The sequence below is a fragment of the Zavarzinia compransoris genome, from assembly GCF_003173055.1.
In the GTDB taxonomy this organism is placed as follows: domain Bacteria; phylum Pseudomonadota; class Alphaproteobacteria; order Zavarziniales; family Zavarziniaceae; genus Zavarzinia; species Zavarzinia compransoris.
In genome coordinates this window covers 774,486-829,788 of sequence record NZ_QGLF01000001.1, presented here as the reverse complement: position 1 = coordinate 829,788, position 55,303 = coordinate 774,486, and the positions used below count along the sequence as shown (strand labels likewise).

Annotated in this window: 53 protein-coding genes and 1 tRNA gene (1 of these 54 running past the window's edge); 19 read left to right on the top strand and 35 right to left on the bottom strand. The window is 68.6% G+C overall.

Going from position 1 to position 55,303, the window contains the following annotated elements; all coding sequences use genetic code 11:
* Positions 1–126 precede the first annotated feature (126 nt).
* The 11 genes from tenA to cysE are packed head-to-tail and all read right to left on the bottom strand — an operon-like array spanning position 127 to position 8,351.
* Complete coding sequence (gene tenA / locus DKG75_RS04135; protein WP_166646313.1) at positions 127–843, bottom strand: thiaminase II; 717 nt, start codon at positions 841–843, stop codon at positions 127–129.
* A complete protein-coding gene (iscX, locus tag DKG75_RS04130) occupies positions 840–1,034 on the bottom strand; it encodes a Fe-S cluster assembly protein IscX (protein WP_109919788.1) in 195 nt (64 codons plus the stop codon). The genes tenA and iscX overlap by 4 nt, the downstream gene beginning before the upstream one ends.
* A gap of 10 nt (positions 1,035–1,044) precedes the next feature.
* The gene (locus tag DKG75_RS04125) at positions 1,045–1,383 is read right to left on the bottom strand and encodes a ferredoxin family 2Fe-2S iron-sulfur cluster binding protein (protein WP_109919787.1); all 339 of its coding nucleotides are present in this window, start codon (positions 1,381–1,383) and stop codon (positions 1,045–1,047) included.
* 32 nt (positions 1,384–1,415) lie between these two features.
* Positions 1,416–3,299, bottom strand: a complete 1,884-nt coding sequence (gene hscA / locus DKG75_RS04120; protein WP_109919786.1) for a Fe-S protein assembly chaperone HscA — start codon at positions 3,297–3,299, stop codon at positions 1,416–1,418.
* A complete protein-coding gene (gene hscB, locus DKG75_RS04115) occupies positions 3,299–3,913 on the bottom strand; it encodes a Fe-S protein assembly co-chaperone HscB (protein WP_109919785.1) in 615 nt (204 codons plus the stop codon). Before hscB ends, hscA begins: the two co-directional genes overlap by 1 nt.
* Before the next feature lie 16 nt (positions 3,914–3,929).
* Positions 3,930–4,274, bottom strand: coding sequence for a HesB/IscA family protein (locus DKG75_RS04110; protein ID WP_166646332.1), 345 nt, complete (start codon positions 4,272–4,274; stop codon positions 3,930–3,932).
* A gap of 18 nt (positions 4,275–4,292) precedes the next feature.
* Complete coding sequence (gene iscU, locus DKG75_RS04105; RefSeq protein WP_109919784.1) at positions 4,293–4,679, bottom strand: Fe-S cluster assembly scaffold IscU; 387 nt, start codon at positions 4,677–4,679, stop codon at positions 4,293–4,295.
* Between the two features lie 26 nt (positions 4,680–4,705).
* Complete coding sequence (locus tag DKG75_RS04100) at positions 4,706–5,959, bottom strand: IscS subfamily cysteine desulfurase (RefSeq protein WP_109919783.1); 1,254 nt, start codon at positions 5,957–5,959, stop codon at positions 4,706–4,708.
* Entirely contained in the window at positions 5,952–7,106 is a 1,155-nt protein-coding gene (locus DKG75_RS04095) for a cysteine desulfurase family protein (protein ID WP_109919782.1), read from the bottom strand. The genes DKG75_RS04100 and DKG75_RS04095 overlap by 8 nt, the downstream gene beginning before the upstream one ends.
* A 17-nt stretch (positions 7,107–7,123) precedes the next feature.
* Positions 7,124–7,588: an Rrf2 family transcriptional regulator gene (locus DKG75_RS04090; protein ID WP_109919781.1), complete on the bottom strand. Its 465-nt coding sequence runs from the start codon at positions 7,586–7,588 to the stop codon at positions 7,124–7,126.
* 13 nt (positions 7,589–7,601) lie between these two features.
* Positions 7,602–8,351, bottom strand: a complete 750-nt coding sequence (gene cysE, locus DKG75_RS04085; RefSeq protein WP_109919780.1) for a serine O-acetyltransferase — start codon at positions 8,349–8,351, stop codon at positions 7,602–7,604.
* Positions 8,352–8,647: 296 nt separating this feature from the next.
* On the opposite strand from cysE, the gene DKG75_RS04080 reads away from it, so the two are divergent.
* Positions 8,648–9,292 carry an alpha/beta hydrolase gene (locus DKG75_RS04080; RefSeq protein ID WP_109919779.1) on the top strand — a complete coding sequence of 215 codons (645 nt, stop codon included), beginning with the start codon at positions 8,648–8,650 and terminating at the stop codon, positions 9,290–9,292.
* Here the strand turns inward: DKG75_RS04080 and DKG75_RS04075 are convergent.
* Positions 9,259–10,365, bottom strand: a complete 1,107-nt coding sequence (locus tag DKG75_RS04075; RefSeq protein WP_109919778.1) for an anhydro-N-acetylmuramic acid kinase — start codon at positions 10,363–10,365, stop codon at positions 9,259–9,261. The two genes, DKG75_RS04080 and DKG75_RS04075, sit on opposite strands and share 34 nt — an antisense overlap.
* Positions 10,366–10,436: 71 nt before the next feature.
* Here DKG75_RS04075 and tyrS point away from each other — a divergent pair, with 71 nt between their 5' ends.
* Together tyrS and DKG75_RS04065 are read left to right on the top strand one after the other, a co-directional pair.
* The gene (tyrS, locus tag DKG75_RS04070; RefSeq protein ID WP_109919777.1) at positions 10,437–11,687 is read left to right on the top strand and encodes a tyrosine--tRNA ligase; all 1,251 of its coding nucleotides are present in this window, start codon (positions 10,437–10,439) and stop codon (positions 11,685–11,687) included.
* 36 nt (positions 11,688–11,723) lie between these two features.
* Positions 11,724–12,797, top strand: a complete 1,074-nt coding sequence (locus DKG75_RS04065; protein WP_109919776.1) for an NUDIX hydrolase — start codon at positions 11,724–11,726, stop codon at positions 12,795–12,797.
* A gap of 12 nt (positions 12,798–12,809) precedes the next feature.
* Here the strand turns inward: DKG75_RS04065 and DKG75_RS04060 are convergent, their stop codons facing one another.
* Positions 12,810–13,832 carry a hypothetical protein gene (locus DKG75_RS04060; protein WP_133636759.1) on the bottom strand — a complete coding sequence of 341 codons (1,023 nt, stop codon included), beginning with the start codon at positions 13,830–13,832 and terminating at the stop codon, positions 12,810–12,812.
* Here DKG75_RS04060 and DKG75_RS04055 point away from each other — a divergent pair.
* The 5 genes from DKG75_RS04055 (at position 13,819) to nadC (ending at position 18,158) form a co-directional block, all read left to right on the top strand.
* Positions 13,819–14,052 (top strand): type II toxin-antitoxin system Phd/YefM family antitoxin, encoded by a 234-nt coding sequence (locus DKG75_RS04055; protein WP_109920137.1) that lies wholly within the window; start codon positions 13,819–13,821, stop codon positions 14,050–14,052. The genes DKG75_RS04060 and DKG75_RS04055 overlap by 14 nt on opposite strands.
* On the top strand, positions 14,049–14,432 hold the full coding sequence (locus DKG75_RS04050; RefSeq protein WP_109919774.1) for a type II toxin-antitoxin system VapC family toxin: 384 nt from the start codon (positions 14,049–14,051) through the stop codon (positions 14,430–14,432). The genes DKG75_RS04055 and DKG75_RS04050 overlap by 4 nt, the downstream gene beginning before the upstream one ends.
* Positions 14,433–14,587: 155 nt before the next feature.
* The gene (gene nadA, locus DKG75_RS04045; protein ID WP_425086469.1) at positions 14,588–15,616 is read left to right on the top strand and encodes a quinolinate synthase NadA; all 1,029 of its coding nucleotides are present in this window, start codon (positions 14,588–14,590) and stop codon (positions 15,614–15,616) included.
* 32 nt (positions 15,617–15,648) lie between these two features.
* Positions 15,649–17,274, top strand: a complete 1,626-nt coding sequence (locus tag DKG75_RS04040) for an L-aspartate oxidase (protein ID WP_109919773.1) — start codon at positions 15,649–15,651, stop codon at positions 17,272–17,274.
* A 26-nt stretch (positions 17,275–17,300) separates the two neighbouring features.
* Positions 17,301–18,158, top strand: a complete 858-nt coding sequence (gene nadC, locus DKG75_RS04035; protein WP_109920135.1) for a carboxylating nicotinate-nucleotide diphosphorylase — start codon at positions 17,301–17,303, stop codon at positions 18,156–18,158.
* 6 nt (positions 18,159–18,164) lie between these two features.
* Here the strand turns inward: nadC and DKG75_RS04030 are convergent, their stop codons facing one another.
* On the bottom strand, positions 18,165–21,323 hold the full coding sequence (locus DKG75_RS04030) for a YhdP family protein (protein WP_146210374.1): 3,159 nt from the start codon (positions 21,321–21,323) through the stop codon (positions 18,165–18,167).
* Between the two features lie 157 nt (positions 21,324–21,480).
* Between DKG75_RS04030 and DKG75_RS04025 the strand changes: the two genes are divergently transcribed.
* From DKG75_RS04025 to DKG75_RS04010, 4 genes are all read left to right on the top strand, one after another.
* Positions 21,481–24,462 carry a bifunctional [glutamine synthetase] adenylyltransferase/[glutamine synthetase]-adenylyl-L-tyrosine phosphorylase gene (locus tag DKG75_RS04025; protein WP_109919771.1) on the top strand — a complete coding sequence of 994 codons (2,982 nt, stop codon included), beginning with the start codon at positions 21,481–21,483 and terminating at the stop codon, positions 24,460–24,462.
* Positions 24,463–24,466: 4 nt separating this feature from the next.
* On the top strand, positions 24,467–24,937 hold the full coding sequence (locus tag DKG75_RS04020; RefSeq protein ID WP_109919770.1) for a peroxiredoxin: 471 nt from the start codon (positions 24,467–24,469) through the stop codon (positions 24,935–24,937).
* Between the two features lie 101 nt (positions 24,938–25,038).
* On the top strand, positions 25,039–26,379 hold the full coding sequence (locus DKG75_RS04015) for a M23 family metallopeptidase (RefSeq protein ID WP_166646331.1): 1,341 nt from the start codon (positions 25,039–25,041) through the stop codon (positions 26,377–26,379).
* Positions 26,348–26,758 carry a bactofilin family protein gene (locus DKG75_RS04010; RefSeq protein WP_166646330.1) on the top strand — a complete coding sequence of 137 codons (411 nt, stop codon included), beginning with the start codon at positions 26,348–26,350 and terminating at the stop codon, positions 26,756–26,758. Before DKG75_RS04015 ends, DKG75_RS04010 begins: the two co-directional genes overlap by 32 nt.
* Positions 26,759–26,794: 36 nt before the next feature.
* On the opposite strand, the gene prfB is transcribed toward DKG75_RS04010, so the two are convergent.
* The 3 genes from prfB to DKG75_RS03995 all read right to left on the bottom strand — a co-directional run bounded on the left by prfB (position 26,795) and on the right by DKG75_RS03995 (position 30,985).
* A protein-coding gene (gene prfB, locus DKG75_RS04005; protein WP_109919767.1) for a peptide chain release factor 2 occupies positions 26,795–27,926 on the bottom strand; the annotation gives its coding sequence in 2 pieces (ribosomal slippage) (positions 26,795–27,856 and positions 27,858–27,926; 1,131 coding nt in all).
* A gap of 98 nt (positions 27,927–28,024) precedes the next feature.
* Positions 28,025–30,529 carry a penicillin-binding protein 1A gene (locus DKG75_RS04000; protein ID WP_243746434.1) on the bottom strand — a complete coding sequence of 835 codons (2,505 nt, stop codon included), beginning with the start codon at positions 30,527–30,529 and terminating at the stop codon, positions 28,025–28,027.
* Between the two features lie 129 nt (positions 30,530–30,658).
* On the bottom strand, positions 30,659–30,985 hold the full coding sequence (locus tag DKG75_RS03995; RefSeq protein ID WP_109919765.1) for a DMT family protein: 327 nt from the start codon (positions 30,983–30,985) through the stop codon (positions 30,659–30,661).
* 660 nt (positions 30,986–31,645) lie between these two features.
* Between DKG75_RS03995 and DKG75_RS03990 the strand changes: the two genes are divergently transcribed.
* The 3 genes from DKG75_RS03990 to DKG75_RS03980 all read left to right on the top strand — a co-directional run bounded on the left by DKG75_RS03990 (position 31,646) and on the right by DKG75_RS03980 (position 37,028).
* Entirely contained in the window at positions 31,646–34,693 is a 3,048-nt protein-coding gene (locus DKG75_RS03990) for an Rne/Rng family ribonuclease (RefSeq protein ID WP_109919764.1), read from the top strand.
* A 116-nt stretch (positions 34,694–34,809) separates the two neighbouring features.
* Complete coding sequence (locus DKG75_RS03985; RefSeq protein ID WP_109919763.1) at positions 34,810–36,267, top strand: M48 family metalloprotease; 1,458 nt, start codon at positions 34,810–34,812, stop codon at positions 36,265–36,267.
* A gap of 14 nt (positions 36,268–36,281) precedes the next feature.
* On the top strand, positions 36,282–37,028 hold the full coding sequence (locus DKG75_RS03980) for a DsbA family protein (protein ID WP_243746433.1): 747 nt from the start codon (positions 36,282–36,284) through the stop codon (positions 37,026–37,028).
* A gap of 9 nt (positions 37,029–37,037) precedes the next feature.
* Here DKG75_RS03980 and DKG75_RS03975 read toward each other — a convergent pair whose 3' ends face one another.
* Positions 37,038–38,552, bottom strand: a complete 1,515-nt coding sequence (locus tag DKG75_RS03975; RefSeq protein WP_109919761.1) for a hypothetical protein — start codon at positions 38,550–38,552, stop codon at positions 37,038–37,040.
* A gap of 125 nt (positions 38,553–38,677) precedes the next feature.
* Between DKG75_RS03975 and DKG75_RS23390 the strand changes: the two genes are divergently transcribed.
* On the top strand, positions 38,678–39,097 hold the full coding sequence (locus DKG75_RS23390) for a CoA-binding protein (RefSeq protein WP_109919760.1): 420 nt from the start codon (positions 38,678–38,680) through the stop codon (positions 39,095–39,097).
* Between the two features lie 108 nt (positions 39,098–39,205).
* A complete protein-coding gene (locus tag DKG75_RS03965; RefSeq protein ID WP_109919759.1) occupies positions 39,206–40,489 on the top strand; it encodes an O-acetylhomoserine aminocarboxypropyltransferase in 1,284 nt (427 codons plus the stop codon).
* Positions 40,490–40,568: 79 nt separating this feature from the next.
* Here the strand turns inward: DKG75_RS03965 and DKG75_RS03960 are convergent, their stop codons facing one another.
* The 3 genes from DKG75_RS03960 to DKG75_RS03950 form a co-directional block, all read right to left on the bottom strand.
* Positions 40,569–41,633 (bottom strand): COX15/CtaA family protein, encoded by a 1,065-nt coding sequence (locus DKG75_RS03960; protein ID WP_109919758.1) that lies wholly within the window; start codon positions 41,631–41,633, stop codon positions 40,569–40,571.
* An 83-nt stretch (positions 41,634–41,716) separates the two neighbouring features.
* On the bottom strand, positions 41,717–42,385 hold the full coding sequence (locus DKG75_RS03955; protein ID WP_109919757.1) for a TetR/AcrR family transcriptional regulator: 669 nt from the start codon (positions 42,383–42,385) through the stop codon (positions 41,717–41,719).
* A gap of 65 nt (positions 42,386–42,450) precedes the next feature.
* Complete coding sequence (locus DKG75_RS03950) at positions 42,451–43,710, bottom strand: cytochrome P450 (protein WP_109919756.1); 1,260 nt, start codon at positions 43,708–43,710, stop codon at positions 42,451–42,453.
* A gap of 131 nt (positions 43,711–43,841) precedes the next feature.
* Here DKG75_RS03950 and DKG75_RS03945 point away from each other — a divergent pair, with 131 nt between their 5' ends.
* Entirely contained in the window at positions 43,842–44,054 is a 213-nt protein-coding gene (locus tag DKG75_RS03945; protein WP_109919755.1) for a hypothetical protein, read from the top strand.
* Between the two features lie 42 nt (positions 44,055–44,096).
* Here the strand turns inward: DKG75_RS03945 and DKG75_RS03940 are convergent.
* The 8 genes from DKG75_RS03940 to DKG75_RS03905 form a co-directional block, all read right to left on the bottom strand.
* Positions 44,097–44,173, bottom strand: a tRNA-Pro gene (locus DKG75_RS03940).
* Positions 44,174–44,274: 101 nt separating this feature from the next.
* On the bottom strand, positions 44,275–44,838 hold the full coding sequence (locus DKG75_RS23385; RefSeq protein WP_109919754.1) for a MerR family transcriptional regulator: 564 nt from the start codon (positions 44,836–44,838) through the stop codon (positions 44,275–44,277).
* A 6-nt stretch (positions 44,839–44,844) separates the two neighbouring features.
* Positions 44,845–45,156, bottom strand: coding sequence for an integration host factor subunit alpha (locus tag DKG75_RS03930; RefSeq protein WP_109919753.1), 312 nt, complete (start codon positions 45,154–45,156; stop codon positions 44,845–44,847).
* Positions 45,157–45,251: 95 nt separating this feature from the next.
* Complete coding sequence (locus DKG75_RS03925) at positions 45,252–46,241, bottom strand: beta-ketoacyl-ACP synthase III (protein WP_109919752.1); 990 nt, start codon at positions 46,239–46,241, stop codon at positions 45,252–45,254.
* On the bottom strand, positions 46,238–47,323 hold the full coding sequence (gene plsX, locus DKG75_RS03920) for a phosphate acyltransferase PlsX (RefSeq protein WP_425086468.1): 1,086 nt from the start codon (positions 47,321–47,323) through the stop codon (positions 46,238–46,240). The genes DKG75_RS03925 and plsX overlap by 4 nt, the downstream gene beginning before the upstream one ends.
* Before the next feature lie 20 nt (positions 47,324–47,343).
* Entirely contained in the window at positions 47,344–47,529 is a 186-nt protein-coding gene (gene rpmF, locus DKG75_RS03915; protein ID WP_109919751.1) for a 50S ribosomal protein L32, read from the bottom strand.
* 73 nt (positions 47,530–47,602) lie between these two features.
* Positions 47,603–48,169, bottom strand: coding sequence for a YceD family protein (locus DKG75_RS03910; protein ID WP_109919750.1), 567 nt, complete (start codon positions 48,167–48,169; stop codon positions 47,603–47,605).
* A 4-nt stretch (positions 48,170–48,173) separates the two neighbouring features.
* Complete coding sequence (locus DKG75_RS03905; RefSeq protein WP_109919749.1) at positions 48,174–48,713, bottom strand: ubiquinol-cytochrome C chaperone family protein; 540 nt, start codon at positions 48,711–48,713, stop codon at positions 48,174–48,176.
* A 150-nt stretch (positions 48,714–48,863) separates the two neighbouring features.
* Here DKG75_RS03905 and DKG75_RS03900 point away from each other — a divergent pair, with 150 nt between their 5' ends.
* The gene (locus DKG75_RS03900; RefSeq protein ID WP_166646329.1) at positions 48,864–49,367 is read left to right on the top strand and encodes an outer membrane protein assembly factor BamE; all 504 of its coding nucleotides are present in this window, start codon (positions 48,864–48,866) and stop codon (positions 49,365–49,367) included.
* A gap of 86 nt (positions 49,368–49,453) precedes the next feature.
* On the opposite strand, the gene DKG75_RS03895 is transcribed toward DKG75_RS03900, so the two are convergent.
* From DKG75_RS03895 to ribH, 6 genes are all read right to left on the bottom strand, one after another.
* Positions 49,454–51,550 (bottom strand): sodium-translocating pyrophosphatase, encoded by a 2,097-nt coding sequence (locus tag DKG75_RS03895; RefSeq protein WP_109919747.1) that lies wholly within the window; start codon positions 51,548–51,550, stop codon positions 49,454–49,456.
* Positions 51,551–51,664: 114 nt separating this feature from the next.
* Positions 51,665–52,897: an MFS transporter gene (locus tag DKG75_RS03890; RefSeq protein WP_109919746.1), complete on the bottom strand. Its 1,233-nt coding sequence runs from the start codon at positions 52,895–52,897 to the stop codon at positions 51,665–51,667.
* 4 nt (positions 52,898–52,901) lie between these two features.
* Entirely contained in the window at positions 52,902–53,375 is a 474-nt protein-coding gene (locus DKG75_RS03885) for a hypothetical protein (protein WP_109919745.1), read from the bottom strand.
* Positions 53,372–54,346, bottom strand: coding sequence for a thiamine-phosphate kinase (thiL, locus tag DKG75_RS03880; RefSeq protein ID WP_109919744.1), 975 nt, complete (start codon positions 54,344–54,346; stop codon positions 53,372–53,374). The genes DKG75_RS03885 and thiL overlap by 4 nt, the downstream gene beginning before the upstream one ends.
* 31 nt (positions 54,347–54,377) lie before the next feature.
* Complete coding sequence (gene nusB / locus DKG75_RS03875; protein WP_109919743.1) at positions 54,378–54,866, bottom strand: transcription antitermination factor NusB; 489 nt, start codon at positions 54,864–54,866, stop codon at positions 54,378–54,380.
* Positions 54,863–55,303 carry the 3' portion of a 6,7-dimethyl-8-ribityllumazine synthase gene (gene ribH / locus DKG75_RS03870; protein WP_109919742.1) on the bottom strand. Its footprint extends 75 nt past the window's final position, so the window shows 441 of its 516 coding nt (coding positions 76–516); its start codon lies off the right edge, out of view; it ends in the stop codon at positions 54,863–54,865. Before ribH ends, nusB begins: the two co-directional genes overlap by 4 nt.

The window sequence follows — 55,303 nt, the reverse complement described above, 5'->3', positions numbered from 1 at the left end:
ACGGCGGGTCCGATGGCAAGGACAGGCCCGGCATGATCGATGCTTTCCCGATGGAGGGGGGAGGCGTGGGCCGCGCCTGGGCAGGACCATAGCGCATTCCGCGCCGGGGCGCACGGGCTCCCTGCTTCAGCGTCCCCTGCCCGTCAGCCGGCCCCAGAGGCCCGCCTTCCGGCCGTCCTGTCCGGCGCGCCAGCCCATCTCCCAGAAACCGGCTTCGAGCCGGCAGGCCTCAGCGAAAGTGCGGGCAAGGGCGGGAAAGCGCGCCTCGGTCGCCCGGGTCGCGGCCAGACGGTCGAGTTCGGCGACGGCATCATCCGCCACCGCGCCGTAGTCGGCGCCGGAATACATCTCGATCCAGGGCAGGTAGGGATTGCCGATGGTCTTGAAATCATGCCGGTCGCGGATCGCCGCCGCGATCTCGCGATAGCCGACGACGCAGGGCGCGAGGGCGACCTTGAGATCGAGGATATCGCCCGAAAGCCCGCGGTCGAGGACATAGCGGGTATAGGCCATGCATTCGGCGGCTTCGGGCGCCTGTTCCATTTCCTCCGGCGTGATGCCCCAGTCGCGGCAGAACTCGATATGGAGCTTCATCTCGTGATTGATCAGGGCGTCCAGGGTCGCGGCGGCAGAGCGCATGCCGGCCAGATCGTCGGCCTTGACCACGGCGAGGGCATAGGCGCGGGCGAAATGGATCAGGAACAGGTAATCCTGCACCAGATAATGGCGGAAGGCCGCCTCGGGCAGCGTGCCCCGGGCAAGGCCGTCGACGAAGGCATGGCCGACATAGGCCTGCCAGTCGGCACCGGCCGCCGTGCGCAGCCGGGCAAAGAATGTACTCACCCGCGTTCCTCGATCCAGGCGGCCTGGATCGCTTCGAGGATCTTCTCGTTCGAGCGGTTGGGATCGTCCGAAAAGCCGGGAAGCGCCAGGATCCATTTATGGAGGTCGGTGAACCGCAGGTTCACGACATCCGCATCGGGATGGGCATCGTCGAGCCCGATGGCGATATCGTGAATGTCGGTCCAGCGCATGGCCTTGGCCTTACTTGTCCACCATCATGTTGCGGGTGGCGGCCGGCAAGGTGACGATCAGCCCGTCCAGATCCTCGGTCATGATGATCTGGCAGCCGAGGCGCGACGTATGGGTCAGGCCGAAGGCGAGGTCGAGCATGTCCTCTTCCTCTTCGGTCGCTTCCGGCAGGTTGCCGAAATATTCCGGGTCGATGACGACATGACAGGTCGAACAGGCGAGCGAGCCTTCGCAGGCGCCCTCGAGGTCGATCTTGTTGCGGTGGGCAATCTCCAGCACCGAGAGACCGACCGGGGCGTCGACTTCGGTCCGGGTCTGGCCGTCGGGGCTGACGAAAACCATCTTGGGCATGCGGCTGAACTCCAATTTTCCGATCGCAGGCTTTAGCCCGCTTGCAGCCGGGTTTCAAGCCGCCTGACCTCGACACCAGCCAGCGCCTGGCGAATGTTGCGGTCCATCCGCCGCTCGGCGAAGGGCCGGCCGGCCGCTTCCAGCGCTTCGGTCGCCTGGACCACGGCTTCCCGGTCGTCGCCGGCCATGGCGGCTTCGAGGGCGGCCTTGGCGGTATCGACCTCGGCCCTCTCCCCGGCGGCCAGCAGGTCGCCGTCCTGGGCCAGGGCGGCATCGAGCGCCAGGATCAGGCGCCGCCCGTCGACCCTGGCTTCGGCCAGCAGGCGGGTGGTGACGTCGGCCCGGGCATTCTCGAAGGAGGCGCGCAGCATCTCGGCCATGTCCTCGTCGCTCAGGCCGTAGCTGGGCTTCACCTCGACATGGGCTTCCACCCCGGTCAGGGCTTCCCGGGCGGCGACGGTCAAAAGCCCGTCGGCATCGACGGTGAAAGTGACGCGGATGCGCGCGGCCCCCGCCACCATGGCCGGAATGCCGGCCAGGACGAAGCGGGCGAGCGAGCGGTTCTGCTCCACCATCTCGCGCTCGCCTTGCAGGACATGGACCGCCATGGCGGTCTGGCCGTCCTGGTAGGTGGTGAAATCCTGGGCGCGGGAAACCGGGATCGGCGTGTTGCGCGGGATCACCTTCTCGACCAATCCGCCCATGGTCTCAAGGCCGAGCGACAGGGGCACGACATCGAGCAGCAAAGTGTCCGAACCGATGGTCAGCGCCTCGGCCTGAAGGGCGGCGCCCAGCGCCACCACCTCGTCCGGGTCGATGTCGGACAGGGGCTCGCGCCCGAACAGGCGGGCGACCTCGCCGCGCACCAGCGGCACCCGGGTGGAACCGCCGACCAGAACGATACCGGCCAGTTCCCCCGCCTCGACCCCGGCATCGGCCAGCACCGCGCGGGCGGCGGCGATGGTGCGGGCGACCAGCGGGCCGATCCAATCGTCGAACTGGGCGCGGGTCACCGGATGGCGCGTGGCCTTGCCGCCGAAATCGAGATCGACGCTGACCTCGTCCGCGTCGGTCAGCCCTTCCTTGGCCCGGCGGGCGGCGGCCAGCACCGGCTTCACATCCCCGGCGGCAATCGCGTCGCCCCGCGCCGCCAGCAGGCGTTCGGCCAGGATGCGGTCGAAATCGTCGCCGCCCAGCGCCGCATCGCCGCCGGTGGCCAGCACCTGGAACACGCCCTTCTCGAGGCGGAGCAGCGAAACGTCGAAGGTCCCGCCGCCAAGATCATAGACGGCGTAAAGCCCCTCCGCCCCCTTGTCCAGGCCATAGGCGAGCGCCGCCGCCGTCGGCTCGTTGACTAGGCGCAGGACTTCGAGGCCGGCGAGACGTGCGGCATCCCGCGTCGCGGTGCGGGCGGCATCGTCGAAATAGGCGGGCACGGTGATCACCGCGCGGTCGACCCCCTTGCCCAGCACCATTTCGGCGCGCTGCTTCAGGGTGCGCAGGATTTCGGCCGACACCTGCACCGGCGAGACGATGCGCCCGCCGACATCGAGCTTCACCATGCCGCCCTGGCCGTCGTCGTGAACCTTCTGGGCGAGATGGCCGCCCAGGCTGGCGACATCGCCGGTACCGCGCCCCATCAGGCGCTTGACCGAGGCGACGACCAGTTCCGGCTCCCGTTCCAGGATGCGGGTGGCGACCCGGCCGACCACCGGCTCGTCGTCGCCGTCGAGATAGGCGACGACCGAGGGCACGATGCCGTCGCCCAGCGCATCGCGCAGGATCTCGGGCCGGCCGCCGACCGCAATGGCGACCAGGGAATTGGTGGTGCCGAGGTCGATCCCGACGGCAGCCGTATCCGCATCGCCCGCGTGGGGCAGCGGGGTTTCGCCGGGTTCGTAAATATCGAGAAGCATCAGGGTACCGCGATGCGGGGCATCTGCTTGCGCTTCAGCTCCGCCCCCAGTTTGACGAGATAGGAAAGGCGCAACGCCTCGCGCGTCGCACCGTCGAGATCATGGGCCGCGAAGGCCCGGCCCAGCCGGCCCTGCACCGCCGCGAGATCGCCGGCGAGCCGCGCCGCCAGCGCCTGAAGGGCGGCGGCGTCCCCCGCCTCCTCCAGCGCCTCGCGCCAGTCCAGCGCCTCCATCAGCAGCACGGGATCGGCGATGGTGCGGCCGTCCTCCCCCGGCGGGGGCCGGCCTTCGAGATCGAGCAGGTAACGCGCCCGCGCCAGCGGCTCGCGCAGCGTCTCATAGGCGTCGTTGATCAAGGTCGCGTGCTGGAGGGAGAAATTCTTCTCCCGCGCGCCCCGGCCGGCGAAACGATCCGGGTGGAAGCGGCGCTGGGCGGCGAAATAGGCCCGCTCCAGGCCGGCAGGATCGACGTCATAGCCCCGTTGCAGGCCGAGGCGGGCGAAATGATCCAGCTGGCCGGGCGGCTGCAAGGCCTTGCAGCCGGCGCAGATCGCATCCGCCACCTGGCCGCCGCAGGACGTGCAGGAAACGGGCGGGGCGACGGGGACGGACATGTGCCAGGAAACCGGATCAGACGTGGAAGGATTCGCCGCAGCCGCAGCGCGCCTTCTCGTTCGGATTGATGAAGACGAAGCCCGATTTCAGCTTGTCGGTCTCGAAATCCATCTTGGTGCCGATCAGGAACATCACCGCCTTGGGATCGACCAGGATGGTTACCCCCTTGTCTTCCACCACCTCGTCGTATCTGCCCTTCTCGTCGGCATATTCGAGGGTGTACTGCATCCCCGAACAGCCGGCGGTGCGGATACCGATGCGGACGCCGGCCGAAGGCTTGCCGCGCTTCGACAGCAATTCCCTCACCCGGGCCGCCGCCGGCTCGGTCACTTCCATGATCTGGCGCGCGGGCGCTGCCATGATGCGGAACTCCTTACGTTACGACCGGTCGTGCTTCGCCTTGTAGTCGGCGATCGCCGCCTTGATGGCGTCCTCGGCCAGCACCGAGCAATGGATCTTCACCGGCGGCAGGGCCAGGTGCTGCGCGATCTCGGTGTTCTTGATCGTCGCGGCTTCGTCCAGGCTCTTGCCCTTCACCCATTCGGTGACGAGGCTGGACGAAGCGATGGCCGAGCCGCAGCCGAAGGTCTTGAACTTCGCATCCTCGATCAGGCCCTCGGCGCTGACCTTGATCTGCAGCTTCATGACGTCGCCGCAGGCCGGCGCGCCGACCAGGCCGGTGCCGACATTGTCGTCGTTCTTGTCGAAGGAACCGACGTTGCGGGGGTTCTCGTAGTGATCGACGAGCTTTTCGCTATAGGCCATGGCTGTAACTCCTTAATGTTCGCCGCTCAATGGTCGGACCATTGGATCGACCGCAGATCGATGCCTTCCTGGACCATTTCCCAGAGCGGGCTCATCTCGCGCAGCTTGGTGACGCGCTTCACGATGGTGTCGGCGGCATAATCGATCTCGGCTTCGGTGGTGAAGCGGCCGAAGCCGAAGCGGATCGAGGTATGGGCCAGTTCCTCCTCGACGCCCAGCGCCCGGAGCACGTAGGACGGCTCCAGCGAGGCGGAGGTGCAGGCGGAACCGGACGAGACCGCAAGGTCCTTGATGCCCATGATCAGGCTCTCGCCCTCGACATAGGCAAACGACAGGTTGAGGTTGCCCGGGATGCGCTGGTCGAGGTCGCCGTTCAGGAAGACGTCCGGCAGCTTGGCCTTCACCGTCTCGTAGAACTTGCGGGCGAGGCCGCGGATGCGCTCGTTGTCCAGGGTCATTTCGGTGCGCGCGATGCGGCACGCCTCGCCGAGCCCGACGCAGAGCGGCGGCGACAGGGTGCCCGAGCGCATGCCGCGCTCCTGCCCGCCGCCGTTCATCTGGGCGACGAGGCGGACGCGCGGCTTGCGGCGGACATAGAGCGCGCCGATGCCCTTGGGGCCATAGAGCTTGTGGCCCGAGATCGACATCAGGTCGATGCCGAGGTCGTTGACGTCGAGCGGGATCTTGCCCGCCGCCTGGGCCGCGTCGGTGTGGAAATAGGCGCCCTTGGCATGCGCGATCCCGGCGATTTCCTTCAGGGGCTGGATAACGCCGATCTCGTTGTTCACCGCCATGACCGAGACCACGGCGGTCTTGTCGGTCACCGCCGCGCGCAGCTGGTCGAGGTCGATCAGGCCGTTTTCCTGGACCGGCAGATAGGTGACCTTGAACCCTTCCTGTTCCAGGTGACGGCAGGTGTCGAGCACGCATTTATGCTCGGTCACCACGGTCACGATCTCGTTCCGGCGGTCCTTGTTGAAGAGTGCGACGCCCTTGATCGCCAGATTGTTCGATTCCGTGGCGCCGGAGGTGAAGATCACCTCGCGCGGGTCGGCGTTGATCAGCTTCGCCACCTGCTCGCGCGCGTTCTCGACCGCCTCTTCCGCCTCCCAGCCGTAGGAATGGCTGCGGCTGTGGGGATTGCCGAACTTGCCGGTGAAATAGGGCATCATCGCGTCCAACACCCGGGGATCCATCGGCGTGGTCGCCTGATAGTCCAGGTAGATCGGCAGCTGGATGTTGGGGCGGACCTCGCCCCGGTCGGCGGTTCCGTCAGCCATGATGATTTTCCTTCCAACCCGCATCGGCCCGCGCCTTCAACGCGCGGCCCGCAAATTCGATATAAGCACTCAGGAAGCGTGTGACATCGGCCTCGGCCGTGTTCCAGCCAAGACTGACGCGAATGGCGCTGCGCGCCGTCTCCTCGCTTTCGCCCATGGCGGTCAGCACCGGGCTCGGCCGGACCTTGCCGGACGAGCAGGCCGCGCCCGCGCCGATGGAGACGCCGGCAAGATCGAGCGCCATGACCTGGGTCTCGGCCTTCACGCCGTCAAGCCCGATGCAGGACGTATTGCCGACCCGCGCCGCGCCCGCACCGAAGATCCGGACGCCGGGGACCGAGGTCAGCACCTCGCGCTCCAGCCGGTCGCGGAGGGCTGCGAGATCGAGGCCCCGCGCCACCCGGGCGGCCGCGCCGAAGCCGGCGATGCCGGCCAGATTTTCCGTGCCCGGCCGGCGGCCGTATTCCTGCCCGCCGCCCAGCGACAGCGGCACGAGGTCGATGCCGGCCCGCTTGACCAGGGCGCCGACCCCGGCCGGCCCGCCGATCTTATGGGCGGAGACGGTCATCATGTCGGCATCGAGGGCGGAGAAGGCGAAAGCCGTCTTGCCCAGGGCCTGCACGCCGTCGGTATGGACCAGGGCGCCATGGGCGCGGGCGATGCGGGCGACCTCCGCCACCGGCTGGATGACGCCGGTCTCGTTGTTGGCCAGCATGACCGAGACCAGCGCCGGCCCCTGCCCCGCCTGCAACAGGCGGTCGAGAGCGGCGAGATCGACCACGCCGTCACGATCGACCGGGATCACCGCGACCGGCACCCCGGCCCCGGCGGCAGCGGCGCGGACCGAATCATGCTCGATGCCCGAAACCAGCAGGCGCGCGACCAGGCCGGCGCGGACGGCGCCGAGCAGGGCGAGGTTGTTCGCCTCGGTCCCGCCGCTGGTGAAGATCACTTCCGTCGCCTCGGCGCCGGCGAGATCGGCCACGGCTTCCCGCGCCTCCTCGATCGCGCGGCGGGCCAGGCGCCCGGCGCGATGGACCGACGACGGGTTGCCGCCGATGGCCAGCGCCGCGACCATGGCCTCGACCGCCTCGGGGCGCGTCGGCGCCCCGGCGTTATGATCGAGATAGGTGGCGACCCGGGTCACGACAGCGAATTCCTTCCTCAGGCCACGCGCTCGACGGCGCTGCGGGCCGGCCCGTGCAGGCTGCCCAGCACCCGGCGCGCGACCACATCGGCCAGCGACACGCTGGAGAGATAGAGATGGATCTGGTGGCTCAGCTCTTCCCACAGGTCGTGGGTGGCGCAGCGGCTGCGGTTGCCGCGGCAGCCGACCGAGGTGCCGAGCTGGCAGCGGGTGGCGGTGATCGGCTCGTCCACGGCCAGGACGATGTCGGCGATCCGGGTGTCGTCCGCCTTCCGGCCGAGGACATAGCCGCCGCCCGGGCCCCGCACGCTCTTGACCAGCCCGCCGCGCCGCAGCTTGCCGAACAATTGCTCGAGATAGGACAGGGAGATTTCCTGGCGTTCCGCGATATCCGACAGGGACACGGGCTTGCCGCCCTCGGCATGGGCGGCAAGGTCGACCATGGCCATCACGGCATAGCGCCCGCGGGTGGATAGTTTCATCCCTCTCGCCTCCTCAAACCTTGCCGGAAGCGGCGACGCGCGGCCCCTCGACAACCTCGCCGCGCGGCTGGCCGGCATCGACGCCGAGCCGGGCCTCCAGTTCCGCCACCCGGGCGGACAGGGCCTGAAGCCGGGCGACCAGCCCTTCGATCTCTTCTTCGGTCGGGTCGGGCATGCGGCCGGCCATGGTGCCATAGGCGCAGAAATCCAGCGCCCGATCGACCAGCCGGGGCGCGCCCGCCGCCTTCGCCGGAATGCCGACCACCGTGGTGCCCGACGCGACATCGGCGACCACCACCGCATTGGCGCCGACCCGCGCCCCCTCCTCGACCGTGATCGGGCCGAGGATCTGGGCGCCGGAACCGACGATGACCCCGTCCTTCAGGGTCGGGTGGCGCTTCACGCCGACCTGGGCCCTGGAGTTCACCGAGGGCAGCAGGCCGCCAAGCGTGACATCGTGGTAAAGGGTGACGTCGTCGCCGATCTCCGCCGTCTCGCCGATGACGACGCCGAGGCCGTGGTCGATGAACAGGCGCCGGCCGATGGTGGCGCCGGGGTGGATCTCGATGCCGGTGAACAGGCGGGCGACATAGGACAGCCAGCGCGCGGTCAGGCGCCAGTCCCGCACCCACAGCCAATGGGACACGCGGTGCAGGGTGATCGCATGAAAACTCGGGTACGACAGCAGCACCTCGACCCGCGACCGGGCGGCCGGGTCGCGGGCGATATAGCTGTCGATCTCGTCCTTCAGGCGCGTGAACATGCAGAATGTCCCTGCATAAGGCGGCCGAAGCCGCCCGGTTTCGAGTTTTCCATCCCAAGCCCGGCCCGGGAATTGCGATTTCCTTGCATCGGCGAAAGCGGGCCGTGTATAAACCCCGCCCGCGACGCTTTGCGGCGCCGGGCCGGAAATGCCCGAGTGCCGAGGTCAGATTTATGATATCCGACTGCGGCAGTCAAGTATTCGCGACGGCAGGATGGCCATGCGCCAAGGGCGTAGCGCCATCCCGGCCCGAGCAGCCGACCGGATTGGTCGGATATCGGTACAAGGGGACCGGAATGCCTGAGATCATCTTCAACGGCCCGGCCGGGCGACTCGAAGGCCGCTACCACCACGCCGGCACGGGCGCGCCCATCGCCCTCGTGCTGCACCCGCATCCGCAGTTCGGCGGCACGATGAACAACAAGGTTGTCTACAACCTGTTTCATACGTTCGTGAACCGCGGCTTCTCGGTCATGCGCTTCAATTTCCGGGGCGTCGGCCGCAGCCAGGGCGGGTTCGACAATGGTGCCGGCGAATTGTCCGACGCCGCCTCGGCCCTCGACTGGATGCAGACCTACAATCCGTCGGCGGCGGAATGCTGGGTCGGCGGCTTTTCCTTCGGCGCCTGGATCGGCATGCAATTGCTGATGCGCCGGCCCGAGATCAACGGCTTCATCTCGATCTCGCCGCCCGCCAGCAAATATGACTTCACCTTCCTCGCCCCCTGCCCCTCGGACGGCCTGATCGTCCAGGGCACGGAGGATCAGGTGGTTTCGGAGCCGGAAGTGGCCAAGCTCGCCACCCGCCTGTCCAACCAGCGCGGCATCAAGGTGAAATACGAGGTCATCAAGGGTGCCGGCCACTTCTTCGAAGACCATATGGACGAGTTGAACCGGATCACCGGCGCCTATCTCGACATGCGTCTCGGCCGGAACAGCTGACCGCCGGTCTGCGGGCCGGGCACGCCCGTCGTGCCCGGCATGCTCAGGGGCAGTCCCTTCAGGCTGCGCACGGCGAGGAAGCCGAAGGCTTCCGCCTCCAGGCTGTCGCCGCGCCAGCCGACCGTCTCCACCGGCTCGACCGGCACGCCGAGGCGCGCCCGCAGCATCGCCATCAGCACCGGATTCAAGCGCCCGCCGCCCGTGACCAGGACGCGCGTCGCGGGTTCGGGGAAATGCCGCCGCGCCGCCGCCGCCGCCTCGACCGTGAAGGCGGTCAGGGTCGCGGCGCCGTCCGCAGCACTCAGACCCCGCACCGGCTGGCCGGTGAAATCGTCCCGGTCCAGGGATTTCGGCGCCGGCAGGTCGAAGAACGGGTGGCCGCGGAACAGGTCGACCAATTCGCCATGCACCCGCCCGGCCCCGGCCAGGGCCCCGTCCCGGTCGATCGGCACGCCGGTGTGGTGCAGGGCCCAATCGTCGATCAGGGCATTGCCCGGCCCGGTATCGAAGGCGACGGGACCGACGGCGGGATCGTCCGAAATCCAGGTGACATTGCCGACGCCGCCGAGGTTGAGCACGGCGACCGGCCCCCGCTGCCCCGCCAGCCCCCGGGCCAGGGCCCGGTGATAGAGCGGGGCGAGCGGCGCCCCCTGCCCGCCCGCGGCGACATCCGCCAGCCGGAACTGGCCGACGACCTCGATGCCGAACAGGTCGGCCAGGCGCCCGCCGTCGCCGACCTGCCAGGTCAGCCCTTCGGCCGGGCGGTGCATCACGGTCTGGCCGTGGAAGCCGATGACCTCGACCGGCCCGGCCTCGGCCAGGAAGCCGGCGATGGCGCGGCGGTGCGCCTCGGTGATCAGGTCCGCCGCGGCGGCGACGCTGTCCGGGACCGGCGTGCCCTGCCGCCAGCGCATCGCCTCCCCGCTGGCCTGCCGGCAGGCGGCGCGGGTTTCCGGGCTGTGGGCGACCGTGCGGGTGGGACCGAGGGCATGGATGGTCTCGCCGTCGGTCTCGATCATCGCGAGGTCGATCCCGTCGAGCGAGGTGCCGCTCATCAATCCCAAGGCCCGCATGGCGCCGTCCCGCTTTGAAAAACGTCTGCGCGTTGTCCCGCGCCCCTGCTTCATGCTACATCGCCTGCACCATGACGAGCCTGAAATCCGAATTCCTGCGGGTCCTGACCGAACGCCGCTACATCCACCAGTGCACCGACCTCGAAGGCCTGGACGCGCTTGCCGCCGGCAGCACGCCCTTCGCCGCCTATATCGGCTTCGATGCCACGGCGCCCTCGCTGCATGTCGGCTCGCTGGTCCAGATCATGATGCTGCGCCGGTTGCAGCAGGCGGGGCACAAGCCCGTCGTGCTCATGGGCGGCGGCACCACCAAGATCGGCGATCCCTCCTTCCGCGACGAATCGCGCCCCCTGCTGGATGCGGCGCGGATCGCCGAGAATCTGGCCGGCATCAAGCGCGTCTTCGCGAAATTCCTGCGCTTCGGCGACGGCCCGACCGATGCCGTGATGGTCGACAACGACGACTGGCTGTCCAGGCTCAACTACATCGACTTCCTGCGCGACTACGGCCGGCATTTCTCGGTCAACCGCATGCTGTCGCAGGACAGCGTGAAGATCCGCCTGGACCGCGAGCAGAACCTGTCGTTCCTCGAATTCAACTACATGATCCTTCAAGCCTATGACTTCGTCGAACTGGCGAAGGCGCAGGGCGTGCGCCTGCAGATGGGCGGCTCGGATCAATGGGGCAATATCGTCCAGGGCGTGGAGCTTGGCCGGCGCACCGCCGATATCCAGCTCTACGGCCTGACCTCGCCCCTGATCACCACGGCCTCGGGCGCCAAGATGGGCAAGACCTCGAATGGCGCCGTCTGGCTGAACGAGGATGCCCGCAGCCCCTACGACTACTGGCAGTTCTGGCGGAACACCGAGGACGGCGACGTCGGCCGTTTCCTCCGCCTCTTCACCGAACTGCCGGAAGCCGAGGTCCGCCGCCTCGAAACCCTCGAGGGCGCCGAGCTGAACGACGCCAAGAAAGTCCTGGCGACCGCGGCGACGGCGCTCGCCCACGGCCCCGCGGCGGCGGATGCGGCGGCCGAGACCGCCCGCAAGACCTTCGAGGAAGGGGCGGCCGCCGATACGCTGCCCAAGGTCGCGGTCGAGGCGGCCGCGATCGCCGCCGGCATCAATGTCTACGAACTTCTGGTCAAGGCCGGCATGGCCGCCTCGAACGGCGAGGCGCGCCGCCTGATCAAGGGCAACGGCGTGAAGCTGAACGATGTCGCGGTGACCGACGAATTCGCCAGGCTCTCCGACCTCGGCAGTGCCGGCAGCGTGAAACTTTCCGCCGGCAAGAAGCGCCACGCCCTGATCGTCGCCGGCTGATCGCCTTTTGCGCCATGATGGCTTAGTCTCCCGGTCATGGCGCAGGATGGCGAACACAATGCCCGGGGCATCAGCATCGGCCTGACCGCCGTCATCGTCGCGGTGACGGAGGAGGATCCGCGCGTCCTGGTCGCCCGGCGCATGACCCACGACCTGGCGACGCCGGCCCAGCAGGGCTTGCTGCCCCTGGCCTTCGACACGCCGGAAACCCTGCCCTTCGGCCCGTTCGAGCCGGAGCATCACCGCACCCTGGAACTGGGCCTGCGCCAATGGGTGGCGGAGCAGACGGGCATCGCCATGCGCTATGTCGAGCAGCTCTACACATTCGCCAACCAGAACCGCGACCCGCGCGAATTGACCGGGGGGCCGCGCGTCGTCTCCATCGCCTATCTGGCCCTGACCCAGGAAACGCCGCTGGCCGGCACCGGCGAGGCGCAATGGCGTTCGTGGTATTCCTTCCTGCCCTGGGAGGATTGGCGCGAGGGCCGCCCGGCCCTGATCGACAAGGTCATCCGCCCGGCCCTGACCCGCTGGATCGATGCCGCCCCGGATGCCCGCAGCGCCCGCGCCCGCATGGAGCGGACAGCCATCGCCTTCGGCCCGGTCGCCGGCACCGGCCATTTCGACCTGCTGCGCTGCCTCGACCGCTATGAGTTGCTCTATTCCGCCGGCCTCGTGAAGGAAGCGATCCGCGATGCCGCGGTCGCCGCCGGTGCCGCCGGCAACGCCCCCCCCGACGTCCCCGACGAACAGCGCGAGGCCGCCCGCGCCCTCGGCACCCCCCTGTCGCTGGACAATCGCCGCGTGCTCGCCTCGGCGCTCGGCCGCTTGCGCGGCAAGATCGACTACCGCCCGGTGGTCTTCGACCTGCTGCCGCCGGAATTCACCCTGCTGCGCCTCCAGAAGGTGGTCGAGGCCCTGTCCGGCATCGAGTTGCACAAGCAGAATTTCCGCCGCACCGTGACCGCCGGCGATCTGGTCGAGCCGACCGGCCAGATCGAAGCCTCAGGCCGCGGCCGCCCGGCCGAAACCTATCGCTTCCGCCGCGACGTCATGCAGGAAAAGCACGACGTCGGCATCCCCCTGCCCCTGCCCAAGGCGGGGTCGTGACGGTCGGGGGCGTTACCGCGCCCGGCGCGGCGAATGCGCCAGGAAATCGCGAAAGGCGCCGGTCGAAACCTTGATCCAGCGGCCGCCCTCCACGATGTGGAGCAGGTCGCCATGCCCCTGAAGCAGCCTCGGCTGGGCGATGGCGCCAGCCCCTTGCGACCATTCGCCGACAAGGGCCAATTGGCCGCCCTGGCGCTCGTGAAGGGAAAAACTGGCCTCCCATGGGAATCGTCTCGCCAGCAGGATGAAACGGCCGTCTCCGGCCAGCGCGCCCGGATTTTCCACCGGACAGGGGAAAATCTCGCAGTCGTCCCCGGCCATCCGGACGAGTTGCGGCTTCGGGTAGCCATGCACCCAGCATTCGTTGCCGATCAGGGACATCGGATTGTCTCCGCCCCAGGCCATGGGGATTTTGTCCATGAGAGATCCGAGAACCCGTCCTTCGGGCGAGAAGCGGACGATTCCCCCCGTGCTGAGGGGCCAATCGCCGTTCGCGAGCCGGCCCGCATAAACCCCTTCATCGGAATAGTTGACCCAGATCGAATTGTCCGGCGCGCACAGCACGTTCGAGATGCGGGCCCCGAGGCGGAGAGATGACAGCGGGCTGCCGTCCGCCGCGAACAGATGGCCGGACAGGGCCTCATGCCCCGCCAGCCCGTCGACCAGAAGCCAGCGCCCGTCGGCAAGGCGCGAGACGAAAGGGAACGCGATCCCCCTCACGTCGAGGGCCCAGTCCTCGCGGCTGCCGTCGAACGTATGGACCCGGCAGCTTCGCGGTGCATTGTCCCCTGCCGGTCCGGCAGTGCCGTCATCGTGAAGACCGGAACCCTGGCGGACGATGGCAAGCCGGCCGTCGAGGAGAATGGAATAGCTGAAATCCCTCCAGCCATGGGGCGGTTCCGGCAGCGCGTGGACATCCGCGAATGCCTCCATGTCCTGCATGATCGCTCCTTCACGTTCTCGGTGCTGGTCGATGGCCGCGCGGTTAGCTAACATAGCTAAGTTGACGCGGGAGGGTGCGATGAAAGTGACCATTCATGCGGCAAAAACCAATCTGTCGAAGCTGATCGAGGCGGCATTGGCCGGCGAAGACGTGGTGATCGCCAAGGGTGATGTCCCGATGGTGAAGCTCGTCCCCGTGCAGGGGACTGGTTTCCGCTTCGACATATTGGCCGATGCCAGCATCGGGCCGGGGCCGGATTTTTTCGCACCCTTGCCGGAGGACGAGATTGACGCCTGGGAGGGCGGCGCTTGAGCGCCTTGCTGCTCGACACCCATGCCTGGGCCTGGAGCCTGAACGGCAGCGACCGCCTGTCCGGCCCCGCGCTGGCCGCCATGACGCGAACGGCGACCATCCTGGTCAGCCCGGTTTCATTCTTCGAAATCGCACAGAAGGTTCGCCTCGGCAAGTGGCCGGCGATGGCGCCCCATGTCGGGGACCTGCCGGCGCTGCTTGAACGGCAAGGGGCCCGGCCCGCCCCGCTCGGTCCGGAAATCTGTACCCGGGCGGGGATGATGGCGTGGGAGCATCGCGATCCGTTCGACCGGCTGATCGCCGCCACGGCCATTCTGCTGGGCATTCCGCTCGTCTCCGCCGACCCCGTGTTCGACGGAATTGCCCCGCGCCTCTGGTAACCCTGCCAAAAAGGACGAGGGGCTATTCGCGACATTTTCTTGACAGGCTTGATTATGCTCGATATGAGCATATCTAGAATATGCTCAAGTTGAGCATTAAAGAGCGTCTCCAGCGCCTCCCCCAGGTAAGCGCAGCCTCCGTCGAGGATCCGCCCATGACCGTGAATGTCCAGGCCCAGATGGCCACCGCCCTTCCCTTCACGCCTGCCGTGGCCGCCGCCACCGCCGGCATCTGGAGCAAGGTCGAGCGCGTCCTGCCCGAGGACGAGTGGCGCCAGCACGCCCCCTTCATCGAGCGCATCAACCGCCTGAAGAAGCAGCGGAATGCGGTCATCCTGGCGCATAACTACATGTCGCCGGAAATCTTCCACGGCGTTGCCGATATCGTCGGCGACAGCCTGGCGCTGGCCAAGCGCGCGGCTGAGACGGATGCGGACGTCATCGTCATGGCCGGCGTCCATTTCATGGCCGAGACCGCCAAGCTGCTGAACCCGGACAAGATCGTGCTCATGCCCGACATGGACGCCGGCTGCTCGTTGGCGGAATCGATCCGGCCCGAGGATATCCGCCTGCTGCGCGAAGCCTATCCGGATGCGCCGGTGGTCACTTACGTGAACACTTCGGCCGCGGTGAAGGCGGAGAGCGACATCTGCTGCACCTCGGGCAATGCGGTCGAGGTGGTGGAGAGCCTGGGCGCCGAGCGCGTGCTGTGCCTGCCGGACGAATATCTGGCCGCCTGGGTCGCCACCCAGACCAAGGTGAAGATCCTGACCTGGAAGGGCCATTGCGAAGTGCACGAGCGCTTCACGCCCGACGAGATCCGCCGCTTCCGCCGCGCCTATGACGATCTCGTCGTCATCGCCCATCCGGAATGCCCGCCGGAGGTGATCGCCGCCGCCGATTTCGCCGGCTCGACCGCGAAGATGATCGACTATGTGCGCGACGAGAAGCCGGCCCGCGTGCTGATGATCACCGAATGCTCGATGTCGGACAATATCGCCGCCGCCTCGCCGACGACGGATTTCGTCCGCCCCTGCATCATGTGCCCGCACATGAAGAAGATCTCGCTGCCCAAGATCCTCCACGCCCTGGAGACGTTGGAGCCGCGGGTCGAGGTCGATCCCGCCGTCGCCGCGCGGGCCCGCCTGGCCGTTGAACGGATGATCGCGGTCGGTCGCCGCTGATCGGGGAACAATCGCTTTCGGGAGTGCGTGTCATGCGCCAGCTTGAGGCAGATTTCGTCATCGTCGGTTCGGGCCTTGCCGGCCTGTCGGCGGCCCTTACCCTTGCCCCGCGCAAGGTCGTGCTGATCACCAAGACCGCCGGGATCGAGGGCGGTTCCAGCCTGCACGCCCAGGGCGGCATCGCCGCCGCCATCGGCGCGGGCGACCGCCCCTCGGCCCATGCCGCCGATACGCTGGCCGCCGGCAGCGGCCTGTGCGACCCCGTCGCCGTCGCCCGCCTGACCGAGGCCGGGCCCCAGGCGATCGCCACGCTGCGCGACCTCGGCGTCCGCTTCGATACGGATGCGGCGGGCAATCTCATGCTCGGGCGCGAGGGCGCCCATGGCTGCGCCCGCGTCGCCCATGCCGACGGCGACCGCACCGGCCGCGCCGTCGTCCTGGCCCTGGCGGCCCGGGTCCGCGCCACCCCGTCGATCACGGTCATGGCCGAGACCATGGTCACCGACCTGCTGGTCAGCGACGGCCGCATCGCCGGCCTCGCCTTGAACCGCAAGGACGGCGGCCCGGCCGCGATCCGCTGTGCCAAGGTGATGCTGGCGACCGGTGGCCTGGGCGGCCTTTGGCAGCACACCACCAACCCGCCCGAGGCGACGGGCGACGGCCTCGCCCTGGCGGTCCGGGCCGGCGCCGCCCTGGTCGATCTCGAATTCATGCAGTTCCACCCGACCGCCCTGCTGGTCGAGGGGCGCGAACCCCTGCCCCTGCTGACCGAGGCGCTGCGCGGCGCCGGCGCCCGCCTGCTCAAGGCGGATGCCCTCACCCCGCTGCTGGCCGGCGTCCATCCCCAGGGCGACCTGGCGCCGCGCGATGTCGTCGCCCGCGCCATCCATGCCGAAATGGCCGCCCACGGCCGGGTCTATCTCGACCTGCGCCCGGCCCTTGAGGCCAAGGGCGCCGCCGCCTTCCCCCAGGCGATCGAAACCTGCTGCGAGGCCGGCCTCGATCCCTTCGCCGTGCCGGTGCCGGTCACCCCGGCGGCCCATTACCACATGGGCGGCATCCTGGTGGACGGCGAGGGCCGCGCCACCATCCCCGGCCTTTATGCCTGCGGCGAGGTTTCGGGCACCGGTGTCCATGGCGCCAACCGCCTCGCCTCCAATTCGCTGCTGGAAGCCTGCGTCGCCGGGCGGCGCACCGCCCAGACGATGGCGCTGGATCGCCGGCCGGCCGGCCGCACCCTGCCCCACGCCCTCCTTGCCGCCGGCATCGAGCCGGCACAGGCAGCCCCCCTCCGCGCCCGCCTGCGCCAGACCATGATGGAAGACGTCGGCCTGCTGCGCGATGCGGAAGGCTTGCGCCGCGCGCTCGAAAGGCTGGACGGCTATGGTGCCGCCCTGGCTGCGGCGGAACAGAAGGCGCCCCAGGAGACTTACAAGGCGGTGCGGGCGGCGGTCGAACTGCGCAACCTCGCCACCATCGGCCGGTTGGTCGCCCTTCTCGCCCTGTCGCGGACGGAAAGCCGCGGGGCGCATACCCGCCTCGACCATCCGGCGGCCGCCGAGTCCTGGCTGCGCCGCCAGACCGTCACCGTCGACGGCGCCGGCGCCCGCCTCGACACCATCGGCCTTGCCGCCGCCGGCCGCCTGGCGGCGGAATGATCCTTGCCCGGAACGAACAGATCATCATGCACGACCTCACCCCGCCGCCGTTCCTGGTCTATGAGACCCTGCTGAAAACGGCGCTGGCCGAAGACCTGGGCCTGGCCGGCGACCTGACCTCCGAGGTCGCGGTGCCGGCCGCCGCCCGGGCCCGGACCGAGATCCGCGTCCGCCACGACGGCCGCATCGCCGGCCTGCCCATGGCGCTCGACACCTTCAGGCTGGTCTCGCCCGAGATCGCGGTCACCGTGCTCGCGCCCGACGGCGCTGACGTCACGCCGGGCGACACGATCGCCGTGGTCGAGGGCCCGGCCCGTGCCGTGCTGACCGGGGAACGGGTCGCCCTGAATATTCTGCAGCGCCTGTCGGGCATCGCCACCGTCACCCGCAGGGCGGCGGATGCGGCCCGGCCCCACGGCGCCCGCGTCGCCTGCACGCGGAAGACGACGCCCGGCCTCCGCGCGCTCGAGAAATATGCGGTCCGGGTCGGCGGCGGGGTCAACCACCGCTTCGGCCTCGACGACGGCATCCTGGTCAAGGACAACCATATCGCCGCCGCCGGCGGTCTCGATGCCGTGCTCGACCGCATCCGCGACCGGGTCGGCCATATGGTGAAGGTCCAGGTCGAGGTCGACAGTCTCGATCAGCTCGAAACCCTGCTGAAGCGCCCGGTCGATGCCGTGCTGCTGGACAACATGGGGCCGGACCGGCTGCGCCAGGCCGTCGCCATGGTCGCGGGACGCATGGTGACCGAGGCGTCCGGCGGCATCCGGCCGGAGATGGTGGGCGATTACGCCGCCTCGGGGGTGAATATCCTCTCGCTCGGCTGGCTTACCCATTCGGCGCCGTCGCTCGACCTCGGGCTCGATTTCAGCTTCGCCTGACCGGTCCTATTTCGGCGGTACTTCGATCACCGGCGGGGCTTCGGCCCCGGCCGCGCTGTCGGTGCCGTCGATCGCCGAGACGATGTCGCGGAGAATCCCCGGCGCCAGCGCCGACAGCGGATTGACCGTCACCGCCGGATCCTCCACCGGGCCGACCACGCTGTAGGTGAAGGCGAAAAGACCGCCGCCCTCGCCCCCGGTCAGGATATCGCCGACCAGGGGAATCGCCCCCAGAATGCGGTTCAGGCCATAGGACGGCACGATGGTGCCGCCGACGCTGAGCGACCGCCCCCAGGTGTCGTAAGTCCCGGCCAGGGTCATGCCGATCGAATTGCCGAAGGCCTGGGCCTTGTCGATCCGGAGCACGGCGCTGTCCTGGCGGATCTTCGCCTTCAGCCCCTCGAATTCGATGCCCTGGCCGCCGATCGCCGCGGCGATGCCGCTGAGCGAGCCGAGGGTCAGGATGCGGGCCAGGATCGGCGCCTGCACCACCTTGAAGGCGCGGACATCGACATCGCCGGCCAGCGGCCGGTTGGGCTTGGTGTCGTCGATGGTGGCGGTCAGGCGGATGGTGCCGCCGGCGATATCGGAATAGCCGCCGAGCACGCGGACGATGGTCCCGGCATCGCCCGCATCGATCGCCAGGGTGCGGCCGCCGGCGACCGGGGTCAGCCGCATGGCGAAGGGGGCATTGCGCTCGCCGAGGGTGCCACGGGCATCGAGGGCACGCCAGAAGCCGGTCGAATGGCTGCCCGTCGCCTTCAGCCCGTTCACATTGGCCCTGTCGTCCAGGATCACCCGGTCGAAGGCGACGTCGAGGTCGAAATCGGGCAGGCCGTCCGGCGCCCCGGGGTCGGGCCGCTCCGCCTCCGGGCGCCGCTCGGGCGCTTCCTGCGCCATATAGGGTGCAAGGTCGAGCACGCTGCCCTTCATCTGCATCCGATAGCGCTGGCCGGCCGCCGGCCGGGTCATGGTGACCGAGAAATTGCTGCGGCCGAGGCGGATGCGGCTGGCGGTCAGGGTCAGGAATTCGCCCTTGGCGGTCAGCGCCGCCGCGCCGACGATGTCGAGTTCCCTCGAGGTCGCGCGCAGGTTCTCGATCCTGATCTGTTCCTTGCCGGGCGCAAGGCGGAAGGTCACCGCCGCCGCCTCGCCCGCCGGTTTGGCATAGCCGAATTCGGGCAGGGCGATGGCGGCGCGGTCGAGTTTCACTTCCGCCTCGATCGCGCCGATCTGCGCCCCCCGGCCCTCCAGCGTCACCTTGCCGTCGACCGGGCCGAGCAGCCGGCCGCCGAGGTCGAGGCCGAGCTTGCCGCGCAGTTCGTCGTCGAACGTGCCGGCAGCGCTCAGTTTCGTCGTCACGCTGCCGGGCTTTGCGGTGAAATTCTCCGACCAGGCAAGGTCGAGCAAGGCGCCGGCCAGCCGGGCCTTGCCGGCGCCGGATGCCCGGGTCTGGTCGACCTCGACGGTGACGTCGCCGTCCGACAGGCCGAAAGGCCCGACGATGCCGTCAAGGCCGAGCCCGGTGACACGGCTCCTGGTCTCGAATTTCAGATTGTCGAGATCGAGGTCGGCGACCAGCGGCAGGACGAAACGCGCGATCGTGTCATGCGTGCCCCGGGCCCCCGCCGGATCGATGCCCAGCTTGGCGGCATAGCCGAGCGGCGGCCGGTTCAGCAGGGCAAGCGCCGCGCGCACCGGCCCGCCGGCGGCAAAGGCAATATCGCCGATCTGGTCGGGCTGATCGAAGTCGCTGATGTGGGCACTGGCGCCGGCCAGGGTGACGACGCCGTCCGCGCCCATGTCGACCTGCCCGGTCTCGATCGCGACATCGAGGGAATCGACCAGCATATGGCCCCGGGCCTTGATCCCGCCGACCGGCGGCAGGCCAGCCATATAGGTCGCCGCCGTCCCCTCGACCCGGAAGTCGCCGACCACGAGGTCCGGGGCCATGACATCGGCCTCCAGCCCACCCGGCGGCACCTTCAGGCGGAACACGCCGTCGCTGAACGTCCCGCCCCGGATGTTCTGCATCACCCAGCGCCGCCCGTTGACCGAGAGCGGCACCGGCCACAGCGTGCCCAGGTCGTCGATCATCGCCTTGTCCAGGCGGACCGTGAGGTCGAGCCCGAGCCCCGCGGCCCCGAAGGTCGCCGAGCCGGCGGCACTGAGGCTGAAGCTGCCGCGCGTGATGTCGAGGGCGGCGAGGGTCAGCCGTTCTCCGGCAAGGTCGAAACTGCCGGCCAGGTGAATATTGTCGAGGTTCAGGCCCTCCGGGTAGAAGTCCGGCAGGTCCAGGCCGCCCTCGCCCGCCTTCACGTCGAAGCCGACCGTGCGCAAGGCGCCCTCGGGCGCGATCTTCAAGCCGATCTTGCCGTCCAGCGGCATCAATATGCCGGCCGCGGGCCCGAACGTCGCGCCGCCCGCATCGAACAGGGCGGGCACCAGCCCTTTGAAGGCGAGGTCGAGACTGGCGTCCGAGTCCGCCGCCGCCGGGATCACGCCGCCGGCGACGAAGGAAACCGCCTCGCCCGCGCTTTCCAGTTCGACGGCGGCGGACAGGCTGACCTGACCGTTCTCCAGGCGGCGCAATTCGGCCGCCGCATCCGTCGCCACCCAGCGCCGCTGCGTGACGTCGTCATCGAAGACGAAACGCGCCCGGACCAGGTTCAGGCGCTCCAGGCGCCGCATGCTCGGGGCATTGCCCGGCCCGCGGCGGAGAAAGCGGACCGCCTCCGCGATCGGCGAGGCGGGTTCGGCCCCGCCGGCGACCGGTTCCGGCTCGGAGCGGAGCGAGCCGCCGAGACCGAGTTCGAATGTCCCGTCGGCGCCGCGCCGGACCCGGACCTCGGCCTCGGCCAGGGTGATCCCGGTCGGCGCCAGCACGCCCGACAGCAGCGCCCGGGCGGAAAGATTGATGCCGGCATTGGGCAGGCGGGCGACCAGCCGGCCGTCGCGGCCGCGCAGTTCGACGCCGACGACCTGAAGCGCGACATCGCTGTCGACCCCGCTCCAGGTCAGGATCGTGTCGCTGACGGACAGGCGCAGGCCGTCCGGGTTGGCGGCGAAGCCATCCTCGATCATCGGGCTGAGGAACCCCAGCGAGATCGGGCCCATGGTCAGCCGGACGCCGATGGCGACCCCGGCGATCAGCAGCATGGTCAACAGGCCGCCGAAGACATGTGCCGCTATGCGGGATGCGCGCCGTACCAAATTCTCGCCTCACACTTTATGCTGTTCGAGGCCCCACCCCAGTGCCGCTTGACGATCCAGGCGTCAACCAGCAGCGTGATCGACCCTATCACGAACCGGACCGACGCGCGTGAATTACGGCCTGCCCGCTCGCCCCCCCGTCTCCCCGCCGCCGGACAACGCCGATGCCGCCCGGCTGGAGGAAGATTTCCGCGCCGCGCTGGCCGGCCGGTCCCTGGCCGTCGAGGCCGCGCAGATGGCGGAAATCCTGCCGATCCTGCGCGTGCTCGGTGCCTATAGCCCCTATCTCTCGGCGCTCGTCCGGCGCGATCCGGCCCTCCTGGTGGAGATCGTCGCCAAGGGGCCCGAGGCGGCGGTGGAGGCGACCTGGGCCGATCTGAGCCCCGGGGCGACCGCCGCGCTGCCCCTCGATTCGCTGATGCGGCTGCTGCGCCGGGCCAAGGCGCGGATCGCCCTGGCCGCGGCGGTGGGCGATCTGGCCTATGGCTGGCCCCTGATGAAGACCACGGGCGCGCTCAGCCGCCTGGCGTCGGCGGCGCTGTCGGCGGCGGCCGCCCATGCACTGCGCGCCGCGGCCCGCATGAACGAACTGACCCTTGCCCATGACGACGACCCGGAGCGGGATTCCGGCCTCATCATCCTCGGCATGGGCAAGCTCGGCGCCCATGAATTGAATTATTCGAGCGATATCGATCTCATCGTCTTCTTCGACAACGAGGTGATCCGCCCGACGCCGAAGCGCAGCCCGGGCGAGACTTTCGTCCGCCTGACCAAGACCCTGGTGAAGATCATCCAGGAACGCACCGCCGACGGTTATGTCTTCCGCGTCGACCTGCGGCTGCGGCCCGACCCGGGCGCGATGCCGGTGGCGATCTCGACCGATGCCGCCGAAATCTATTACCAGAGCCTCGGCCAGAACTGGGAACGGGCGGCCATGATCAAGGCGCGCCCGGTCGCCGGCGATCTTGCCGCCGGGCGCGATTTCCTGCAGCACATCCGCCCCTTCGTCTGGCGCCGTCATCTCGATTTCGCCGCCGTCCGCGATATCCAGCGCATGAAGGAAAAGATCCGCGACCACCACGGCCACGGCGCCATCGGCGTCGAGGGACAGGATGTGAAGCTCGGCCCCGGCGGCATCCGCGAGGTCGAATTCTTCGTCCAGATCCAGCAGTTGATCTCCGGCGGGCGCGAGCCGCAGCTGCGCGATCCCGCGACCCTGTCCATGCTGGACCGGCTGGTCGCCATGGGCCGCCTGCCGCCCGCCGAGCGCGACCTGCTGGCGGAGGGCTATTGCTTCCTGCGCCACCTCGAACACCGTCTCCAGATGGTGGACGATGCCCAGACCCATGAGATGCCGGCCGATCCGGCGCGGATCCCGGGGATCGGCCGCTTCATGGGCTTCGGGGACGAGGCCGATTTCCGCCGGGTCCTGCTGTTCCACCTGGCCGCGATCCAGCGCCGTTTCAGTGCCCTGTTCGCGGCGGAGGACGCGGCCGACCCGGCCAGCCTGCGCAACCACCTGCCCGAGGCCGAGGCGGCCCTGAGCCAGCGCCTTGCCGAGGCCGGCTTTCAGGAGCCGGCGAAGGCGGCGGGCCTCGTCATCGGCTGGCGGGTCGGGCGCTATCGCTGTTTCCGGCACGAGCGCGCCCGCGCCCTGGTCGAGGGTATCGCGCCCGTTCTGCTGCAAGCCTTCGCCCGCACGGCGGAACCGGACGTCGCCCTGCTGCGCTTCGACCAGTTCCTGTCGCGCTTGCCGGCGGGGGTGCAGCTCTTTTCCCTGCTCGATGCCAATCGCGCCCTCCTGGACCTGCTGGCCGAAATCATGGGGGCGGCGCCCTTGCTGGCCGAACTGCTGGCGCGGCGGCCCGGGCTGCTCGATGCCGTCGTCGGTGGCGAGGCCCTGCGCCCTTTGAGCGAGGCCGAGGCGCTGCGCGCGGACATGGAAACCGCGCTGTGCGATGTGACCGATTACCAGGATCTCCTGGACGCGGTGCGCCGCTGGACCGCGGACAAGCGCTTCGCCGTCGGCATCCAGCTGTTGCGCGGGCTGATCGGCCACGAGGCGGCGGGCCAAGCCCTGACCCTGGTCGCGGAAGCCGGGATCGAGCGCCTGACGGCCGCGGTCGCCGGCCAGTTCGCCGAAGCCCATGGCGATATTCCAGGGGGCGGCTTCGCCGTGCTCGGCTTCGGCAAACTGGGCGGGCGGGAATTGACCGTGACCTCGGATCTCGATCTCGTCTTCGTCTTCTCGGTGCCGGACGGCACCATCGGCTCGGACGGCGGAAAACCGCTCACCCCCGGGCTCTATTACACCCGCCTCGGCCAGCGCCTGATCTCCGCCCTGTCCGCGCTCACCGCGGAGGGCAGCCTCTATGAGGTCGACATGGCGCTGCGCCCGGCCGGCAGCAAGGCGCCCCTCGTCCCCACCCTCAAGGGCTTCGACGACTATTACCGGGGCGAGGCCTGGACCTGGGAGCATCTGGCCCTGACCCGCGCCCGCCTGGTCGTCTCGACCAGCGAGATGTTCGGCGCGGCCGTGACCCGGACCCTGGACACGCTGAAGCACCTGAAGCGCGACCCGGCCCGGGTGTTCGGCGATATCGCCGCCATGCGCGGGCGCATGGACAAGGATCGGCCGGCGCGCAGCCGCTGGGATCTGAAACTCTGCCCGGGCGGCCTCGTCGATATCGAATTCATCGCCCAGGCGCTGCTGCTGGCCGCCGCCCCCGGCCTGCCGGCGCCCCTGCCGACGGGAACCGGGGCGATGCTGGACCTTCTCGGCGCGCAAGGCCTGCTGCCGGCGGCGGATGCCCTGCCCTTGCGCCGCGGCCTTGGCCTTGCCGCCGGGCTCGCGGCCATGCTGCGCCTCACCGCCGGCGACGGTTTCGACCCCGAGCATGCCCCGGCCCCGTTGAAGGCGCTGCTGGCGCGGCATGCCGGCGTGGCGGATTTCGCGGCCGTCGAAGCCGCCCTCGACGCTGCGCGGCCCCCGGTGCGCGCCTTGTTCGGCCGCCTGATCGGCGATCCGGCCGAAGCCTATGTTCCCAACAGTGCCGCCGGGACCGGCGGCCTTGCCCCGCTCGAGGAGTAGCGCCATGTCCAGCGAACCCCATGTCGGCGCCCCGGCGCCCGCCTTCACCCTGCCCACCAACGGCGGCGGCAGCGTCAGCCTGGCCGCCCTCGCCGGGCGCAAGGTCGTGCTTTATTTCTATCCCAAGGACGACACGCCCGGCTGCACGACCGAGGCGATCGACTTCACCGCCCGGATCGCCGATTTCGAGGCGGCGGGGGCGGTGGTCGTCGGCGTCTCGCGCGACAGCGTCGCCGCCCACGACAAATTCGCGAAGAAGCACCAGCTGGCGGTGACCCTGGGCGCCGATCTCGACGGCGCGGCGACCGAGGCTTACGGCGTCTGGGTCGAGAAGAATATGTACGGCCGGCAGTATTTCGGCATCGAGCGCGCCACCTTTCTGATCGACGGCCAGGGCGAGATCGCCCGCATCTGGCGCAAGGTGAAGGTCAAGGGCCATGTCGACGAGGTGCTGGAGGCCGCCCGGGCGCTTTGATCGCCGGAAATGATGGATGGGACGCGCTGGCGGGTTGACATGATGCACTCGATCTGGTGCCAATGTCCGGTCCGCCAACGACCGCAGGTTCCCGACGTCGCATGTCCAACGACGCCAAACATAGGCTGCTGCCGTCCCGACGGGGCTGGTTTGTCACGCGTGAGATCGCCGTCCGCGACCCCTGGGGCGTGCGCTGGCTGAAGATCACCCGCGGCGTGCAGGTTTCGGCCCTTGCCCTCGGCCTCGGCGCCCTGGGCTGGGTCGGCTTCGCCAGCTATGCCGCCTTCGACCGAACCGAAGCGGTCGGGGCCCCTGACCTGGCAGCCCCTGATCTGGCCGCCCCTGATCTCGCGGCAGTGAAATCGCTCGAGGCCGAGGTCGCGCACCTGCGCCAGCAGCGCGACCAGGCCGAGGCGGCCCGCCTGTCGGCGGAAAAGGAAATCACCCAGCGCTCGCGCGAGCGGGACCTTGCCCGCGCCGCGGTTTCCCGCCTGCAAGGTGAGCACCGCCCGCTGCCGGGCGACGGCAAGGCCCTGGCCGAGGCCGACCGCCTGAACCAGGAACTCGCCCTGTCGGAGGCGGACCGGGTCCAGATCGAGATCGAGCTTCAGGTCGCCGAGGACCGGATCGCCGGCCTCGAACGCGATGCCACCCTGCTGCGCGACATGGTCGCCCGGGCAGAGACCCGCGCCACCGACCTGCGCGACCAGGTCGCCTCCCTCGAACAGGTGCGGGACGACCTCGCCACCCGCCTCGCCCCCCTTGCCTCGATCGAGATGGGCCGTTTCGAGACCGGCCTTACCACCACCGGCCTCGACATCGACCGCATCCTCGCCGGCCGCCGGGGCGAGGAAGCCGAGAGCGCCGATGTCGGCGGTCCCTTCATCGCCGTCGACGGCGTGGTCGCGCCCACGATCGAGAATGCCCGCCTGCTCGATCTCGCCCGCACCTTCGACCGGCTGGACGGGTTGAAGACCGTGGCCGGCGCCCTGCCCCTGGACCTGCCGGTGCGCCGGGTCGAGCTGCGCTCGGAATTCGGCACGCGGCGCGATCCGATCAACCGGCGCCTCGCCTTCCATGCCGGCCTCGATTTCGGCGGCGCCGTGGGCACCGCGGTCTTCGCCACCGCGCCCGGCGAGGTGGTCAAGGCCGGCTGGGCCGGCGCCTATGGCCGGCAGGTCCGCGTGCGCCACGCGTTCGGTGTCGAATCCAGCTATTCCCACCTCAGCGCGATCAGCGTGAAGGTGGGCGACCGTATCGAGGTGGGCGACGTGGTCGGCAAGCTGGGCAGTTCCGGCCGCTCGACCGGGCCCCACCTGCATTACGAAGTGCGGCTCGACAACAAGCCGCAGGACCCCATCCGCTTTATCGAGGCAGGCCGTCATGTTCAACCGCAGCAAGGCCGGGACCGTGAGCCGGAAGCCGGACCCGAAACGCCGTAGCGCCGGCCCCCTGCCCTCGCTGCTGGCGGAAAGCCTGACCGTCGAGGGCAACCTCAGCTCGACCGGCGATCTTCAGATCGACGGCACGGTAAAGGGCGACATTTCCTGCCGGTCGCTGACGCTCGGCGAGGACGGCACCGTGATCGGCGCGATCAAGGCGGACACGGTCCACGTCCGCGGCCGGATCGACGGCCGCATCAATGCCGCGACGGTCGAACTGGCGGCGACCGCGGTCGTCACCGGCGACATCCTGCACGATACGATCGGCGTCGAATCGGGGGCGCGCATCGACGGCCACCTGAAGCCCCGCCCGGCTGCGGAGGCGAAGGCGCCGGCAGCGGACGGCGCCAAGCCGTCCCTGGTCGTCACCAACGCCTGAAGGCGATCTCCTCAGTCGAGGCCTGAAGGCTATTCCTCAGTCGAGATCCGAGACCTCGACGCCGGCGCCGCCCTCGACCCTTGCGGCCAGCGCGGCCGCCATGTAGCGGTCGAGATCGCCGTTCAGCACGCCCTGGGTGTCGGAGGTTTCGACCCCCGTGCGCAGGTCCTTCACCATCTGGTAGGGCTGGAGCACGTAGGAGCGGATCTGGTGGCCCCAGCCGATGGCGGTCTTGGTGTCCTCGGTCGCCTTGGCGGCGGCTTCGCGGATGGCCAGTTCGCGCTCGTAGAGGCGCGCCTTCAGCATCTGCATGGCCTGCGACCGGTTCTTGTGCTGCGAGCGGTCGGACTGGCAGGCGACGACGATGCCGGTCGGAATATGGGTGATGCGGATGGCCGAGTCCGTCTTGTTCACGTGCTGGCCGCCCGCGCCCGAGGCGCGATAGGTATCGACGCGCAGGTCCTTGTCCAGGATCTCGATCTCGATCGTATCGTCGACCACCGGATAGACCCAGACCGAGGCGAAGCTGGTCTGCCGCCGGGCGTTCGAATCGAAGGGCGAAATGCGGACGAGGCGGTGCACGCCCGATTCCGTCTTCATCCAGCCATAGGCGTTCAGGCCCTTGATCAGGATGGTGGCGCTCTTCAGCCCCGCCTGTTCGCCCGGGCTGTCTTCGATCAGTTCGACCTTGTAGCCCCGGCGCTCGGCCCAGCGGGTATACATGCGCAGCATCATTTCGGCCCAGTCCTGGGCTTCGGTGCCGCCGGCGCCGGCATTGACTTCGAGATAGCTGTCGTTGCCGTCGGCCTCGCCCGAGAGCAGGGCCTTGACCTCGGCCTCGCCCGCCTCGTCGCGCAGGCGGCGCAGGTTGGCGACGGCATCGTCGACCATGGTCTCGTCACCCTCGCCCTCGGCCATTTCGGCGAGTTCGAGCGTGTCGGCAAGCTCGGCCTCGAGCCGGCGGTAGGCGCCGATGGCATCGTCGAGACGGGTGCGTTCGCGCATGATCTTCTGCGCTCCCGCGGGGTCGTTCCAGAGGCTGGGATCTTCGACCCGGGCGTTCAGTTCTTCGAGGCGGACGGTTGCAACGTCCCAGTCAAAGATGCCTCCTCAGCAGTTCGAGCGACTGCTTGATTTCGGCGTTGAGGGATTCGACGTCGGCGCGCATGGATCCGGCAATTCAAGTGAAACATCAAGGGCTGGTGGTATAGCCGGGATCGGCGCCAAGGACAACGGCCGATCCCGCTTCATTCAGTGCCGATCGGCTCAATAAAGCCCGCCGGTCGCCGTATCGCCCGCCGCGGCCGGCGGGCCGCCGCCCGGCCCCGGGGCGCCGATCGCGCCGAGGAAGTCATTGTCGCCCGACAGGCCGTCCGAGCCGATGAAGCTGGCGTCCGCCGTACCGTCGAGGACCGGGCGCGGGCCGAAGGGTTCGGTGCCCGGCTTGAAGGCTTCGAAGATGGCGCGCTCGCCCGGCGCCGCCGGGGCCCCGCTGGCCGGATTGACCCGGACGAGGCGCAAGCCCGGGGGAATGCGGAACGGCAGGCCCGGCTTGTTGGCCAGCGCTTCCTTCATGAAGTCGCGGAACACCGGGGCCGCCACCGAGCCGCCGGTCTCCTTGCCGCCCAGGGTCCGGGGCTGGTCGAAGCCGAAGAAGACGCCGGCGACGAGGTCGGGTGAAAAGCCGATGAACCAGACATCCTTCGAATCGTTCGAGGTGCCGGTCTTGCCCGCCAGCGGCTTGCCCACCGCGCGTACCCGGCCGCCGGTGCCCCGCTCGACCACGCCCTGGAGGATGGAAACCATCTGATAGGCGGTGCCGGCGTCGATCACTTCCGGCCGATTGTCGGGGATCGCGGGCGGCTGCTGGCCGTTGAAGCCGATGCCGGTGCAGCCGTCGCAGGGGCGCATGTCGTGCTTGAACACGGTGCGGCCGCGGCGATCCTGGATCCGGTCGATCAGGCTGGGGATGATTTTCTTGCCGCCGTTCACGAACTGGCCATAGGCCGCGGTCATGCGCAGCAGGGTGGTTTCGCCGGCCCCGAGCGACATGGCCAGATAGGGCGGCAGGTCGATGACCACGCCGAAACGTTCCGCCAGCGCCTTCACCTTGTCGATGCCGAGGTAATAGGCAAGGCGCGCGGTGACCAGGTTGCGCGACTTTTCCAGCGCGACGCGGAGCGTGATGGCGCCGAGGAAATCGTGGCCGTAATTGGCCGGCCGCCAGGGCGGCATGCCCGGTCCCTGGTCGGCGACGAAGGGCCCGTCCTCCACCAGGGTCGAGGGGGTGAGGCCGGATTCGAGCGCGGTCGCATAGACGAAGGGCTTGAAGGTGGAGCCCGGCTGGCGCGAGGCCTGGGTCGCGCGGTTGAACTGGCTTTCGCCATAGGACCAGCCGCCGACCATGGCCAGCACGCGCCCGGTATGGGGGTCGAGGGCGACGAAGGCCGCGCCCACGTTGGGGATCTGGCGCAGGGCGAAGACCCCGTCCCTGTCCTTCGCCGGCTCGACCGCGATCACATCGCCGACGGCGACGACATCGCCCGGCTTCTTCGGCGCGGCGCCGACACCCTGGTTCGGGGTGGTCGGCCGGGCCCAGGCCATGTCGGCGAAGGCGATCTGGCCCTTGACGCCCTCGGCGGTGACGAGGGTGGCCGCCTTGGCGTCGACGCCGGTGATCACGGCCAGGCGCCAGGGCGAGACGCCCGGCACGACCAGGCCCGCCGGCGCCGGCACGTCCTTCAGGGCGGCCAGCCAGTCGCCGCCCTGGGCCGCGATCCGGGTGATCGGGCCGCGCCAGCCGTGGCGGCGGTCGTAATCGATCATGCCGGCGCGCAGCACCCGGTCGGCGAGCGCCTGCATGGCGGGATCGATGCTGGTGCGGACGCTGAGGCCGCCCTCGTAGAGCGACTGCTCGCCGTAGAGGGAGACGATCTCGCGGCGCACCTCTTCGGCAAAATAATCGGCGCGGGTGACATTGCCCCGGCCCGGATCGCGCACCGCAAGGGGGGTCGCCTTCGCCTCTTCCCACTGGGCGCGGGTGATGCGGCCATCCTCATACATGCGGTCGAGCACCCAGTTGCGCCGGGCGGTGGCCGCCTCGCGCTGGCGGACCGGGTGATAATTGGACGGCGCCTTGGGCAGGGCGGCGAGATAGGCGACTTCGGCCACCGTCAACTCGTCCATCGACTTGCCGAAGTAATTCAGCGCGGCGGCGGCAACGCCGTAGGAGCCCATGCCGAGATAGATCTCGTTCAGGTAAAGCTCCAGGATCCGGTCCTTCGAGAAGGTCCGCTCGATCCGGAAGGTGAGAATGGCCTCGCGGATCTTCCGGCCATAGGAGACTTCGTTGCCGAGCAGGAAATTCTTCGCCACCTGCTGGGTGATGGTCGAGGCGCCGACCGGCCGCCGGTCGCTGCCCATGTTGCGCAGGTTGGTGAAGACGGCGCGCAGCACGCCCGAGAAATCGATGCCGCCGTGGCGATAGAAATCCTTGTCCTCGGCCGAGAGGAAGGCGCCGATCACCTGTGGCGGGATCTGGGTGATGGGCACGAACAGGCGGCGCTCGCGGGCGTATTCCGCCAGCAGCGAACCGTCGCCCGCCTGCAGCCGCGTGGTCACCGGCGGTTCATAGACCGCGAGCTGCCGGTAGTCCGGCAGGTCCTGCGAAAAGTGATGCAGGACCCACAGGCCGCCGAGCAGGCCGACCACCGCCAGCATGGCAAAAGCACCGAATATCAGGCCGAGAAAGCGCATGTATCGCCGTTGCATGGGTCGCCCGAGGCCGTCTTATAACCTATCGTCAGTGCTTGGGGACCTTCTGCCGTGAATATGGCGCGGCTGTGGCAGCAATGCACCACCCCCATGGCCGACGTTGGAAATGGCCGATGCCGGAAATGGCTAACGCTGGAACATGAAGAACACGGCGCCGACCAGGCAGGCGAAGGCGGCGAGATGGTTCCAGCGCAGCGCCTCGCCCAGGTAGGTGACGGAGAAAACGGCGAATACCAGCAGGGTGATCACCTCCTGGAGGGTCTTCAACTGTCCGGCGGTGAATTCGCCGTATCCCATGCGGTTGGCCGGCACCATCAGGCAATATTCGAAGAAGGCGATGCCCCAGGATACCAGCACCACTTTCCACAGGGGCTGGTCGCCGAACTTGAGGTGGCCGTACCAGGCGAAGGTCATGAAGACGTTGGAAGCGACGAGAAGCAGAATGGTGGCCAAGGTGAACCTCGGGGGCGGGAAATCGCGGTCGCGCCATCCTAATCCGGGCCGGCCCTGCATTCCTGCGGTTTCACGGGCCCGGGGCAACGATTAAGGATTGCTGTCCGTTAACGAGCGTCATATTGTTGCCACCGCGATTAAAGGCACCGGCCGAGAATACGTCCATTGAGTCTGCGTTGCTCGCACCCGTTCACCGGGGGCGGCAAAACCGTCAATGACCGGACAGCAAGGCTCACCGCCATCCGACCAGTAAGGCGCCCCAGGGCTGGGAAGTCCCCGTTAGGGCGGGACTGCCGGAGGTCGGACGGGGGTGTGGACGGTACCTTTGCGACACCGCTCTTTTTCAATCCCGATAATTCACCCCGCACAGAGACAAGTTTCCGCCCGTGTCGTCAGACCGCAAGTTGGCCAGAACCGAAGCAAGACGTACCGGCGATTTCGCCGATCGCGCTGCCGCCGGCGGTGCCCGCGGCCTGCGCGCAGCGTGCATCTGCCGCCGGCCTGCCGGTGGCTTTTCCCCGCGCTCTACGCCCGTTGCCGCGCCTTTGACGCGGCGCTTTGGGGCGATGCCGGGCGCTTCGATCTGTGCCAACCAGCCGACCCCGCGTCTTGAACCGGCCCTCAAGTGGCCGCCGGCACGAGGTCGAGGAGATTCACCTGATGGCAACCCGCATGCTCATCGACGCCACCCACCCGGAAGAAACCCGGGTGGTCGTGGTGCGCGGCAATCGTCTTGAAGAGTTCGACTTCGAGTCCACGAACAAGAAGCAGCTCAAGGGCAATATCTATCTCGCCAAGGTCACCCGCGTGGAGCCCTCGCTCCAGGCGGCCTTCGTCGAATACGGCGGCAACCGGCACGGTTTCCTCGCCTTCAGCGAGATCCATCCGGATTATTATCAGATCCCCGTCGCCGACCGGCAGGCCCTCCTCGACGAGGAAGCCGCCGCCCATGCCGACGAGGATGACGACGACGACGAGATCGGCGATGCCGCCGGCGACGGCGACCTCGGCGCGGACGACGATGGCGGCCTGATCGAAGTGGTCGAAGTCGACACGGCGACCGAAGTGCTCGGCGCCGGCGACGACGACGACGGCCCGTCGGGCGACGACGACGACGGCCGCATGGCCGCCGATGCCGATTTCAACGACCCCGTTCTCGAGGGCGACCCGGACACCCTGGCCGTGATCCCCGCCGGGCAGCAGGACGAGCCGGCGCCGGCGCTTGACGCCCCTGCCGCCGAAGCGCCCGTCTTCGTGCCCGATGTGTTCGCGCCCGAAGCGCCCGCGCCTGAGACCCCTGTGGTCGAAGCGGTCGCGGAGGAAGCCCACCCCGCCGAAGTCCCCGCCGACGCCGTGCCGGAGGTCCCCGCGGCCGTCGAGCCGGCCCCGGTCGAGGAACAGACGATCGCCGAGGCGATTCCCCTTCTCGTCCCCGGCATTCCGGCCGAGGCCGAGGCACCGGTGGCGCCCTTCCCCACCGCCGAGAGCGAGAGCTTCGAGGCGCAGCCCCGGCCGCGCTTCCGCCCGCGCCGTTCCTACAAGATCCAGGAAGTGATCAAGCGCCGGCAGATCATGCTGGTGCAGGTGGTGAAGGAAGAGCGCGGCAACAAGGGCGCGGCGCTGACCACCTATCTCTCCCTCGCCGGGCGCTATTGCGTGCTGATGCCGAACAGCCCGCGCGGCGGCGGCATTTCCCGCAAGATCCAGAACCCGGCCGACCGCAAGCGCCTGAAGTCCATCACTTCGGAACTCGAGGTGCCGAAGGGCATGAGCGTGATCGTCCGCACCGCCGGCCTGAACCGCACCAAGCCCGAGATCAAGCGCGACTACGAATACCTGCTGCGCATGTGGGATTCGGTGCGCGAGCTGACGCTGAAATCGGCGGCCCCCGCCCTCGTCTATGAGGAAGGCAACCTGATCAAGCGCGCGATCCGCGACCTCTATTCCAAGGACATCGAGGACATCCAGGTCGACGGCGAGGAAGGCTACCGCCAGGCCAAGGACTTCATGCGCATGCTGATCCCCAGCCACGCGAAGAATGTCCAGCTCTATCGCGACCGGGTGCCCCTGTTCCACCGCGCCCAGATCGAGAATCAGCTCGACCAGATGTTCAACCCGACGGTGCATCTGAAGTCGGGCGGCTATATCGTCATCAACCCGACGGAAGCCCTGGTCTCGATCGACGTCAACTCGGGCCGCGCCACGCGCGAGCACAATATCGAGGAGACGGCGACCAAGACCAATATCGAGGCGGCGGAAGAAATCGCCCGCCAGCTGCGCCTGCGCGACCTGGCCGGCCTCGTCGTCATCGACTTCATCGACATGGAGGACCAGCGGAACGCCCGCGCGGTCGAGCGCAAGCTGAAGGATTGCCTGAAGGCCGACCGCGCCCGCATCCAGATCGGCCGCATCTCGCCCTTCGGCCTGCTGGAAATGTCGCGCCAGCGCCTGCGCCCCAGCCTGCTCGAAGCCTCCACCGTCACCTGCCCGCATTGCCGGGGCATCGGCCTCGTGCGCTCGACCGAATCGACCGCGCTGCATGTGCTGCGCGGCATCGAGGACGAAGGCCTGCGCGAGCGCGCCTCGAAGATCGCGGTGAAGGTGCCGGAGGCGATCGCCCTCTATATCTTCAACAACAAGCGCGAAGCCCTGCGCTCGCTCGAGGAGCGCTACGACTTCAAGATCTATATCGAGATCGACGAAGACCTGATCGCCCCCGATTTCCGCATCGAGCGCCTCGCCAACCGCAGCACCCCGGTGCCGGAGGCCGTGCTCGCCATCCGCTCCGGCACCTTCCCCATGCCCGACCTCGAGGAAGAGGAACCGGTCGAGGAAGAAGCCGAGGTCGAGACGGAAGACAATACCGAGGCCGAAGCCGAAAACGCCGGTGACGGCGACGGCGGCGACAATGACCGCCGCCGCCGTCGCCGCCGCCGCCGCCGCAACGGCCGCGAACGCGACCCGGTGAAGGACGCCGAAGCCGAGACCGAAGGCGACGTTGCCGAAAGCGCCCCTGCCGAACCCGCCCCTGAACCTGCCGCCGAAGGCGAGACCGAGGGCGAGGACGCGGGCGAAGCCGAGACGGACGGCGATACCGAAGTGGGTGACGACGGCCAGCGCCGCCGCCGCCGCCGGGGCCGCCGCGGCGGCCGCCGCCGCCGCAACGAGGAAGGTGATGGCACCCCCGGCACGGAGGACGGCCTCGCCGCCGACGCGGCCGAGGAACCCGCCGACAAGCCGGCCGCAACCCGGATCGAGATCGAGGTTCTGGGCCTCGCGCCGGAAGCTCCCCCGGCCGAGGTGGCCCCGGCCGACGCCCCTGCGGTCGACACTCTGGGCGCCGAGGTTCAGGTAACCGAAACCGAGACGCCCGCGGCCGAACCGGCGCCGGTCCAGGCCGAGGCCCCCGTTGAGGCCCTCGTCGAGGCCGTGGTGCCCGTCGCCGAGCCGGTTGCGGAAACGCCTGCCGTCCCGGAAACGACCGTTGCCCCGGTGGTGGAAAGCCCGGCCTTCCCCGAGGCCGCCAGCCCCGAGGTCGCAGGCAGCGAGGATGCCCCGGTCTCGCCCGAGGCGGCGGCGGTCGGCCAGCCGGAAGCGGCGAACAAGCCGGTCGAGACGATCGTCACCGGAAGCGCCGCCGCGGTGGATCCGGACAGCCCGCCCCAGGCGCCGCGCCGGGGCTGGTGGCAGCGCCGCTTCAACACCTGAGGCGGCAGGATTGTCGAGGGGCGGTCACGGCATCAGCGCCATGGGCCGCCCCTTTTGTTTGTGCTAGCGTGGCATCGGGCGCTGGAAGGGCATACTTGCGGAGAATAGAGACGTTGATGTCGTCGCCTGCCATCCTGTGGCGCCTGCTTCGGCGCCGCGCGTCCGGCAAACGCATCGGGGCCTTCTTCATGGCCCTGGTTCTCGCCCTCGGGCCGCTCGGCGCCTTATCTCCCCTGGGCCCGTCTATCCTGGGGGCGTCTCTCCTGGGCGCGTCTCAGGCGCAGGCGCAATCGGGCCCGCGGGCCCTGACCCTGATCCGCGACGCCGAGATCGAGAATTACATCCGGGCGATGGCGACGCCCATCTTCGAGGCGGCGGGGCTCGATGCCTCGGCGGTCCGCGTCATCCTGATCCAGGATCCGAGCCTGAACGCCTTCGTCGCCGGCGGCCAGAACCTGTTCCTCAATACCGGCACCCTGGCCGCGGTCTCGACGCCGGAGCAATTGATGGGCGTCATCGCCCATGAAACCGGCCATATCGCCGGCGGCCATCTGGTGCGCAGCACCGAGGCGCTGCGCAATGCCTCGATCCAGCAGATCATCGCCACCGTCCTCGGCGCCATCGCCATCATCGGCGGCGGCGGCGATGCCGGGGCCGCCGTCATGATGGGCGGCGCCCAGGTGGCGCAGCGCAGCTTTCTGCAATATTCGCGGACGCAGGAATCCGCGGCCGACCAGGCGGCGATCACCTTCCTCGACAGGCTGCACGTCACTTCGCGCGGGCTTGGCGAATTCCTGAGCATCATCGAGCGCGATAACCTGCGCATCCGCTCCGATACCAATCCTTATATCTATACCCACCCGATCGGGGCCGACCGCCTGTCGGCCCTGGAAACCCGGGTCAATCAGTCGCCCTATGTCGATGCCGCCGCCTCGCCGGTCTATGTCGAGATGCTGGCGCGCATCCAGGGCAAGCTGCGCGGCTATACCAATGCGGCGGAAACGGTGATCCGCCAGATCCCCTCGACCGCGACCGGCCTTGCCGACCGTTATGCAAGGGTGGTCGCCCTCTACCGCAAGCCCGACCTGCCGACCTTCCTGATCGAAATCGACCGCCTGCTGCAATCCTATCCGAACGATCCCTTTTTTCTCGAACTGAAGGGCCAGGGGCTGCTGGAGAACGGCCGCGTCGCCGAGGCGGTCGAACCCTATCGGCTGGCGGTGAAATATGCCCCGAAGGAGCCGCTGATCCGGGTCGGCCTCGCCAGTGCCATGGTCGCGACCGAGGATCCGAAGCAGGCGGCCGAGGCGATCAAGGACCTGGAGATCGCCACCCGCGAGGACCCGGACAATTCCATGGCCTGGTACCAACTGGCGATCGCCTATGGCCGCCAGGGCGATATCGGCAAGGCGGCGCTGGCCTCGGCCGAGCGCTTCCTCCTGACCGGCAAGATGGAAGAAGCCTATCAGCAGGCCCAGCGCGCCGAAGCCAATCTTCCCGTCGGATCGCCGGGGGCGCTGCGCGCCGCCGATATCCGCGACCTTTCCCTGCGCCTGTGGCGCGAACGCCGTTGACCGGAGTAATGGCCATGCGCCGTCTGCTTGGAACCAGCCTTGCCGCCCTTCTGCTTGCCCAGGGCCCTGCCCTGGCCGAGACCTTCGATCCGGCGGCAAAGCAGGAAATCCGCGAGATCGTGAAAGACTACCTGATGGAGCACCCGGAGGTGATCCTCGAGGCAGTGCAGGCCTTGCAGGACCGCCAGGAACAGGCCAGGGCCAATCAGGCCAAGGACCTGATCGTGCAACTGCGCGAGCAATTGCTGCGCGACAGCCGCGATCCGGTGATCGGCAACCCGAAGGGCGACATCACCCTGGTCGAATTCTTCGACTATCGCTGCGGCTATTGCAAACAGGCCCAGCCCATTCTGGCCGAACTGATCAAATCCGATCCGAAGCTGCGCGTGGTCCTGAAGGAATTCCCCATCCTCGGGCCGGATTCCCTCGTCGCCAGCAAGGCCGCGATCGCGGCCCTGGCCCAGGGCAAATATCCCGTCTTCCACGAGGCGCTGATCGCCACCCGCGGCACGCTTTCCGACGACAAGATCATGGACATCGCGAAATCGGTCGGCCTCGATACGGCGAAACTGAAGGCCGACATGGAAAAGCCCGAGATCACCGGCCAGATCAGCGATATCCACGGCCTCGCCCAAAGGCTGGAGATCAACGGCACGCCCAGCTTCATCGTCGGCGATACGCTGGTGCCCGGCGCCGTCGACCTCGAAACCCTGAAGAAGCTGGTGGCCGAGGCGCGGAAATCCTGCACCGGCACCTGCTGAAGCCAGGGGTCAGGCCGGCGGCGGCACTTTCACGCTGGTGACCGGCTGTTCCAGGTAATCCAGGCCGCCGGGCTGCGTATCGCCCGGCGCCCGCGTGATCGTGCCTGACTTCTCGGCGATCACCTGGCCGTCGTAAAGGACGGTCAGGCGATAGCCGGCGGACCCCGGCCGCGGGCGCGGCTGGGTATGATACGGGAACATGCGCACCGCGACGCGGAATTCGCCCAGCGGCGGGTTGCCGGTGAAGACGACATGTTCCACCGGGTCGGGCAGCATGATCAGCTGGCCGCCCGCATTGTCCGTGCCATTGGCATCGAGATCGAGCCGGCCGCCGGCGCAGCCGCTGGGCCGCCCGGCGACGATGCGCCCGCCGTTCGGGCAGGTCACCACCAGGTCGAGATCGGCCTCATTGTCCCAGGCCAGGATGAATTCGAGCCGGCCGCGCTGGCCGCCCCGCTCCTCCACCCGGCGGCGGTCTTCGTTGGCGCGCTCCTCGCGGGGCGGCGGGGCTTCCGCGCGCGGGCGCGGCGGTTCCGCCGGGGGCGGTTCCGGCGCCGGCGGCACGGGCGGCTCGGGCTCGGGCGGTACAGGCGCGGGCGGTGCAGGCTCTGGCGGTGTGGGTGCAGGCTCTGGCGGTGCGGGTTCGGGGGCCGGCGGCGGCGTCTCCGGCACCGGCGGGCGGCAGGCCGCGGCTTTTTCCGCCAGTTGCCGCTCGATGTCCGACAGGCGACGGCGCAATTCCCGTTCCTGGTCCTGCAAGCCGCTCAATTCGCCGGCGACCGCGATCTCGCCCTCCGGCACTTCGCAGACCAGCGGCGGCGGATCGACCAGGGCCGACAGCCAGCCCCGCTGTTCGGCATAGATGCCGATGGCGGCCGCGGCCAGGACAAGCAGGGCGGCGACGGTCGCGACCACCGGCCAGGTCCAGCGCGAGGCGGGCACCGCGACGGCAGCCCCCGCGGCGGCGGGAAGGGCCGCCGGGGTGATCGCGGCCGCCTTGGCCGCGGCGGCGCTGCCCGGCGGGGGCGGCGGCGGCGCCAGGACGGGCGAGAAGGAGAACAGCAGGCCGCGCGGCGGCGGCACGCCCCGGCCGGTCGGATCGAGGGCAAGCGCGCCCCAATCGGTCAGTACCGGCTGGTCGCCGACCAGATAGACCCGGTCGAGCCCCGGCAGTTCCAGGGCCGCGCCCAAACGCGCGCCCAGCAGGCTTTCCGCCTCGTCCGTGCTCGCCGACAGGCGGGCGGCTTCGCCGCGCAAGCCCCCGACCAATTGGCCGAGGCCTTTCTGCACCGCTTCGCGGTCTGCGGGCGGCAGGTCGACGAAACGGGCGATCGGGCCGACCGCCTCGCTGTGCCATTCCATGAAGGCGCCGGCGACCCGCGGCCGGGCGAACAGCCGGGCATGGGTCGCGCCGAAGCGGGCCTCGACATGGGCGGCAAGCTCGGCCCCGGCGGTATTGACCGCCTGGCCCCCGATATCGATGGCTTGGACCCGATCGATCCTGGTCGTTGCGACAAGCGTCATGATCGCCTGATGGATTCCCCCGCGAGACCCGCGACAGCGCCGGAGTTTAGACGAACAATCCGCCGCCGCACAGTGATTGACGCCACAGGTCGCAAAGGCTCAACTCCCGGCCAGGAGGAAAGACCATGCCCTATCCAAAGAATGACGATGCCGTCCGCGCGCTCCTGACCTCGGTCAAGGTCATCGCCCTGGTCGGCGCCAGCCCCAATCCCGCACGCCCGGCCCATGAGGTCATGGCCTATCTGCTGCGCCGCGGCTATCGGGTGATCCCGGTCAATCCCGGCCAGGCCGGCAAGGACATCCTGGGCCAGCCGGTGGTCGCGCGTCTTGCCGACATCGCCGAGAAGGTCGATCTCGTCGATATTTTCCGCGAGACCGCCGCCCTCCCCGGCGTCGTCGACGAGGCGATCGCCATCGGCGCCGGCGCGGTCTGGATGCAGCTCGGCCTTGCCCATGACGGCGCCCGGGAAAAGGCCGAGGCCGCGGGCCTTCAAGTGGTCATGGACCGCTGCCCGAAGATCGAGATTCCCCGTCTCGGATTGTAATACTTTTAAAAAATGTAATACAAAAATATTGACATCAATATCGCGGATTAATATGGACACCACAAAAATCCGTGATCAATATGACCGTCCGCTTCAGGGAGACCACCAATGAGCGAGCACAAGCCTGCTTTCGAGACTCGCGCCGTCCATGCCGGCGCCGCCCCCGACCCGGCCACCAAGGCGCGGGTGACGCCGATCTATCAGACCGCGTCCTATGTCTTCGACGATGTCGATCACGCCGCGTCGCTGTTCGGGCTCCAGGCCTTCGGCAACATCTATACCCGCATCATGAACCCGACCAATGCCGTGCTGGAAAGCCGCATTGCCGATCTCGAAGGCGGCACCGCCGCGCTCGGCGTCGCCTCGGGCCATGCGGCGCAGTTCCTGGTGTTCCACACCCTGCTTTCGCCCGGCGACAAGTTCCTGGCCTCGAAGCAGCTCTACGGCGGCTCGATCAACCAGTTCGGCCAGAGCTTCAAGCAATTCGGCTGGGAAGTGATCTGGGTCGATTCCGAGGACCCGGAGAATTTCGAACGCGCCTTCGTGCCGGGCGTGAAGGCGATCTTCGTCGAATCGATCGCCAACCCCGGCGGCCGCATCACCGACCTCGACCCGATCGGGGCGATCGCCAGGAAGCACCATGTGCCCCTGATCGTCGACAATACGCTGGCCACCCCCTATCTGGTCCGGCCCTTCGAGCATGGCGCCAATATCATCGTCCATTCGGCGACCAAGTTCCTTGGCGGCCACGGCAATTCCATCGGCGGGCTGATCGTCGACGGCGGCAATTTCGACTGGCTGGCGGACGACAAATACCCCCTGCTGTCGCAGCCGAACCCGTCCTATGCCGGTGTCGAACTGGGCAAGACCTTCGGCAATATCTCCTTCGCCATTGCCGCCCGGGTGCTGGGCCTGCGCGATCTCGGGCCGTCGCTGGCGCCCTTCAACGCCTTCCTGATCCTGACCGGGATCGAGACCCTGGCGCTGCGCATCGAGCGCCACACGGCGAATGCCCTGGCCGCCGCCAAGTTCCTGGCCGGCCACGACAAGGTGGCCTGGGTCTCCTATGCCGGGCTGGAAGGCGACAAGTTCCACGCCCTGCAGCAGAAATATGCCCCGAAGGGGGCCGGCGCCGTCTTCACCTTCGGCCTGAAGGGCGGCTATGACGCGGGTGTGAAGCTGGTGCAGCAGGTGAAGCTGTTCTCGCATCTCGCCAATATCGGCGACGTGCGCAGCCTGATCATCCATCCGGCCTCGACCACCCACCGCCAGCTGACCCCGGTGCAGCGCGCCGCCGCCGGTGCCGGCGACGATGTGGTGCGCCTGTCGGTCGGGATCGAGAATGCGGCGGACATCATCGCCGACCTCGAACAGGCCCTCGCCGCCCTCTGAGGTCCCTGCCCGCAGCCGGTGCGCCGGCTGCGGGTTTCTCTGTCAGGCCCCGCCGCAGCCGGTTCGCCGGCTGCGGGCTTCAGGCCCGCCGCAGCCGGTGCCAGAGATTGAGGCCGAGAGTGAAGAGGACGAAGGCGCCGGCCTGGTGCAGGGCGCCCAGGTCGACCGGCACCACCGCCAGCAGGGTCCAGACCCCCAGGATGAACTGAAGCACGACCATGAAGGCGGCAAGCCCGGCCGCCCCCGCCGCCTGCGGCGCGCGCTGCCGCACCAGGACCGCATGGCCAAGGATCACCGCGGCGACGACGATGGCGAAATGGCGGTGCAGGAATTGCGCGGTGATATTGTTCTCGAAGGGGTCGATCCAGGCCGGGACATGGGTGAACAGCCCGTTCGGCACCCAGTCGCCGTCCATCAGCGGCCAGGTGTTGTAGGCCATGCCGGCATCGAGCCCGGCGACGAAAGCCCCGAGCACGATCTGCACGAAAAGCAGCAGTACGGCGAGCCCCGCAAGGCGCGACAGGCCGGGCGACGGCACGCGCAGCACCCGGCCCCGCGTCAGGTCGAGCGCGGTCCAGAACACGGCGGCATGAATGACGAAGGCCAGCGAGAGATGGGCCGCCAGCCGGTATTGCGAGACCGAGATCCGCTCGCTGAGGCCCGAGGCGACCATGAACCAGCCCATCGCCCCCTGAAGCCCGCCAAGGACGAGAATGCCCGCCAGCCGCCAGGCCATGGGCCGATCCAGCTTTCCGCGCAGCAGGAACCACAGATAGGGCACCAGGAAGGCGAAGCCGATCAGGCGGCCGAGCAGGCGATGCGCCCATTCGTACCAGAAGATCTGCTTGAACGCGTCCAGGCTCATGCCCTTGTTGACCAGTTCGTACTGCGGGATCTGCTTGTATTTCTCGAACTCCGCCGCCCAGGCCTCGTCCGACAGGGGCGGCAGCGCGCCGGTCACCGGCTTCCATTCGGTGATCGACAGGCCGCTGTCGGTCAGCCGGGTGACGCCGCCGAGAACGACCATGACGAGCAGCAGGAAGGACACCACGAAGAGCCAGCGGGCAACCGCCCGGTCCGCCGGTGCCGGTGCCGCCGGGGCGCCGGCCTGGGACTGCTGCTGGCTCATGCTCATGGCGCTCATGACGTCATCCTGAAAATTCCGGCCGGACCATAGGGGATTGCCCCTGCCCCGCCTAGCCCGATGCGACGAGATGCCCCAAACCGTCAGGGGGCGAGGGACAGGAGTTCGTCCGCCGCCCGGATCGTGTCGTGCAGGTTCAGGCGCTCGATCAGCTGCGCCCGGGCCGCCGGCGTCAGGGCCGGGCCCAGGCCGTTCAGGTGTTGCAGCACGCCCCAGGCCTGGAGCCGGGCGGCGGCCGCGTCGTCGAGATTCATCTCGCGGAACAATTCGAAGGAAAAGCGGATGACGATGATCGCATTGGTCACCAGGGGGGCGATCGCCGCCTCGTCGATGTCGAGATGCCCGGCCGCCTTCAAGGCCACGAAGAACCGCCCGAGCTGCGCCCAGGAGGCCCGGTAGATCCGGCCCGCGTGCTGGCGCAGGACTTCGGAATGCTCGCCGTAATCCGCCCGGTCGCGGAAGATGAAGCGGAAGGTCTGGATTTCCGTCGTCAGGGCGGCCAGCAGCCGGGCATAGCCGTCGAGAATATCGCCGGCCCCCGGCGCCATCAGCAGGCGCCGGTCGGCCTGTTCGACATAGAGCACGGAAATAGCGTCGAGCAGCGCCCGCTTGTTGCGGAAATGGTACCAGAGATTGCCCTCGGTCACCCCGACCGCCGCCGCCAGTTCGGCGGTGGTGACATTGCCGAAGTGACGCTCGTTGAACAGGCGAAGCGCGGTTTCGATAATCCGGGTACGGGTATTGCGGGCCATGCCCGGAGGCTTAGCCGATCCGGGCCCCCCTGTCGACCGCAGCGCGTCCAGGGGGGCCGGCCCGGTCAGGCGTGGCGATGCAGGCGGACCTGCACATCCTCGTAGCCGTTGACGAAATTGGACAGCACCCGCTCCGGCGGGGCGACCACTTCGATGCGCGAGAAGCGTTTCATGATCTCTTCCCATAGCACCCGCAGCTGCATTTCGGCCATGCGGTTGCCCATGCAGCGGTGAATGCCGAAGCCGAACGAAATATGGTGGCGGGCGCGCTCCCGGTCGATGCGGAATTCGTCCGGGCTGTCGATCACCGTTTCGTCCCGGTTGCCGGAACAATACCAGAGCACGACTTTGTCGCCCTTGCGGATCTGCTTGCCGTTGAAGACGACGTCTTCCTTGGCCGTGCGGCGCATGTGCGACAGCGGCGTCTGATAGCGGATGATCTCGGAGACCATATTGGGGATCAGGCCGGGATCGGCGCGCAGCTTGTCGTATTCCCCCGGGTTCTGGTTGAGGAAGACGACGCCGCCCGAGATCGAATTCCGCGTCGTGTCGTTGCCGCCGACGATGAGCAGCATGAGATTGCCCAGGAATTCGATCGGGTTGGCGATCATGTCCTTCGTGTCGGGATTATGGGCCAGCAGCGAGACGAAGTCGAATTTCGGCGGTGCCGCCGCCCGCTCCTGCCACAGGCGCGAGAAATAGGCGAGGCATTCCATCAGGATGCGCTGGCGCTCCGCCATGTCGGTCGGGATGCCCACGGCTTCGGAACTGGTCGAGATGTCGGACCAATAGGGCAGCAGGTGGCGATCCTCGAAGGGCACGTCGAACAGGGTCGCCAGCATCTGGGTGGTCAGTTCCCGCGACACCAGTTCGACCCAGTTGAAGGTCGGGCCGACCGGCAGGGAGTCCAGGATCGCCGCGGCCCGCTGGCGGATCACCGCCTCCAGTTCGGACAGGCGCGTCGGCCCGACCGCGGGCGAGGCGGCGCGCCGCTGCACGTCATGAACGGGCGGGTCCATGGCGATGAACATGGGTGGCTGGAAACCGTCCGACGGCTCGCCGATGATGATCGACGGCTCGGAGGAAAAGACCTTGGTATTGGTTTCCACCGCGACGATGTCGTTGAAGCGGGTGATCGACCAATAGGGGCCGAAGTCGGAATGGGCGCAGAAATGCACCGGATCGTCCTGGCGCAGGCGCTGGAAATAGGCGCCGTGCCGATCGTTCAGGTAAAGCTCGGCCCGGCTCGGATCGATCTGGTCGATCGGCAGGCTCCAGGGGTCGGGGATCGTGTCGGTATCGAACGAAAGCGCCGTATTGGCCATGCCAGTCCTCCCTTATATTCTTATTTCTAGGGTATATACCCTAATTTTGGGTGATAAGCAAACCGGCAATCTTGCACCCGCCCTCAACATGACCCATCAATGGCGGGCGGTCACCAGGGCCGTTGGGATGCATGATGCAGCATGAAGAGATCGACACCCCCCGCCGTATCGCCTTCTGGGCCGGGATCGTCGGCGTGATCGCCGGCTATTTCCTGATGCAGCACCTGTTCGAAACCCGGCCGGACCTGGGCCAGACGGCGATCTACGCCGCAGCGACGGTGCCGCCCTTCGCCTTCTGGGCCATCGCCCTCGGCCTCGCCCGGCATTTCGCCAGGAAGCCGTAGCGGACAAACGAAAAGGGCCTCCCTTGCGGAAGGCCCTTCGATTGGTCGGGCAGGCCGGATTTGAACCGACGACCCCCAGTCCCCCAGACTGATGCGCTACCAGGCTGCGCTACTGCCCGTCATGGCGAGGTGAAGCCTCGCGAGGTCGCGGACTATAGCCGCAAGGAACGGGATCGGCAATGCGCCCGCGGCATTTTTTCGAGGCCACCGCGCTTTTTTCCTAAGCCTTTGATTTCATGGCGAGAAGCGAGCGGATTTCGGCCAGCTCGCGGCGCAGGTCGATGACCAGGCCGCGCCAATAGGCGGCGTCCCGCTCGCCGTCGCTGCGCTCCTCTTCAGGGGACGATTCGAGCTGGGCGGGTTCCGGCGCCGGGGCGGGGTCCGGCTCCGCCTCGAAATCGAGCGGCGGCAGGCCGACCACCGGCGCCTGGGCGCGATGGTCCGCCAGCCGTTCGGCCAGCGGCTTGGCGACGGCGATGACGGCATGGGCGCCGTTCTCGCGCAGCACCTTCTGCACGCCCTTGATGGTATAGCCGTCGCTGTAGAGGAGATGGCGGATGCCGCGCAGCAGGGCGACATCCTCGGGCCGGTAATAGCGCCGGCCGCCGCCCCGCTTCAACGGCTTGATCTGGGGAAAGCGGGTTTCCCAGAAGCGCAGGACATGCTGGGGCACGTCCAGGTCTTCGGCGACCTCGGAAATGGTGCGGAAGGCGCCGGGCTGCTTGGCGCCGGCACGGATGCCCCTGCCCGCCTCGTCGTCCGGTGAGAGCGCCCGCTGCACCATCGGGCCTTAGCCCCGCTGCCGCCCCGAAAGACCGGTGTTGATATGGTCCTTCAGGACATGGGACGGACGGAAGACCAGCACCCGGCGCGGCTCGATCGGCACTTCCTCGCCGGTCTTGGGGTTGCGGCCGACGCGGCCGCCCTTCTGGCGCACGGCGAAAGTCCCGAACGACGAGATCTTCACCGCCTCGCCCTCGACCAGGCTGGAGGCGATGGCTTCGAGCACGGATTCGACCAGTTCCGCGGACTCGTTCCGCGACAGGCCGACCTCCTGATAGACCGCTTCCGCCAGATGTGCGCGCGTGATCGTGATCGCCATGCTTCCCCCAACCGGCCTCAAGGGTCGGAATTCCTGACCAAGAGCCTAAGTTGAAGTAAGAATGCCGTCAATATCAAGGGGATAGTGCGCGAGGCTCAGATCCTGACCAAGCACGAGCCCCAGGTGAAGCCACCGCCCATGGCTTCGAGCAGGACGAGATTGCCCGGCTGGATGCGCCCGTCCGCCCAAGCCTCGGTCAAGGCGAGAGGGACGGAGGCGGCGGACGTATTGCCGTGATGATCGACGGTGATGACGACGCGGGAATTGTCGATGCCGAGCTTCTTGGCCGTGCCCTCGATGATCCGCAGGTTGGCCTGATGGGGCACGATCCAGTCGATATCGGCCGGCGCAAGGCCGGTCGCCTCCAGCGCCTCGCCCACCGCATCGGCGAGATTGACCACGGCATGGCGGAACACTTCCTTGCCGGTCATGCGCAGGTGGCCGACGGTCTTCGTCTTCGACGGGCCGCCGTCGACATAGAGCAGGTCGCGATAGCGACCGTCGGCATGGAGATGGCTGGTGAGGATGCCGCGGTCGGCGCTGGTCCCCTCGCCCGTCCCGGCTTCGAGGACGACGGCGCCGGCACCGTCGCCGAAGAGAACGCAGGTGGTGCGGTCGTTCCAGTCGAGGATGCGGGAGAAGGTCTCGGCCCCGATCACCAGGGCGCGCTTGTGCTGCCCGGCCTTCAGGAAATTATCGGCCGTGGCCAGGGCATAGATGAAGCCGGAACAGACCGCCTGGATGTCGAAGGCGGCGCCGCGGCGGATGCCGAGATTGGCCTGCACCGTGGTCGCGCTGGACGGGAAGGTATAGTCGGGGGTCGCGGTGGCGAGAACGACCAGGTCGATGTCGCGGGCGTCGCGCCCCGCCGCTTCGAGCGCACGCCGGGCCGCCGCGGTCGCAAGGTCGGAGGTGCATTCGCCCTCCGCCGCGATATGGCGCTGGCGGATGCCGGTGCGGGCGGTGATCCAGGCATCGTCCGTATCGACCTGGGCCGCCAGATCGGCGTTGGTCAGGACCTTTTCGGGCAGATAGGCGCCGGCGCCGAGAAGCAAGGAACGAATGACGCCACCACCACTGGTCATGATTTCTCGGCTACCTCTTGTTCGACTGCGCCCGGCGCCTCCCCGCCGATAGAATCAGCCGGAGCGACGCGCTTCAGATCTTCTAGAATACGGGTTACGAAACCGCTTAAGGCAAGATCCGCGGCAATGCCGATGGCGGCGGCGAAGCCGACCGCATTGGTGCCGCCATGGCTCTTGACCACGAGGCCATTGAGGCCGAGGAAGGCGCCGCCGTTATAGCGGTTGGGGTCCAGCCGCTCGCGCAGGGCCTGCAAGGCGGGGCGCGCCAGCAGATAGCCGAGCTTCGACCAGATCGAGCGGCGGAAGGTCGCGGCCAGATAGGCGGAGACGAGCCGTGCCGTCCCTTCCTGCGTCTTCAGGGCGATATTGCCGGCGAAACCGTCGGAGACGATGACGTCGACCTGCCCCTGGGCAATGCCGTTGCCTTCGATGAAGCCGGTGAATTCGAACGGCAGGTCGGGGGTGTCGCGCAGCAATTGCGCCGCGCCGCGCACCGCCTCGTTGCCCTTCAGGTCCTCGGTGCCGATGTTGAGCAGGGCCACCCGCGGCTTCGGCAGGCCGAGCGAGGCCCGGGCGAAAGCCGCGCCCATGAAGGCGAATTCGACCAGGTTGCGCTCGTCGCAGCCGACATTGGCGCCAAGGTCGAGCATGACCGACTCGCCCCGCATCGTCGGCACGAAGGAGGCGATAGCCGGGCGGTTGATCGCCGGCGAGGTGCGCAGCAGGAACATGGCGATCGCCATCAGCGCGCCGGTATTGCCGGCGCTGACGGCGGCCTGGGCCGTGCCGTCGCGCACCGCCTCGCAGGCCAGCCACATGGACGTGCCCTTGCCGCGGCGCATGGCCACGCCGGGCTTTTCATCGGCGGAAATCGCCGTCGCGGTATGGACGATCTCGGCGCAATCCGAAAGCAGCGCCTGCCCCTTCACCAGGGGGGCGATCTTCGCCTCATCCCCGAAGAAGAGGAAGCGAACCTGGGGAAAGCGCTCGCGGGCAATGGCGGCGCCCTCGACCAGCACACCGGGGGCATGGTCGCCCCCCATGGCGTCGACGGCAATCACCAGCGGGGACATGGTCGCCATGCCCCGGTCTCACCCGGCGGTCAGGCCGCGGTCGTGGTCGCGACGACCTCGCGGCCGTCGTAATAGCCGCAAGCGCCGCAGACATGGTGCGGCAGCTTCAGCTCGCCGCAGTTCGGGCACTCGTTCGACGCGACCGGGGTCAGCGCATGGTGGCTGCGACGCATGTCACGGCGCGAGCTGGAAGTACGTTTCTTAGGAACAGCCATTTTTTCAACTCTTCAAGGCTACGGGGCAAGCCCCGCCCGGGAAGCGGAGAACATACACGGAAAGTTCCCGAACTCAAGAGTTTCGGCCACCCTTGAGCACGGCAAACGGGCGATGGGTCTCCTGCGCCGGGGGCTCGGCTGCCGCCTCCTCCGGGTCGGCGCGGTATTCCGCCGGAATCTCGGCGCCGGGGGCGCGCGGATAGGGATCGAGCGACAGCGCCAGTTCCTCCGCCACCACCTCGCCCAGGTCGACGATGCCGTCGATCAAGGGTTCCGGCGGGTCCTCGGCATCGGGATCGAACAGGTCGGCGACGGAAAACGAATCTTCCGGATCTTCGGCGCCCGGCTCATAGATCCGTTCGAAGGCGGCCTCGATATGCTGGGGCACCGGCTCCAGGCTGACCACGCATTCCTGCACGACATCGGCGACCAGCCGGCCGCTGAGGGCGAGGCCGTCGCGGCGATGGGGCCGGAGTTCGATCTCGGCCACCAGCGAGTCGATCGCCGGAATGCCGAATCGCGCGGCCAGGGCCGCCCGCTCCGCCGCCGAGGCGGACAATTTCTCGGTGCGGCCGCGCACATGCACGCTTTCGGCTTTCAGGGGGCGGGAAAACTCCGGCGGGACGGTGGCGGTGCTCATGCACTCACTCCTCGGGCAAGGGGGCGGGCGGCAGCTGTCCGGCATGGAAACCGTCCAGCGGCGCGGCGGCATAGAAGGCGGCGAGGCCCCGGACATAGGCGGCAAACCCGGCCAGGATATCCGGTGCGATCTCGGCGCCACGATAGAGATTGCGCTTCAGGGCTTCAGTCAGCGCCACGTCGTCGCCGGCGGCAAGGGCATTGTCATAGGCGCCGAGCCGGCCGTAGAAGGCCTGGGCCATTTTCTTCACCCGATGCGGCACGCCCTGGTCGCCGACGCCGAGTTCGCGCAGCGTCCGGTCCATGTCGGTGAACATCATGTCGAAGATGCCCTGGGACAGGCGGCGGACCCTTTTGTCGGTCTCGCCCTTGAAGCGGTTGAGCAGGACGACGACCTCGAGGGTCACCATGTCGAAGCGGCCGTCCATGGAATCGGCGACGCGGAACTGGCGATAGAACACCGGGGTCCGCGCACGGCTCACCGCCGCCGCGTAAAGCGTCGCCGCTATGCGCTGGTCCTGCCGGTTGAACAGCTTGTGCAGCATCGGAACATTCACCTCAAAGCCGGGCCGCGCCGCCGGGCCGCCCTGTTCCGTCGAATTGACAGGTCTCGACGCGAATGACAAGGTGCCACGTCTCTATTCATGCCCGACGCGGGACGCCGCGTCGCGCCTCTCGACGGACTTTTGTCACCCATGGCCGCTGACCGCTCACCCCTGAAGCATTTCCCGGCCGTTGCCGCCGTGCTTGCCGCGCTTGCCATCGGGGCCTGCACGCCGATCGTGGACGACCGCGGCTGGCGCCCCGACGAAACCGCGGTTTCCGCCATCCGCCCGGGCGTGGACAACAAGGAATCCGTCGCCCGCCTCCTCGGCACGCCGTCGACCGTGTCCAATTTCGACGATCGCGCCTGGTACTATATTTCCGCCCGCACCGAGCGAATCGCCTTCCAGCGCGACTCCGTCACCAACCAGGCGGTGCTGATCGTTTCCTTCGATGCCGCCGGCAATGTCACCGAAGTCAGCCGCCTCGACCAGGCGGACGGCAAGGAAGTGGCGATGAACCCGGACAAGACCGCGACGCTCGGCAACGAACTGACCATCTGGCAGCAGCTGTTCGGCAATCTCGGCCGCTTCAACGCGCCCTCGGGCGGCAGCACGACCGCGCCCATGCCCGGCGGCACCCTGCCCCGCAACTGACGAAAAAAAAGCCGCCGGCAGCACCGGCGGCCCTCAAGGGCCGGCACTGCCGGCCCTTTTCGTTTGTCCGCTCAGTTCATGTCCGCTCAGACGTGAGCGATGATCGCCAGCAGCAGCAGGGCGACGATATTGGTGATCTTGATCATCGGGTTGACCGCGGGGCCGGCGGTGTCCTTGTAGGGATCGCCGACGGTATCGCCGGTCACCGCCGCCTTGTGGGCGTCGGAACCCTTGCCGCCGTGATGGCCTTCCTCGATGTATTTCTTCGCATTGTCCCAGGCGCCGCCGCCTGCCGTCATGGACAGGGCGACGAAGAGGCCGGTGACGATCACGCCCATGAGCATGGCGCCCACGGCGGCGAAGGCGGCCGGCTTGTCGGCGACCGCGAGCACGACGAAGTAGAGCGCCACGGGGGCCAGCACCGGCAGCAGCGAGGGGATGATCATTTCCCGGATCGCGGCCTTGGTCAGCAGGTCGACGGCCTTGCCGTAGTCCGGCTTGGCCTTGCCCTGCATGATGCCCTTGATCTCCTTGAACTGCCGCCGCACCTCGACCACCACCGAGCCGGCGGCGCGGCCGACCGCGGTCATGCCCATGGCCCCGAACAGATAGGGCAGCAGGCCGCCGACCAGCAGGCCGACGACGACATAGGGGTTCGACAGGTCGAAGGTCACCTTGATGTCGGTGAAATAGGCCTTCAGGTCCTCGGTATAGGCGGCGAAGAGCACCAGGGCGGCCAGGCCGGCGGAACCGATGGCATAGCCCTTGGTAACCGCCTTGGTGGTATTGCCGACCGCGTCGAGGGCGTCGGTGGTCTTGCGCACGTCGGGCGGCAGGTTGGCCATCTCGGCGATGCCGCCGGCATTGTCGGTGACGGGACCATAGGCGTCCAGCGCCACCACCATGCCCGCGAGCGCCAGCATGGTGGTCACCGCGATGGCGATGCCGAACAGGCCGGCGAGCTGGTAGGTGGCGACGATGCCGACGCAGATGATCACGGCCGGGGCCGCAGTCGCTTCCATCGAGACCGCAAGGCCCTGGATCACATTGGTGCCATGGCCGGTGGTCGAGGACTGGGCGATGGAGCGCACGGGCCTGAAGGCGGTGGAGGTATAGTATTCCGTCACCCAGACGATGAGACCGGTGACGACAAGGCCGATCAGCCCGCAGATGAACAGCTCCGTGCCGGTGAAGGCATGGCCGCCGCCGGTATAGGCCGTGGTCATGTCGCCCAGCACCACCTGGGTGATCGGCCACAGCGCCGCCGCCGACAGCACGCCGGTGACGATCAGCCCCTTGTAGAGGGCGCCCATGATCGACTGGCTGGCGCCCAGGCGGACGAAGAAGGTGCCGATGATCGAGGTGATGATGCAGACCCCGCCGATGGCGAGCGGGTAGAGCATCATCTTCGCGGCCAGCGCCGGATCGGCGACGAAGAAGATCGAGGCCAGCACCATGGTCGCGACCAGGGTGACGGCATAGGTCTCGAACAGGTCGGCGGCCATGCCGGCGCAGTCGCCGACATTGTCGCCGACATTGTCGGCGATCACGGCCGGGTTGCGCGGGTCGTCCTCGGGGATGCCGGCCTCGACCTTGCCGACGAGGTCGGCGCCGACGTCGGCCCCCTTGGTGAAGATGCCGCCGCCGAGACGGGCGAAGATCGAGATCAGCGACGCACCGAAGCTGAGCGCCACCAGGGGATCGATCAGGTCGCGCCCCGTCGCCCCGAGCAGCAGGAGAACGTAGTAGTAGACGGCGACCGCGAGCAGCGCGAGGCCGACCACCAGCATGCCGGTGACGGCGCCCGCCTTGAAGGCGATGCCGAGGGCATTGGCGAGGCCGTCGCGGGCGCCGGCCGCGGTGCGCACGTTGGAACGCACCGAGACATTCATGCCGATATAGCCCGCCGCCCCCGAGAGCACGGCGCCGACCACGAAGCCGATGGCGACGAGCGGCCCGAGCAGCAGATAAAGGGCGACGATGACGACGAGCCCGACGAGGGCGATGGTGCGATATTGCCGATTGAGATACGCCTTGGCGCCGACCTGAATGGCGCTGGCGATTTCCTGCATACGCACGGTTCCGGCGTCGCGCGACAGTACGGAGCGCGCCGCCAGGGCACCATAGAGAAGGGCAAGCACGCCGCACCCTATGACGATCCAAAGGCCGATGGTTGTGTCCATGATCTCCCCGCTTGTTTCCTCGGGCTGCCTGGGATGGGCGACTTACCCTCGGTCCCCCGCTTCTACCCGCGAGAACCGTGACAGAGAAGACGCAATCCGGCAATCCACGTAAGGTTAATCACCGTGGTCACAGGTGCCGCCGCAGCAGCAGGCATGAACCGGCTGCGCCGGCGGCTTCACCCGCCCGCCCGCGGCCAGCGGCAGCAGCACCAGGGCCAGCAGGGCAAGCGGCAAGGTCGCCACCGGCACGCCGTCCCAGCCGGTCCAGTTGAGCAGCACGCCCGACAGGAACGAGGCGCCGGAGACGACGCCGAAGACGAGGAAATCGTTGGCGGCCTGCGTCTTGGTCCGTTCCGCCGGCTCGTAGCAGGTGGTGACCAGGCTGGTGGCGCCGACGAAGGCGAAATTCCAGCCGAGCCCGACCAGCACCAGGGCGACCCAGAAATGTTCGAGCGCGACCCCCGCCAGGGCGACCGCGGTGCAGGCGAGAATGAGCACGAGGCCGGCGGCGATCACCGGGATCACGCCGAAGCGCTCGATCAGCCGGCCGGTGAAGAAGGACGGCGCGAACATGGCCAGCGAATGCCATTGGATGACGAAGGCGGCATCCTCCACCGTCAGGCTGCAGGCGACCATGGCGATCGGCGTCGCCGTCATCACGAGACTCATGGAGGCATAGGCCGCGATTCCTGTGGCCAGGGCCGCCAGCATGCGCGGCTGGCGCAGGATCACGGCCAGGGGCCGGCCGCTGTCGTGCCGGTCGGCGGCCGGCGGCGGCGCCAGCCGCAGGGCCGACATCAGGCCCATGGCGACGAGGCCGAGCACGACCACGACGCCATAGGCGCCGATGAAGGGCAGGCCGAGGACGAGGTCCTTGCTGTATTTCACCAGTTCGGGGCCGGCCAGGGCCGCCGCCACGCCGCCGGCCATCACCAGGCTGATGGCCCGGGGCCGGCGCGCCTCGGCCGCCGCTTCGGCGGCGGCGAAGCGGTAGAATTGGGCATTGGCGAAATACCAGCCGGTCACCAGCGCCGCCGCGGTGAACAGCCAGAAATCCCCAAGCCAGATGCCGAGCCCGTAGCCGGCTCCGCCCAGGGCCCCGGCCAGCGCCCCCAGCACGAAGCCGACGCGCCGCCCGAACAGGCGATGGACCTGGGCCGCCGGCACGGTCGAAAGGGCGGCGCCGACCATGACCGCGGTCACCGGCAAGGTGGCCAGGGCCTTGTCGGCGGCCAGCATATGGCCGACCAGCCCGTTCAAGGTGAAAAGGATCGTGGTCGCGGTGCCGTAGAGCGCCTGGCCGAGGCCGAGCAGCAGCACGTTCCGCCGTTCGAACGCCGCCGCCATCGCCCTAGCCCTTCACCGGAAGGACGCGATCGATCAGCACGTCCTGGACGATATCCTCGCCGGCGGCGCGGCGCAGCGCCGCCAGGACCCGGGCCCGGATCACCGCATCGTCGAAATCCGCCGGCCCGTCCCGGGTCTCGATCGGCTCGACGGAAAAATCGGCGACCAGGGCGGCCCGCATATGGGCGACCCGCTGCTTCAGTTGCAGGGCCGTTGCCTCGTCCTTCACCTCGACCTTGAAGTCGAAATTGATGTAGTTGCGGAAGCGCCCGCCGCGGTTGGCCGGCAGCATGACGTTCTTCAATTCGAGCAGGGCGCTGTCCGGCACCACGGGCAGGGTCGCCGGGGGCGGCGGCGGCGCGGCCTCCGTCTCAGCCGCGGCCGGCGCCTGCAGGATGAAACCGCCGAAATAGAGCCCGGCGACGGCAATGCCCGCCAGCAGCAGCCCGGCGACCAGGATGATGATGATCCGCTTCATGCCCCGGCCTCGTCCCGGCCCACCGGGTGTTGCCAGCCGGTCCGCGTCAATTGGAGAGGCAAGCCTGACGGATCGCGCAGCTCGACACCTTGACCTGGCTCAAAGCGGCCGATGACGGTGACCGGGGTGACGGCGGCCAGCGCCGCGACATCCGCTTCCGGCGGCAGGGCGAAGACCAGCTCGTAGTCGTCGCCCCCGGTCAGCACGGTTTCGACCAGGGCGGGATCGGCGGCGATGCTGGCGGCCGCGGCCGGCGACAGGGGCACGAGCCCCGCCTCGATCACCGCGCGGACCCCGGATTGCGTGCACAGATGGCCGAGGTCGGCGACCAGCCCGTCGGAAATGTCGCAGGCCGCATGGGCGATCCCGCGCAGCGCCTGCCCGAGGGCGAGGCGCGGCTCGGGCTTCAGGTAGCGCGCGGCGAGATGGGCCTCGCCCCGCACCGCCCGGCCCCGGAGCTTGCGGGCGACATGAAGCGCGGCATCGCCGATCGTGCCGGAAACGCAGACCAGATCCCCTGCCCGCGCGCCCCGGCGCCGGATCATGGTGCCGGCCGGCACTTCGCCGATGGCGGTCAGGGAGAAGAAGGCGGGGCCCCGGGTCGAGACCGTGTCGCCGCCGATCAGGGCGCCGCCGAAGGCCTCGAGATCGGCGCCGATGCCGGCGGCGAAGGCCGGCGCCCAGCCGGGCCCGGCGTCGGGCGGAAAGGCGGCGGCGAGCAGGAAGGCCCGCGGCACCGCCCCCTTGGCCGCGAGATCGGAAAGATTGACCCGCATCAGCTTGGCGCCGATCGTCTCGGGCGGGTCGTCGGGGAAGAAATGGACGCCGGCGACGATGGCGTCCTTGGTCAGGACCAGGTCGAAACCGGGCCGGGGCGAGAGCACGGCGGCATCGTCGCCCAGGCCGAAGGCCCCCGGCTCGCCCCGGGTCAGGGGCAGGAACAGGCGGGCGATGGTCTCGAATTCGTTCATGCCCGCCCGTCCGTGCCCGGCCCTGCGCCGTTCAGCTGAATTCGGCCGGCCGCAGGCGCCGCGCCAGGGTGTTCAGGACACCATTGGCGAAGGCAGGCTCGCTGCCGGCGAAAAAGGCGTGGGCAACGTCCAGATATTCGTTGATCACCACCTTGGCCGGGACATCGACGCGGGCGAGGAATTCGTAGACGGCGATGCGCAGGGTCGCGCGCAGGATCGAATCCAGCCGGTCCAGCGGCCAGTCGGCGGTCAGCGCGGGGGCGATCAGGTCGTCGATCTCGGCCCGGCGCTCGGTGGCCCCGCGCACGAGGTCGCCGAAGAAATCCTGGTCGGCATCGTGCAGCTTCTCGCCCTCGTCGAGTTCGGCGCCCAGGCGATGGGCGACGAATTCCTTGATCACGCCGACGGCGGGCCGCCCGGTGACTTCGATCTGGTAAAGCGCCTGGACCGCCGCCAGACGGGCGGCGCTGCGCGCCTTCACCCCGGGCTTGGGCCGCCGGGCGGGGGGATTGCCGCTCACGGGGCCACCCCGAAACGCCGGCGCAGGTCGATCAGGGCGAGCGCCGCCGCTGCGGCACCGGCGCCCTTGTTCATCTCGTGGCGATTGGCCCGGGCCCAGGCCTGGTCCTCGTTCTCGACCGTCAGGATGCCGTTGCCGACCGCAAGGCCGAGCGAAACCCCGAGATCCATCAGGCCCCGGGCGCTTTCGCCGCAGACATAGTCGAAATGGCTGGTCTCGCCGCGGATGACGCAGCCGAGGGCGACATAGCCGTCGATCCGCCGCACCCGGTTGGCGCGGTTGATGCTGCCCTGTTCCGCGATGCGGATGGCGGCGGGGATTTCGAGCGCGCCCGGAACGGTGATCCGTTCCCAGCTGCCGCCCGCGGCCTCGATCGCCGCGGCCGCGCCGAGAAAAAGCTCGTCCAGGATCGCTTCGTAGAAGCGCGCCTCGACGAT

Excerpts from the sequence above, each read along its gene's own strand:
- iscX (WP_109919788.1), bottom strand. The coding sequence starts at position 1,034 with ATGCGCTGGACCGACATTCACGATATCGCCATCGGGCTCGACGATGCC.
- DKG75_RS04125 (WP_109919787.1), bottom strand. The coding sequence starts at position 1,383 with ATGCCCAAGATGGTTTTCGTCAGCCCCGACGGCCAGACCCGGACCGAA.
- hscA (WP_109919786.1), bottom strand. The coding sequence starts at position 3,299 with ATGCTTCTCGATATTTACGAACCCGGCGAAACCCCGCTGCCCCACGCG.
- hscB (WP_109919785.1), bottom strand. The coding sequence starts at position 3,913 with ATGTCCGTCCCCGTCGCCCCGCCCGTTTCCTGCACGTCCTGCGGCGGC.
- DKG75_RS04110 (WP_166646332.1), bottom strand. The coding sequence starts at position 4,274 with ATGGCAGCGCCCGCGCGCCAGATCATGGAAGTGACCGAGCCGGCGGCG.
- iscU (WP_109919784.1), bottom strand. The coding sequence starts at position 4,679 with ATGGCCTATAGCGAAAAGCTCGTCGATCACTACGAGAACCCCCGCAAC.
- DKG75_RS04100 (WP_109919783.1), bottom strand. The coding sequence starts at position 5,959 with ATGGCTGACGGAACCGCCGACCGGGGCGAGGTCCGCCCCAACATCCAG.
- DKG75_RS04090 (WP_109919781.1), bottom strand. The coding sequence starts at position 7,588 with ATGAAACTATCCACCCGCGGGCGCTATGCCGTGATGGCCATGGTCGAC.
- cysE (WP_109919780.1), bottom strand. The coding sequence starts at position 8,351 with ATGTTCACGCGCCTGAAGGACGAGATCGACAGCTATATCGCCCGCGAC.
- DKG75_RS04080 (WP_109919779.1), top strand. The coding sequence starts at position 8,648 with ATGCCTGAGATCATCTTCAACGGCCCGGCCGGGCGACTCGAAGGCCGC.
- DKG75_RS04075 (WP_109919778.1), bottom strand. The coding sequence starts at position 10,365 with ATGCGGGCCTTGGGATTGATGAGCGGCACCTCGCTCGACGGGATCGAC.
- tyrS (WP_109919777.1), top strand. The coding sequence starts at position 10,437 with ATGACGAGCCTGAAATCCGAATTCCTGCGGGTCCTGACCGAACGCCGC.
- DKG75_RS04065 (WP_109919776.1), top strand. The coding sequence starts at position 11,724 with ATGGCGCAGGATGGCGAACACAATGCCCGGGGCATCAGCATCGGCCTG.
- DKG75_RS04055 (WP_109920137.1), top strand. The coding sequence starts at position 13,819 with ATGAAAGTGACCATTCATGCGGCAAAAACCAATCTGTCGAAGCTGATC.
- DKG75_RS04060 (WP_133636759.1), bottom strand. The coding sequence starts at position 13,832 with ATGGTCACTTTCATCGCACCCTCCCGCGTCAACTTAGCTATGTTAGCT.
- nadA (WP_425086469.1), top strand. The coding sequence starts at position 14,588 with ATGACCGTGAATGTCCAGGCCCAGATGGCCACCGCCCTTCCCTTCACG.
- DKG75_RS04040 (WP_109919773.1), top strand. The coding sequence starts at position 15,649 with ATGCGCCAGCTTGAGGCAGATTTCGTCATCGTCGGTTCGGGCCTTGCC.
- nadC (WP_109920135.1), top strand. The coding sequence starts at position 17,301 with ATGCACGACCTCACCCCGCCGCCGTTCCTGGTCTATGAGACCCTGCTG.
- DKG75_RS04020 (WP_109919770.1), top strand. The coding sequence starts at position 24,467 with ATGTCCAGCGAACCCCATGTCGGCGCCCCGGCGCCCGCCTTCACCCTG.
- DKG75_RS04015 (WP_166646331.1), top strand. The coding sequence starts at position 25,039 with ATGTCCAACGACGCCAAACATAGGCTGCTGCCGTCCCGACGGGGCTGG.
- DKG75_RS04000 (WP_243746434.1), bottom strand. The coding sequence starts at position 30,529 with ATGCAACGGCGATACATGCGCTTTCTCGGCCTGATATTCGGTGCTTTT.
- DKG75_RS03990 (WP_109919764.1), top strand. The coding sequence starts at position 31,646 with ATGGCAACCCGCATGCTCATCGACGCCACCCACCCGGAAGAAACCCGG.
- DKG75_RS03985 (WP_109919763.1), top strand. The coding sequence starts at position 34,810 with ATGTCGTCGCCTGCCATCCTGTGGCGCCTGCTTCGGCGCCGCGCGTCC.
- DKG75_RS03980 (WP_243746433.1), top strand. The coding sequence starts at position 36,282 with ATGCGCCGTCTGCTTGGAACCAGCCTTGCCGCCCTTCTGCTTGCCCAG.
- DKG75_RS03975 (WP_109919761.1), bottom strand. The coding sequence starts at position 38,552 with ATGACGCTTGTCGCAACGACCAGGATCGATCGGGTCCAAGCCATCGAT.
- DKG75_RS23390 (WP_109919760.1), top strand. The coding sequence starts at position 38,678 with ATGCCCTATCCAAAGAATGACGATGCCGTCCGCGCGCTCCTGACCTCG.
- DKG75_RS03965 (WP_109919759.1), top strand. The coding sequence starts at position 39,206 with ATGAGCGAGCACAAGCCTGCTTTCGAGACTCGCGCCGTCCATGCCGGC.
- DKG75_RS03960 (WP_109919758.1), bottom strand. The coding sequence starts at position 41,633 with ATGAGCGCCATGAGCATGAGCCAGCAGCAGTCCCAGGCCGGCGCCCCG.
- DKG75_RS03955 (WP_109919757.1), bottom strand. The coding sequence starts at position 42,385 with ATGGCCCGCAATACCCGTACCCGGATTATCGAAACCGCGCTTCGCCTG.
- DKG75_RS03950 (WP_109919756.1), bottom strand. The coding sequence starts at position 43,710 with ATGGCCAATACGGCGCTTTCGTTCGATACCGACACGATCCCCGACCCC.
- DKG75_RS03945 (WP_109919755.1), top strand. The coding sequence starts at position 43,842 with ATGATGCAGCATGAAGAGATCGACACCCCCCGCCGTATCGCCTTCTGG.
- DKG75_RS23385 (WP_109919754.1), bottom strand. The coding sequence starts at position 44,838 with ATGGTGCAGCGGGCGCTCTCACCGGACGACGAGGCGGGCAGGGGCATC.
- DKG75_RS03930 (WP_109919753.1), bottom strand. The coding sequence starts at position 45,156 with ATGGCGATCACGATCACGCGCGCACATCTGGCGGAAGCGGTCTATCAG.
- DKG75_RS03925 (WP_109919752.1), bottom strand. The coding sequence starts at position 46,241 with ATGACCAGTGGTGGTGGCGTCATTCGTTCCTTGCTTCTCGGCGCCGGC.
- plsX (WP_425086468.1), bottom strand. The coding sequence starts at position 47,323 with ATGGCGACCATGTCCCCGCTGGTGATTGCCGTCGACGCCATGGGGGGC.
- rpmF (WP_109919751.1), bottom strand. The coding sequence starts at position 47,529 with ATGGCTGTTCCTAAGAAACGTACTTCCAGCTCGCGCCGTGACATGCGT.
- DKG75_RS03910 (WP_109919750.1), bottom strand. The coding sequence starts at position 48,169 with ATGAGCACCGCCACCGTCCCGCCGGAGTTTTCCCGCCCCCTGAAAGCC.
- DKG75_RS03905 (WP_109919749.1), bottom strand. The coding sequence starts at position 48,713 with ATGCTGCACAAGCTGTTCAACCGGCAGGACCAGCGCATAGCGGCGACG.
- DKG75_RS03900 (WP_166646329.1), top strand. The coding sequence starts at position 48,864 with ATGGCCGCTGACCGCTCACCCCTGAAGCATTTCCCGGCCGTTGCCGCC.
- DKG75_RS03895 (WP_109919747.1), bottom strand. The coding sequence starts at position 51,550 with ATGGACACAACCATCGGCCTTTGGATCGTCATAGGGTGCGGCGTGCTT.
- DKG75_RS03890 (WP_109919746.1), bottom strand. The coding sequence starts at position 52,897 with ATGGCGGCGGCGTTCGAACGGCGGAACGTGCTGCTGCTCGGCCTCGGC.
- DKG75_RS03885 (WP_109919745.1), bottom strand. The coding sequence starts at position 53,375 with ATGAAGCGGATCATCATCATCCTGGTCGCCGGGCTGCTGCTGGCGGGC.
- thiL (WP_109919744.1), bottom strand. The coding sequence starts at position 54,346 with ATGAACGAATTCGAGACCATCGCCCGCCTGTTCCTGCCCCTGACCCGG.